Below are 57,671 nucleotides of genomic sequence, written 5' to 3'. Positions count from 1 at the left end.
GCAGGATTTACTGAATGCTCAACTTCAAGTGAGCAAGTTGGACGAAAAAATTCACGCCAACGCCCAAGTGCAGCGACGCATTGTTTCCCAGCTTTCTGAATGGTTGGGAGCAAGCTGGCTTCAACATGAACAAGACCTGATTGCCACCAATACGCTGAATTGGCGTGCGTTAAACACGCGTCTCCAACACAGTGACGACACAGCGCATTACGCATTGTTAGCGCAGCACCCCATGGTCAAAATGGCAGATGCGGCCATCGCAGTGAACAAAACACAGGTCAATATTGCGGAGCAAGCTTATAGCCCCCAATTCGGCGTAGAAGTGATGTATGCCCATCGCCAAGCGAATGGCATGAACGGCCAACCGGCGTCTGATCTTGTTAGCGCCTATGTCACCTTAGACATTCCCTTGTTTACCGAAAACAAACAAGACCGCACTTACGCCGCCGCGCAATACCAAGTCGGCGCAGCCAAGTCTCAAAAAGACCTGCTTCTTGCGCAAATGAACGCAAAAGTGAATGCACTGCTGGTTGACAGAAGCAACCTTGAACAGCGACTCAGTCGCTATCAATCCACCCTGCTCTCTCAAGCTCGCGCGCGCACCAATGCCGTCGAACGTGGCTACCAAAACAACACGTCGCAATTCAATGACGTCATCACAGCCGCCGCGGATGAGCTAGCGCTTGAACTTGAACAACAGCGATTAATTACCGATTTGAACCTTGTGAACAGCAACCTTGCTGCGTTATTAGGCGGTTTCGAATTCGATGCGGTTCAGCCTGAAATTTCTCACCCAACACCACGTCATCAGCAGTAAGCAAGGCAGGATAAATAATGAAAACAATGCAAATAGCCACTCTCGCGTTGCTCGTTGGCGGTGCCATTGGGTTTGGTGCAAACCATCTGCTGTCAGGCCATTCCATGCCAAACATGGCCGAGGCGTCAGCAAGCGGTGAGAAAGAACCCTTGTATTGGGTCGCCCCGATGGATCCAAACTATCAGCGAGACAAACCCGGCCTATCGCCAATGGGCATGGATTTAGTCCCTGTTTATGAAGATGACCTTGCGGGGAAAAATGACCAAGCAGGCACTGTTAAAATCAACCCATCGGTTGAAAACAACCTTGGCGTGAAAACCGAAGGTGTTTCACTCGCCAAGCTTGCGCCGCGTATCGAAACCGTTGGCTATATCGCGTTTGATGAAAGCAAACTTTGGCAAACCAATGTGCGTATCGCCGGCTGGGTGGAAAAGCTCTATATCAACGCCGTTGGTGAGAAAGTCACGAAAGGCGATGTGCTGTTTACCCTTTACTCCCCTGAATTAGTAAAAGCCCAAGAAGAGTTGCTCAACGCCTACCGAACGAGCCGAAAAGGCTTGGTCAAAGGCGCGACTGAACGCTTGGTTTCGATGGGTGTAGACCGCGAACAAATCCAATCTATCGTCAAACGTGGAAAAGCATCACAAACCGTCGATATCAAGGCCGTAGCGGACGGCATCATTGCGAGTTTGAACATTCGTGAAGGTGGCTATTTGTCGCCAGCACAAGCGGTAATAAGTGCGGGCCCACTCGATGAAGTGTGGGTTGATGCAGAGGTCTTCGAACGTCAAGCACATTGGATGAAAGCAGGCAGCCTCGCCACCATGACGCTTGATGCGATCCCCGGAAAAGCATGGAAAGGTAACATCGATTACGTCTACCCCATTCTTGATCCAAAAACCCGCACCTTGCGCGTACGCTTAAAGTTCGACAACCCCAATGGCGAACTTAAACCAAACATGTTCGCCAATATTGCGCTTCAACCTGTCACGGATGAAGCGGTACTCACCGTGCCAAATAGCGCAGTGATCCGTTCAGGTGGCATCACGCGGGTTGTGCTTGCCGAAGGCGAAGGGAAATACCGTTCTGCTCGCATTGAAATTGGCCGAGAAGCGGGAAGTCGCATTGAAGTGCTGGACGGATTAACAGAGCAGCACCGCGTGGTGACATCCGCACACTTTATGCTGGATTCAGAATCGAGCCAAACCGCCGATCTTTCACGCATCAATGCTATAAAAGAAAACCCGCAAGACAGCGTGCCAGAGACCATGTGGGCAAAAGGTGAAATCACCGATGTGATGTCAGGCCACCGCATGTTCACCATCAATCATGAGCCTGTTCCTGAGTGGAATTGGCCGGGCATGGTGATGAACTTCACCCTAGCAGACGGCATGGACATGCCCGATGCCAAGGCAGGTCAGCGCATCGACTTTGAAATGAAGAAAGCCCCATCAGGCCAATATGAAATCGTCGATTTCACGTTGAGCGAGTCATCTACCGCGAACCAAGTGTGGGTCACTGGCGACATTTCCATGTTGATGGCCGATTTCGGCATGATCACGCTGCGTCACGATGCAGTGAGTGAATGGCAATGGGACGCGGGAGAAATGAATTTTTCTGCAGATGAAAGCGTGAATCTGTCGGGTTTTGCTGAAGGGCAAACTGTTCGGTTTTTAGTGGTTAAGGACGGCTCTACGTATACGCTCAAAGCGCTTGAAATGGCAGGAGGCAAACAATGATTGCTGCCATTATTCGCTGGTCGATTGCCAACCGTTTTCTCGTGTTGGTCGCGACGGTGTTTCTTACCCTTGGCGGCTTGTACAGCGTGAAAAACACGCCCGTTGATGCCCTGCCCGATTTGTCGGATGTGCAAGTCATCATCAAAACCACCTACCCGGGTCAAGCGCCACAAGTCGTCGAAGACCAAGTGACTTACCCCCTGACGACGGCAATGCTCGCCGTGCCCGGCGCAGAAACCGTTCGGGGTTATTCCTTCTTTGGTGATTCTTACGTTTACATCATATTCAATGATGATACCGACATGTACTGGGCACGTTCGCGCGTGTTGGAGTATTTAAGTCAAGTCGCGCCAAAACTTCCACCCAGTGCAAAACCCACACTGGGCCCCGACGCGACAGGCGTGGGCTGGATATACAGCTACATTTTGCAGGACAAAACCGGTAAGCACGATCTGGCTGAACTGCGCAGCCTACAAGATTGGTTCTTGAAGTACGAACTGCAAACGGTTGAGGGCGTATCAGAAGTCGCAACGGTTGGCGGCATGGTGAAGCAATACCAAGTGCAGATCGATCCTGCAAAACTGCGCGCCTACAACCTGACACTGCAACAAGTGAACATGGCGATTCAAAACGGCAACCAAGAAACCGGCGCGTCGGTGATCGAAATTGCTGAAGCCGAACACATGGTTCGCACAACGGGCTACCTGACCAATGTGGAAGACATTCAATCCATTCCACTCAAGGTGACAGAGAAAGGCACACCCCTGCTGTTAGGCGACATTGCGGACATCAACATTGGCCCGCAGATGCGTCGTGGCATTTCTGAATTCAATGGTGAAGGTGAAGCCACGGGTGGCGTGATCGTGATGCGCTTTGGTGAAAACGCCAGTGATGTTATCGCCAACGTCAAAGACAAGCTCGCGGAACTGCAGCGCGGTTTGCCTGACGGTGTCGAAATCGTCGCGACCTACGATCGCTCAACCTTGATTGATGCCGCCGTTGAAAACCTTTGGAAGAAATTGGCGGAAGAGTTCATCGTTGTTGCGTTAGTCTGCGCGCTCTTTCTTTTCCATATTCGCTCATCATTGATCATTGCGATCAGCTTACCGATTGGCATTTTATCTGCGTTTATCGTGATGCATTGGCAAGGCATCAACGCCAACATCATGTCGCTTGGCGGCATTGCGATCGCCATTGGTGCCATGGTGGACGGTGCGATTGTGATGATCGAGAACGTGCACAAACACATTGAACGCACACCCTTAACCGACAAAAACCGTTGGCAGGTGATCAGCAAAGCCGCAGAAGAAGTCGGCGCGCCGCTTTTCTTCTCGCTCATCATCATTACGTTGAGCTTTGTGCCTGTGTTTGCACTGGAAGGGCAAGAAGGCAAAATGTTCTCGCCGCTCGCTTTCACGAAAACCTTTGCAATGGCGGCTTCCGCAGGTCTTGCCATCACACTGGTTCCCGTGCTGATGGGTTACTTCATTCGCGGTAAAGTGTTGCCCGAGCACAAAAACCCGGTCAACCGAGGCTTAGTGGCGCTCTATCGACCCGTACTCAATCTGAGCCTTCGCTTCCCGAAAACCATGCTGGTGGTTGCCTTCGCCTTGCTGGCGTCGGCGTATTATCCCACCAGCAAATTGGGGAGTGAGTTCATCCCGCCGTTGGATGAAGGCGATTTGATGTATATGCCCACCACCTACCCTGGCATTTCCATTGGTAAAGCACGCGAGTTGCTACAGCAAACCAACAAGCTGATCAAAACCGTGCCTGAAGTTCACACCGTGTGGGGCAAAATCGGACGTGCAGAGACTGCCACAGACCCAGCACCGCTCACCATGATTGAAACAGTTATTCAGTTGAAACCCCGCACTGAGTGGCGAGAAGGCGTCACGACAGAATCACTGCGAAAAGAATTCGACAGTCTGATTCAATTTCCCGGCCTGACGAATGCCTGGGTCATGCCGATAAAAACGCGGATAGACATGCTGGCAACGGGCATTAAAACGCCCATAGGAATCAAGATCGCTGGCCCAGACCTAGCTGTGATTGAATCTATCGGCGCGCAGCTTGAACCGATTTTGAATGCGATTCCGGGAACGGCGTCTGTCTATGCCGAACGTGTGGCGGGAGGACGTTACGTCACCATCGACATCGAACGTCGTGCAGCAGCCCGTTACGGTTTAAGCATTAAAGATGTTCAACAAGTGATTTCCACTGCTGTAGGCGGTATGAACGTGGGTGAAACCATTGAAGGGTTAGAACGCTACCCCATCAATGTGCGTTACCCGCAAGATTACCGTGGTTCCGTCGTCAAGCTTCAAGAGCTGCCACTCGTAACGCCAAATGGCGCGCGCATTGCGTTGGCTGACGTTGCTGACATTCGTTATGAAGACGGCCCGCCCATGATCAAAACCGAGAACGCACGTCCAAATGGCTGGGTGTTCGTCGATATCGATCAACGCGATTTGGGTTCTTACGTCACCGAAGCACAGCAGATTGTTGCCGAGCAGTTGGCACTGCCAGCGGGTTATTCGCTGGCATGGTCAGGGCAATACGAATACATGGAACGTGCAAAAGATCGCTTGAGCGTGGTTGTACCCATCACCCTGTCCATCATCATGCTGTTGCTCTACATGAGCTTCCGCCGCGTGGGCGAAATGCTCATCATCATGGCGACACTCCCACTGGCAATGGTGGGCGGGCTTTGGTTGATGTATCTCCTGAACTTCAATTTCTCCATTGCGGTTGGTGTTGGCTTCATTGCACTGGCCGGCGTTGCGGTCGAAATTGGCGTCATCATGATGGTGTACTTGAACCAATCGTGGCATGGCATAAAACAAGATGCCATCGAACAATCCCGTCAATTAACCGCAGACGATCTGACCCACGCTATCCGCGAAGGTGCAGGGTTGCGTGTTCGCCCTGTCATGATGACAGTGCTTACCGTCATCATTGGCCTCATTCCCATCATGTATGGCGAAGGCACTGGCTCTGAAGTTATGCAGCGCATCGCCGCACCCATGATTGGGGGCATGGCCTCCGCATTATTACTCACTCTTCTCGTCATTCCGGCAATTTTTAAGCTTTGGAAAAAGCGAGAACTTTCACACCCAGCGTCACTCAATTTGAAATAACAAACCAATCATCGCGATGGCATGCTTTCCGGCATGCCATTCACAACGCGGTGAGGTCATAAAAACACAAAAGGAAGACCCCATGAAAAAAACACTATTGGCACTCACACTTGCACTTCTTACCACGCCCATTGCCGCCACTGAAATGGACCATAGCAAGATGGATCATAGCAAGATGGACCACAGTAAAATGAATCATGGCGACATGGGAGATACAAAAATGGACCATGGGAAAGTAGACAACACGAAAATGGATCATTCCAGCATGATGAACATGGACGGCATGTCGGCCGTTGGCATGCCTGCAAACGGCGCGAAACCAGACAAAGTGGTTCACGTACTGTTGAGTGATGACATGCGCATTAACTTTAAAAAAGAGGTCACCATTGAGCCCAATGATGTCGTGCAGTTTGTTGTCATGAATGTCGGGAAAATCGATCACGAGTTCGCCATCGGTTCCATTTCAGAGCAACTGGAACACCGAGAAATGATGCGCACCATGACCAGTCACCACGATCATGATTCGGGCAGCACCGTGACCGTTAAACCTGGGAAAGCCAAACAATTACTGTGGCATTTTCATGGTGATACTAACGTAGAGTTTGCCTGCAATATCCCGGGGCATGCGGAAGCGGGCATGGTTAAGAGCCTAACGCTCTAGCTCTCTCGCGCTCTAAAGCCGTCATTAACATCATGTCGGGTATTCTGCCCGACATCCCTTCCCCTGCACTCTCGAAAGTCTTTGAACGATCAATGCTTTTATCGTGCGCGACACCGACGCTGTGATTGTTTAATTTCGCACCTGCATAACAAAGTTGAAACAAACGCAGCGTTTTACAGACTCCACTAAGGAAAGCCCCCTACTTTCAGACAATTCCATGGCTTCAACTAGTCTTATTTTTAGTGTCCACTTTAAATATAAATTGGGTAAAAATGATAATTGGAGGCCTTGCATGCTGAAACAGCCAAAGTTATTCCCAAATGCCATCGTTAATAAATATGAACTCACTTGGGATTTTGAAATAGTCACCGAAGGCGTTGATATCGTTGTACCTAAGTACTTTCGTTATGATGGCGCGAGCATCCCAGCCCCTGCATGGCAAGCAACATTCACCCCGTTTCATCCTGACGTCATGATGCCCGCATTGGTACACGACTGGCTGTATTACAATCACCAAGTGGAGATCGAGCTTGTCGATGACATCTTCTATCGATTGTTGCGTGACAACGGCGTTGATAATCTTCGTGCGAATTTGATGTGGGGAGCAGTAAAAGCAGCAGGACGTTTTTTTTGGGAAAACGACAAAGAGGATCTGGATTACTTGGAGAAACTCTATCGGCTTGTTCGTAACCGAGAGAACAAAGACAGGTATCAATTCCCACAAGCCATTATTGACCGTGTCGAAAACACAGGTAGCTCATGAGCGAAATAAAACGTTTCATCAATAAAATGCCATGACACAATACAAAAACCGCCCTTCGGCGGTTTTGTTTTTTTAAGGTGATGAACAGTGATATTGGCTACCGCGTTTACACTTCGCGCAATGCGCGCAACATCCATGCTGTTTTTTCGTGCTCACGCATACGATCAGAAACCAAAGATGCAGAGGATTCATCGTCCGCTTGTTGTGCGAGTTTGAGAACATCACGTGCTGTGCGCACCACTTGCTCATGACCGCGCGTCAGAATATCAATCATGTCATCTGCACTCGGCACACCATCAACTTCTTCAATCGCACTCAATTCAGCAAACGCTTTGTATGTGCCAGGAGCCGCAACACCCAAGGTACGAATCCGCTCTGCAATGTCATCCACCGCTAACGCCAATGCGTTGTAGTGTTCTTCAAACATGGTGTGCAAATCGCGGAATTGCTTACCCGTGACGTTCCAGTGGAAATTGTGAGTTTGCAAATACAAGGTATAAGAATCCGCCAGTAGATGCTTCAACCCTTGTGCAATTGCCAATCTGTCTTGCTCGTTGATACCAATGTTAATGGTTGTCATGGTCTTTCCCCTTGGTATTAGTCTGAGGCTCAATGTCCTCTTTGTTTATGGGGTTAGATTACGGCAATGGTGGCTGGAGGGATAATGGGTGCTCATTATCAATGCAATAAGCACCACCTATCGATCATGATTTTTTCGCTATTTGTTTTTATTCAGGTGTCTGTATCGGGAAGGGAAATTCTGACCAACGTCGGTGAAAACACCATCAACGCCCCAATTAAAGAGCTGATTTGCGCGCCCTAAATGGTTCACGGTATACACGTTCACGGCATAGCCATGGCTTTTCATTTCAATAACCTGTTCTTTCATCAGCCCTTCGTTATCAACGTTGATGGCATCCGCTTTACACGCTTGCAAAACAGAGAGCCAATCCCCTTCTAACAACATTTCTCGAGAGAACAAGCACGCCACATTAGTGTGTGGGCTGCGACGTTTGAATTCCGCCAGTACAAGCGGGTTGAAACACGACACGAGAAGGTCGCTGGTTTTGTTCAGGTTCTTCAATTCAGACAGCACGCCATCAATCAGCTTTTCTGACATCTCCCACCCTGCGGTACACGATTTGATTTCGACGTTAACGTTGATCTTGAGGGTATTCACCAAAGCGATGAAGTCAGCGAATGTCGGAAGTGGCTCCCCTATAAATTCATCAGCAAACCAACTGCCCGCATCGATATCTTGCAGGTCTTCTCGTGTTAAATCATAAAGACTGCCAGGGCGGTCAGTGCAACGATCCAAGGTATCGTCATGGCTGACGACAATGGTGCCGTCTGCAAGAATATCGACATCACACTCAATCCAATCAAGTCCATATTGAGGGGCAAGAGAGAATGCGGCTAACGTGTTTTCTGGTGCGAGAGAGGACATACCTCGGTGAGCAAATAAGGTTTTCATGGTTCAACTGTCTTATTGATTTTCTTCAATATAGCGCCGCCGACAGTAAACGAACAGCAGCGGTAAGAAAAAGCACCGCAAGAGTGCAGTGCTTTTCATATCATGACATTTAATTTGTCACTACGAACATTAATCGAGTTTCAACGCTTGCTGCTGAAGCAGTTCATCAAGGATTTGCGTGCCTGTGGCCCCTGAGTCGAGACCCAGCTCGGTGAAGCCAACATTGTGCAGCACGATGTCTTGTACCTCTGTGCCGCCCGCTGTTTGCGAAACGTGCAAGGTCAATCCATCGTCTGTCATTTCAGGACGAATGTAATCGAGAAGCTCTGCAATACTGGATGAGCTATCCACCGTATCCGGCAGAAGTGCTGAAACATCAAGTTTGTCACCCGTGACACTGTCACCCAATTCAAAGTCAGCGATGGTATCAGTGTTTGACGTTGTGCTAACGCTAGACGCAGTCCAGGTATACACATCATCACCTTCTCCGCCGACAAGAATGTCATCACCAAGTCCTGCTTCTATGGTGTCATTGCCATCACCCGCAAAAACACGTTCACCTGCTGGGTTTGCCACCAAGGCATCATCAGCTTCAGTACCAAACTGCGTGGCCGATGAATCGAACACGACAAGTTGACCTGCCATTAACATGGATTCAAGCACTTCATCTTGCGTCAAGGTCGTCGCATCCATACCTAGCAAGTTATCGAGCGTTTTGCCTTCAACAATGATGTTTTGAATCGGGCTGCTTGATTCATCCAACACTTGAATGCGTGTATTGCCATCAACGGTTTGAATGTCGAGACGATTCGCCAATTCCGTAAAGGTGAAGATCCCATCTGCTGCGAATGCGGCAGAAATGTCGATAACATCAACGCCAGTTTCAAAGTCTTTGATGGTGTCAGTTGCTGGTGCCGCTGCGGTACCAAAGTCGCCCGACTCCCACGCGAAGGTGTCTTTCTCACCATCACCCGTGCCGTTGCGCTCTCCGCCCCACAGCTCATCATCACCCGCGCCACCAACAAGGATGTCTTCGCCTAGTCCACCGACAAGGATGTCGTCAGCTGCACCACCATATACCGTGGTATTGGCTGTGCCATCAATCACAAGGTCAGCATTGCTATTATCTGTATCGTTCAACACAGCATCAGCCGCCGTATCCACGACATCGACATTGACTGTAATGGTTGATGACAGCGGTTCACCGTCGCCCACATCAGACAGTGCTGTAATTGTCACGTCACCCGTTGGCTGGCCGCTAAACGTGAGGTAAAGCGTCGACAGGTCGGTCATCGCGAGTGTGCCTTGGTCAAACGTCCACGTTCCGTCACCGTTATCGGTGCCCACTGGCGTGCCAGTGCTATCGACCACTTGACCAACAGTGCCTAGGCCACTGAATGTCACGGAGAACTCATCAGCAATGGGGTCAACCACACTGGCCATTAGGCCAAGTAATGGCATTAATGCACCCGTTGCTGCGCGCATGGATGCCAGTTGCGCTGCAGATGTCAGTTCCGGTAAATCTGCTTTCGGTGCGACGATGATATCAACCGTATCTCGGTCGAATTTCTGGCCGCCCGTACCGAAGTTACCGCGGTCACGCGTCGTCATTTGGATTTCGTCCGAGCCTGAGGTGTTTTCACCCGCAAACTCGTACGTCACGCCAGCAGCAAGCAACGCATTGATAGCATCAATGTCGCCTTCAAGCGTAATGGTATTCGTACCTTGTCCTGTTACATCAATGCCTGTCGTATCACCAACAAGGTCAAGTACATTGCCGGCACCTACCACAAGTTCAACGGCAACAATCGACGTACCTTCGGCTACATCAACATCGCTGACTTGAAGATCTGTGATGGTAAGAATGGTGTCTTCTTCCGCTTCATAGCTGTCCGCAATGATGTTTACGGGTGCGTCATTCACTGCAGAGACTGACACCGTCACTTGTTTGTTCACAACGTCAGCAGAGACTTGGCCGTTGTCTGAGGTTTGAATCGCCAGATCCAGCACAAACTCACCGTTTGCGTCCGGTGGCGGTAAGAACGTCAGGTCATTAAGACTAGTATCATCAACCATCACCACGACATCGCCACCGTCAGATGTTTCTGGCGTCACAGTGCCTATCACACCATCAGGAAGGATGATCTTACCGCCTTCAGGAATGCCCGAAACAGTGATCAATAAAGTCTCAGGACCATTCTCAGTAAAGCTCACACCAGCAGGTTGACCTGCCGTGCTCAAGCTCGGATTTGCATCGATGGCATTAATTTCCATCTCAAGCGTTACCGCCGTGTCTTCCACTGTTGAAGCCGTCGAAACGACACTCGCTGTTGCGCCATCCCCCTCAGGGATCACAGTAAGCGTGAGGTCTTGGCTTTCGCCAACAACGAAGTTCAGTCCCGCTTCTTTGGTGTAGATAGTCAAAATGACGTCTACTGTCCCGCTGAAGTCTTTCGGCGGCACCAGCGCAATTTCAGACAGATTCGTCAGATTGGAGAGATCTTCCGCGGCAATGACCCACTGCCCTTCACCCGCATTCGATGCAGGCACATTGAGTGTGAAGCCTTCAGGTACATTGCTGACAATCACCGACGCCAAGGTTTCAGACCCATCGACATCACTGAAAGACGCGCCAATCGAAGCCAGTGAAATACCACCAGAAACATCTTCGGTGCCTTCCACCTCAATCACTTCACCGTCAGCGAGTTCAACACCGTCTTGCGTGATGGTGACCGTGTCATTCACGGGCGTGACATCAAACGAGAAGGACGTAGTGACATCACGTGAGTCTGACACTTGTGCACCGTCAATGGTCGCCGTGTCCGTAATGGTAAGGCTCGCATCGATGGTGACTTCACCACTGAAGTCTGGCGCAGGCTTAAACTTGATATCTGTAATATCAATGCCTGCCATTGAAATGGTCGTGCTTTCAGTGCCGTCTGGCAGCACAAATTTGCCCATGCTGTCATCAACGGTCAAAACGGCATTCGAAATCGTTTCTTCACCATTCACAGCATCTTCATCGGCCAGTGCACCAGCGATGCTGAGAATGACGAGGCCATCTTCTAGCGCTTCGCCAGCCACCACTTCTTCTGTTGCCGTTCCCGTCACTGGCTGCTGATTTTCATCAAGCCCTTGTGTTTCCTTCACCGTCAACGAGAAGCTGTAATCAGTAGAATTGTCGCTCGGCTGCTCTGCACCCGCTGGCGGCAGTACGTCTGCCAATGGGTTAACGTGCAATTCCACGATCACGTCAGAGGTCGACGTATTACCACTCGACGAATCCACGTTCACAATGGAAATCGGTATTTGCAGTTCGCCCGCAAAATCATCAGGTGCGGTAATCGTAAGCTCACTCAGATCGAAACCATCTGGGTAAGGGTTACCTGACGATTGCATACCCGGTGGATCGAACACATAGATGTCTGTCTCAACGTGGTAGTTAGCCCCACCAACTACAGCACCTACAGGCAAATCTTCGCCTTTGATGATAAATGAAACTTGGTCAAATTCGGTGTCACCGGTGGCTGGCCAGGTTACGTTCAACGCTTCGCCCAGACTTTGCAAAGAGATAGGGTTATCTTCATCACCCGTCGCCACGACAGGGTCTGTTGGTACAGTGATAACCTGTGCAATATTGCCAGTGTCGGTGTCGTTCTGGTACGTCAACGTGATGGTGTTACTACTCACCTGCACCGGAAGGCTGACATCTTCTTCGTTGTTGTCACCTTCATCAACCACCAGCGCCGTCATTGTAAACGTGGTCGTTCCGCTCGAGTTTTCTGGGGCTACGATGCTGAAATCGTCTGGGTCATTCAAGATCCAACCGCCGTTCCCATCATAGAGAGAGTTAGTGACGTAGAACCCTTCAGCCAGATCGGTGATAACCACTTTGATTGGCACTTCATCACTCGATAAATCGAGTTCGTCGTATCGAATCGCATTCTTCAACTCGAGCACGCCGTTAGTCTCTGTGGACAGCGTTGACGTTGAATTGCCAGCGCTATCAACGAAGGTCAACAGACCGTCATCTTCTACTTTGGCTTCAATATCAATGTTCACGACGCCTTCAATGTCTTTCTCTGTGAAGATTGAAGGGTCTTCGAAATCAGTCTGCCTTACCGTCACGACGGTGTTCAATGTCAGGTCTACATCGCTGTTTTCTGCGCGTTTAACCTGCAATTGATAACCATCGGTGATTTGCGCTTCTGAGATCACAATGGTGCCACCGGTTGGTGTCAGGGTGATCACATCCGTGCCTTTCACCAACTGAACACTGTCAGTGGCTTCAAAGCCCGAAATTACAGCACCGACAACGATCTCTTCCGCACCTTGTGCGTTGGATTCATCAATACCAGCGATTGACAGGTCGGGCTTCCAATTAATGTCGACCCACTCATCTTCTTTACCGATGGACGTCGATTCCACATAGTCTTCGGCATCAATCTGAGGGGTATCGATCTTGATTTCGATGGCCGTGTCTAAGACGGCTTCATCACCGTCATTTTCCGTGGCAACTAAACGCGCATCGATTTTGATATCTTCAGTGAGGTTTGGCGGCAACTTGATATAAACATTGCCATCTGCAAACGCGCTGTGGTCAATCACATAGCTTTGTACGGATTCACCCGCATCGTTCGTCACCCAGCCCGCAAAGGTAATTTCTACTTCGGTTTCTGCGCCGCTACCGTCGATTTGAACAAAACTCAAACCCTCAGGTAGATTTGAAATGATCAGAGACAGAGATTCTGATGTGTCTGACGGCGATAGCGCGTTTTCTCCAGACACCAGATTGAAATCGACAGCAACCAATCCGTCACCCGCGAGGCCATCTTCCGGCACGGTCGTCGACACAACGCCAGTGTCAGTATCAAATGCCCATTCTCCGGCATCAGTACCCGGGTTGTTAACGTCAAACACGGGAACATCAGCGACACCCGTGATAACGACATCTATCGGTTCAGCTGAAATGATACGTTCACTGTCAGCAGAGCCTGTGGCTGTGTCTACAACGATACCCTCAACCTGCAAGGTGAAGTTTTCGTTGCTGTGCACAGGAGGCACAATTTCAAGTTTGTCCAAATCGTCAATCGACACGCGGTCAGTATCAGTGAGTGGCGTGATTGTCGTGCCATCATTCAGTTGCAGCACTGCACCATCTGGAATATCAAAAATGCGAACGAACAGCTCCTCTGAACCGTCGGTATCTTCCAGCGACTGCAACGTGATCGCACTACCGAGGGCAATGGCAGTGTTGCCCTCTGCAATGTCTGGGTCAGCGTTACCCGCATCTTCAGTACCAAAGACGCGTCGCGTCGTAAGTCGAGCATCATCCGCGACGGGTTCAACACGAATGATGAACGAAGTGTCCGTCTCAGCAGTATCGACTGATGCTGGGTCACTTTCTGTCGAGATGGCTTTCACGGTGACCGTAATATCACCACTGAAATTTTCATCCGGTGTAAAGCTTACACCGCTCAGCAATGACGGATCGGCCAACTTCCACACACCGTCTTCAAGAACAATGCGTCCACCTCGAAGTTCACCCACGTCTGGCGACAGGGTGATCTCAAGGCGCAATGTTTCTGAACCGTCTGTGTCTTGCAGTTCGGTGCTGACTAAATCCCCTAGACGGAAAGGTTCAGGGTTGAACGGGTCAAACGGATTGTGATCTTCTTGAATCTCGAACACACCGTCTGCGGCATCACCAATCAAGGTGATGCTTGGTGTATCGGCGATGCCATCAATGTTGATCTGCATCGGTGATGACGTAAAGACAGGATCGTGCCCATTCACTTCTAGCTCGACATCAAACTCGATGAGATCAGTGTCGTCGTACGATGAATAATCTGGGTCTGGGACAAAGGTGATGCCCACAAGGTTAAACGTGACAGGGTCGGAACCGTCAACGGCTTCGAACATGGTGCTATCAAACACGATGTTGCCATCACCATCAGGCGTAATGGCGGTGCCGTTGAAATAGAAGGTTCCACCAATGTCGCCCGCCGCATCGCGTGTTGCGAGCGTCACTTCACCGTTGAGCACTAAGCTGCCGTTTTCTTCGAGCGCTTCGCCCAAATCATTATCCCCAACGCTCAACTGCATGTTGATTGCAATGCCGTTCGCAGGCGTCACGCCATCAGCTTCTGTGTCGGTATTGTCTTGACCTTGGTCTTCCACGCCACTGATTTCTTGCTGTTCTCCCGACGCTGATGGGTTCACAACAATGGTGGGGGTTTGGTCTTCAATGGTCAGCGCAATGCTGCCTTCAACCACATCACCGTCTGCATCGGTCACTTCGAAGAGGATATTTTGATCGACAGAACCAATCACATTGGAATCGGTCGAGGTGAAGGTAATTTGACCGACAGGGTCAGTGCGCGGGTCAATTTCCACCGTACCAATTTGAATAGAATTATCGGTTTCAGAGTAAATTTCGATCTCTGAATCACGGCGCGTCGACACATCAACCCATTCAATACCGTTGAACAAACGCGTGATCAGCGTTGAGCTGTCAGCGCCTTGGAGATCTTCAATGCCAGGGTTTTGTGATGGGTCGGTGATCTCAAACACATCCAGTGAAACCGTCGCGGGTGTACCAACGAGGTCGCCAATTTCGATGGCCAAGTTGCCTTCGGTACGCGGAACATCATCGGTCACTGTGATTGGAACGGTGATTTGCGAAACGACGTCACCATCCGCATCCGTCGCGAATGCCGTCAAGTTGAAGCTCAGGGTATTGATGCCGTCGCCTTCTGCGTGATCAAGCCCCGCTAACAACTCAAAGGAGAAGCTACCGTCAGATTCGAGAACCACGGTGAACACATCGCGTGCATCACCGGAATTATCATCGGCAAAACCGACGTACGTTTTCGGGAAGGTGTCACCTTCAGGGCGTTGCTCCATACGAACAGGAAAATCACCGGACAACACTGGCTGACCATCCGGATAGGTCACGAAGTCGGTTTCAAAGTTGAAATCCTTCAACGTGTCACCCGCACCATCGTTGGTATCGAGGTTGTTAGGGTTACCACTGTCGTTGGTGTCATCAATGTTCAAGTTACCGCTGGCTTGAGAACCTTGGTGGCTTGTCGCGCTGCCATCGATACTGCTCTCATTCACAGTGAGCGTATCGGCGGTGCTTTCTTCTGCCGTATCGACTTGATCATCTTTAATTTCAAACGTGACGATGCGCCCTTGCGTGTCTGGCGCGCTTGGGTCGTAAGTGCTGTCTGGATTAATCAGACTGTTGCCGTCAGTGTCGAGAATTTGAACAGGGATCTTGATTGAAATAACGTCGCCATTCGCCGTCACATCCCCCTCTTGCTGCGCAGCATCTGGATCCTGAGGGTGATTCAACGGCGCATATTGATGGAAAGCCGTCTCTACCGTGACATCGAGAGAGTCTGCGGCTTGCGTTGCAGTAAAGACAAACTCAAGCACTGTTTCCCCACCAACAGATGCGGCAACGGTCAACACGCGATTACCGTCGCCGTCGACACTTTCAACCAGCGTCACGCTATCGACGTTCTCGCCCTCGTTGTTTTGCAGCTCCATCAACTCGGTCTGCAATGATGCAAAATCTTCAATACTTAATGTATCAGGCACCAATTTGTCGGATGTAGCAATTAAATCGAACGAGCCTGTTGCAGAATTAGATTCTGAAGCATTTTGGGTAGTGACATTCTCATTGAGCTCAAGTATGTCGACAGGATTTCCGCTGCCATCCAGTTGCTCACCACCGGTTGTTGGCACACCATCTTTAATGGTAATGCTCACTTCCGCGCTGTTGCTCTCGTCGCCGTCCGCGTCAAAGACAGTAAATGGCAGGTTAAAGGTCGATTGCTCGAAATTGCCATCGCCGCTAACGTCTTCATTCTGGTCGAAGGGAAGGAACTGTTTCACTTCATAAGAAACATCATCGCCGCTTGATTCTGGCGCTTTCATTGCGATTTCGAGTACCGCTTCATCGGTGCCCGTTACGCGCAGTGTGAGAACACCCTCGACAGACGTATCAACATAGGTTTCTTCGCCATTGCTTGTGATGCCGTCAAACGCGCTTTCAGCCGCCGTTGCATCAAACACTATTTTGCTGATTTCATCACTGCCCAAATCAACACCGTCGGACGTAGACGAAACCACAGGATCGGTGGCGTCGAGCTGAGGTTCTTGAATTTCAATCGCTACGTCATCAACGCTTGGGGGGGCACCATCGTTACTGACCATGGTGATTTCAGCCGGCGCCAACATCAATTCGCCCGTCGTATCCTCAACTTGCAACGGCAAGTTAATAGTTAGCTGGTCACCATCAATGTTGACGTAAGTACCTGTGCCCGAGCTATGGTCCAGCGGTGCCGTCTGATCTAATGTAGCCGTGACAGATAGACTGTTACCGTCTTGCTCGGCAACGACGGTGAGCGTCACAACGACCTCATCACCCACTTTGCCAACCAAGGTAAAGGTGCCGACGTCGTCGCCTTCTACGCTGTGCGTAAAGACAACTGGCTCGCCACCTGCAGTGATCGTCGCCAGTTCTGACTCAAACAAAGCAAGTGCACTTGGTGCGATTTGCAGAGACCCTGGCACTAAACGTTCTGTGCCCGCTTCAATGGCGAAGGTTGAACTTGATGCTTCACTGTAGGTCGCGTCATCCAAATCACCTTCGTTAACGGTCAGTGACACCTTCTGTCCACCCGCCGCATCAACGTCAATGATCAGCGAAATGCTGCCTTCGACTTTGTCTCCATCGCCGTCTGTCACTTCATAGCGAAGGGACTGATCAATAGAGCCAGTGAATTCTTCATCAGCCAACGTAAATGTAATTTGTCCAACAGGATCGGTTGTTGGGTCAATGACAACGGTACCGATATGAATGCTTGGATCTGCTTCTGAAAAGATATCGATTTCAGATTCACGACGCGTTGACACATCCACCCACTCTTCGCCGTTAAAGATGCGGGTGATTAAGGTGTCGCTATCTGCGCCTTGCAGATCTTCAATACCGGGATTTTGCGAGGGATCGGTGATTTCAAAAACATTAATCGAGATAGCACCCACATCGAGATCATCAATGTCGATGGCCAAATTGCCTTCGGTGCGTGGAATGTCATCCGTAACGGTAATCGGCACAGTGATTTTCGATGCAACGTCACCGTCAGCATCGGTAGCGAAAGCGGTCAGATTAAAGGTTAAGGTGTTAATACCATCACCTTCTGCGTGATCAAGCCCTGCTAATAATTCAAAGGAGAAAGTGCCATCTGACGCGAGGACCACTTTATAGACGTCACGTAGGTCACCAGAATTATCATCTGCAACGCCATAATAAGTTTTCGGGAAGGTATCGCCTTCGGGGCGTTGTTCCATACGAACAGGAAAGCCGCCCGACTCGACAGGCTGGCCATCAGGGTATGTCACATAATCAGTTTCAAAGTTGAAATCTTCTAGCGTATCACCCGTGCCGTCATGCACATCCAAGCTGTTTGGATCACCACTGTCATTGGTATCGTCGATATTCAATGTGCCGCTGGCTTGGGACCCCTGATGGCTAGTGGCGCTACTATCAATGCCGCTCTCATCAACGGTAATATCGTCAACAGTCGTTTCAGTCACCGTTGCGGTTGCATTGTCCGTCACTTCGAATGTCACCACACGACCTTGGTGGTCTGGTGCACTTGGATCAAACGTCGTATCAGGATTTATGAGGCTATTGCCATCAGAGTCTTGGATTTGTACCGGAATTTTGATGGTAATGGTATTGTCATCCGCGGTGACATAACCACTTTGCTGCGCTGCATCTGGGTCTTGCGGATGAATAAGCGGTGTATATTGATGGAATGCCGTTTCTACCGTGACATCGATAGCGCCCGCAGCTTGTGTAGCAGTAAACACAAACTCCAATGCCGGTTCGCCACCAATAGATGCGGTGATCGTCAGAACACGATTGCCACTTGCATCAGTACTCTCCACCAAGCTCACGTCATCAACGTTTTCACCCGCATTGTTCTGAAGTTCCATCAACTCTGTTTGAAGCGATGCAAAGTCTTCAATGCTCAAGGTGTCTGGCATCAACTTGTCCGACGCCGCTTCAATATCAAACGAACCTGTCGCTGAATTTCGTTCAGAGGTATCTTGGCTAGAGCCCGATTCGTCAATAGACAAGAAGTCCTCTGGATCACCGGCAGCATTCAGGCGCTCGCCACCCGTTGTCGGTACACCATCTTTAATGGTGAACGTCACCTCGGAATCATTGCTCACATCGCCGTCGTTATCGTAAACCTTGAACGGCAGTGTAAATGTAGACTGTTCGAAGTTACCGTCGCCGACAACATCTTCATCTTGGTCGATAGGCAAAAATTGCGTCACTTCGTACGCTGCAGTTTCACCCGGCGCGGAAGGCGCTTTTAGCGAAATTTCAAGCACGACTTCATCCGAGCCAACGACGCGTAGTGTCACCACACCATCAACAGAGGTGTCTACCCAGGTTTCTTGGTCATGACTGGTGACACCATCAAAAGCGAGCTTGGCTTGTGTATCGTCGAACTCAATTTTGGCGATATTGTCACTGCCAAGATCGATGCCTTCGGTGGTGGATTCGCGCTTTTCGCTGACTGGGTTGTTTTGCGGCTCTTCTATCTCAATGCTGGCATTACCCACAACAGGGGCCGCACCATCGTTGCTGACTAACTGAATTTGCGCAGGTTCTTGAAGCAAGTCGCCGGAACTATCGGCAACTTGTAGCGGTAAATCAATGGTGATCGCATCACCATTGATTTCAATGTATGTCCCTGAACCACTCAAATGGTCCAGCGGCGCAGATTGCTCCAGCGTGGCACTGACAGCCAAATCATCGCCATCTTGTGTTGCCGTCACCGTCAAGGTGATGACCACTTCGCCATCAACCGTCCCCACCAGCGTAAACGTACCCGTATCACCGGACGCCGTGCTTGAACGTGTGAACACGACAGGTTCACCACCTGAAGTGATAGTGCTCAATTCCGTCTCAAATTGTGCTAAAGCACTCGGCGCAATTTGCAGCGTTCTGGGGTTTAACGCTTCAGTGCCGGCTTCAATCGTAAACGCCGCCGTGATCGGGGTGCCGTAAGGTGAGTTATCGAGATCACCTTCATCGACTGAAAGCGAAATGCGCTGGCCACCAGCACCATCAACATGAGGAGGCGGAACAGGTGGTGTGGTATCACCACCATCATTGCCGCCGTCGTTGCGATTGTCATCGTCGCCAAAAAAGTCTGGAATGATATTGCTATCACCTGACGGTCCTGTGGTATCGAACCCGGCTTCAGCAAGTGTGGAGGCATTAAGGTACTCAATAACGACGAAGCCTGCATTCGAAGAACCTTCAGCGGCTTCACCGGCTGCTGCTTCTTCAAAAAGTTCGGTGGGGTCGACACCTTGCAGAATCAATTCTTGGAGCTGGGCAACGTCAAGATTCAAAGGCAAATCTGAATCCAATACCTCACCATTGAAATAGGCTTGGATTTGCGTTGTCGCAATAGAAGCATCTTGACCCGCGGTTGCAGGAACCAAACAGGAAGCGCATTGGCTATCGATTTGAAAGACGTTGCCATCTAGGGCAACCACGACATCACTGTCGTTGTTCGTCAAAAGTACTTGATTCGGCGCGATGTGCATGCCTTTTTCGAGGCCAATGATTCTCGCATCATTCGTGACTAGAAACGCCTGTCCTCTAACCTCGATAACGTCTAATTTGGAATCAAACTCGTGACCAATCATAACTCTCCCCAGTGCTTCGCATGTCGAATTGCAGTCGTATGTCCTTGATGATATGCACGTAGTCTAACCATCAAGGAGATGCGTGTCTTAAGCTCACTCCCCTAGTTTCATTGCAGGCTCAACATTGAGAAATCGTGAGACGGGGTTTATCGATGAATTCTTAGGAAATTATCAGCAATGAAACAAGCGACACTATTAAGATTAGGAAAACAGGCCAATATTGGTGGCACTTTTTGTGCAAAACACGAATAGAAGTGAATCACACCCATCTTAAACAGAGAGAAAAATCACTAAGTACTTGAATATCGCGCGCCGCGACCAGATATTAGAAGAACTATAACAATAAGTCGGCATGCGAAATGTTCGTAGTGCTGACTAACCATGGAGTAACTATGGCCATTCATGTTGGTATTATCGACCAAGACCCCGTGAGGCTGGTCACCGCTTTGCTGCACCGCCAATCACAGGCCGAGAGAGTGATCTTTATTGGCGTTGAGGAACAGCAGAACCAATTTGATCAGCTGAGTAAGGTCTTGCTACCGAAAGGCATTCAGACTGAATTTTACGTGATCCCTACAGACATCAATATCCCACTCATCAAGTCCAAGCTTGTTGAGTTAGCTGAAAAACTGAAGCAAGAAAGCGCTAAAGTTTACTTCAATGCAAGCTGCGGACTTCGCCACCGTCTACTTTCTGCCTATGAAGTGTTCCGCACCTACCAGTGGCCGATTTATGTCATTGAACCTTTCAGCGACGAGCTGTGCTGGCTTTTCCCTGAGGGTCGACAACAGCAACAGGTGGAAGATCACATCAATATTAGCGACTATCTCACCATTTTTGGTGCACGTTGTGAGTTGCTTGAAGACAATATTCGAAGCCCACTTGAAACCACCATTGAAAGCGTCGGCCACAAATGGGCAAGCAATGCCTATGAACTTGGCCCAGGCCTTGCCACGTTAAATTACTTGGCGACCACTTGTCGTAAAGAACAGCGTCTTGATGTGGAGCTGAGTGAGAAACAACAAGGCTACCGCGAATTGGGTATGCTGATTGATGATTTGAACGATGCAGGGCTATCATCGTACCAAGGTGGCACCTTGACCTTCGCCAACGAAGCGGCGCGCCGTTTTGCGAATGGCGAATGGCTCGAATGGTATGTACACCACATCGTTGAACAAATTCAGCGTGAGTTGCTGACCATTCAAGACTACTCATTGGGTGTGCAAGTTTATCGTCAGATTGGCGAAAAAGAAGTACGTAATGAATTGGATGTTGCCACGGTGGTGAATAACAAACTTCACATCATTGAGTGCAAAACCAAAGGGATGTCGAGCGACGGTGATGATACCTTGTACAAGCTGGAATCTATTCGCGACCTATTAGGCGGCCTCCAAGCGCGCGCTATGTTGGTCAGCTTCCGCCCGCTTCGTCATCATGACATAACTCGCGCAACGGACCTTGGTTTGGCACTTATTGGCCCTGATCAATTGGGCGATTTGAAAACCCACTTACACCAATGGTTCCTGAAAGCCGGTGGTTATGAAAAGACGTCCTTTGCATAAGTAGAGACGCAACAGAAAACAAAAAAGCCAGCATCTCTGCTGGCTTTCTTATCTTCACTCGAAGAACTAATCGCTAGAAATGACGCGATTATCCATCCATCTTCATCAGATTACGCGCCGACTCAACCACAGCACGAATAGAACGCGCTTCGGTTTCGGCCATGGTTGCTTGGTCTGGAATTTCTTTTTGTGTGCGATTGATGATAACGCCCGCGATGCATCCTGCACGCAGCCCTGAACTTGCACACATGGTAAGCAAGGTTGCCGATTCCATTTCGAAGTTCAACACACCCATGTCTTGCCACTCTTTCATTGAGCCTTGGAAGCGACGCACAACACGACCACTGAAAGTGTCATAGCGCTCTTGACCTGGGTAGAAAGTATCACTCGATGCGGTAACGCCTGTGTGCACTTTTGCACCTGACGCATCGGCAGCCACTTTCATCGCTGTCGCAACATCAAAGTCTGCAACCGCAGGAAATTCTAATGGCGCAAAGTGGCAGCTTGCACCATCCAAACGCACAGATGCCGTCGTCACGATCATATCGCCAACATTGATGTTCGGCTGAATCGCACCGGTTGTACCCACACGAAGGAAGGTTTCAATGCCCAACTGCGCCAATTCTTCAACAGCAATGGATGTTGATGGGCCACCAATGCCGGTTGAACATACCACGACTGGCTTGTCATCAATACGCCCTAAGTACAAGGTGTACTCACGGTGACTAGCAAGGAATTTCGACGTTTCCATCAATGCTGCGATTTTTTCAACGCGAGCAGGGTCTCCCGGAATGATCGCCATTTTGGCGCCTTCAAGATCCGCTTTAGAAACACCTAAATGAAATACAGTTTGCTCAGTCATAACGCTTTCCTCAATGCTTGGGTTCAACAAGATAAGTCATTACTCTTGTCTACATTGCCACTAGAAAATGGGCTGTGGCATTCAATATGTTCACAATAGCGTCCAGTGAAAATTTTAAAGTGATTAATATCACTATTGAACCATCCTGTTTTCACATGATTTCACCAATTGTCGATCTGAATCACTATGAACAATCAATATCGTTAGATTTACCGTCACCATGCCCACTTAGATTAGCAGTGCGTAGATTATTTCTTCTTACCCCATTTCAACAATCTTAGTGCATTCATGGTCACGATCGCCGTTGCTCCACTGTCTGCAAGCACAGCAACCCATAGCCCTGTAAAACCAAGCACAGTGGTCACGAGGAAAATGGCTTTTAGGCCAACGGCCAGGGCGACATTTTGATGGACGTTAGACATGGTTGCGCGCGCTAGATTGACAATATCAGGCAAGCTTTCAATGCGATTATGACTCAGCGCAATGTCTGCGGTTTCAAGCGCAACGTCAGTCCCCCCACCCATTGCAATGCCAATGGTTGCCGCCTTCATTGCTGGCGCATCGTTGATGCCATCCCCCACCATGGCAACACGAGCTCCTTTCGCAAGTTCATTGATGGCATCAACTTTACCTTCAGGCATAAGGCCAGCGCGGTACTCCATGTTTAACTGTGCAGCAAGACCTGCCGCCGCTTTGGGGTTATCTCCTGTCAACATGACGGAGCGGACGCCTTCAAGGTTGAGTGCAGACACGGTCTCTTTTGCTGTGCCACGCAGCTCATCACGCCACGCGATGGCACCTTTTGCTTCTTTGTCGACGAAAACAACAGCAACAGTTTTTCCTGACATCGCCAGCGCTTGTGCAGCGTCCTGCTGCGCATCGCTGATGTCCTGGTTGGCATCAAGTTTATCGAGTGCCACCAGCGCAATCATTTTCCCTTCAACCAAACCAGATACGCCTCGTCCTGCCGTCGCTTTCATCTGTTGAGCAATTAACTCAGGGACTTGTCGATGCTTTGCTTCGGCAACCAATGCTTTAGCAAGGGGATGATGCGAACCTGTTTCAATCGCTGCAGACTGCGCGATCAATGTTTGCTCGTCGCCTGACCATGTCAGAATGTCAGTCACTACTGGCTTGCCTTCCGTCAAGGTGCCAGTTTTGTCGAAAGCGATGTAATCCACCTTGCTGAGAGCTTCTAGTGCTGCACCGCCTTTAATCAATGCGCCCTGCCTTGCTGCAGCGGCAAGGCCAGAGGTCATCGCCGCTGGCGTTGAAATCACCAAGGCACACGGGCAAGCAATGAGCAGCAGCGCGAGGCCACGATACACCCACGTATCCCAACTTTCGCCAAACATCAACGGCGGCACAATCACGACGAGTGCAGCAACCAGAATCATCAATGGCGTATACCAGCGACTAAAGCGGTCGATAAAACGCTCCACGGGCGCGCGGCGTGATTCCGCTTCTTCTATCAGCGTAAGAATACGGTCAATTGCACTCTTGCCTTGTTCTGACACAACACGCAGTTGCACCACTTGGTCAACAACCAACGCGCCTGCGGGGACGTTCTCGCCCACCTGTTTCTCTACGGGGATCGATTCGCCCGTCAACGCACTCAAATCAAAACTGGCAGGGTGACCCATCAGCTCTGCGTCTGCAGGCAATCTGCCACCTGGCGCAATTTCTATGCAGTGTGAAGGCTGCAAACTCGACACAGCGACGCTTTTACGTTTGCCGTCATCGTCAATGCGAATAACGTCGTCTGGCACCAGTGCCATTAACGCTTGAATGCCATCCCTCGCCCTGGAAGACGCATACCCTTCAAGACGTTCACCTATCAAGAACAGCACCAACACCATAGCTGCTTCGACGGTTTCGCCCAGGTATAACGCCCCCAATGCCGCAATGCTCATTAGCATTTCGATGGAAAATGGCGAACCACTTTTGGCCAAGGTTCCGGCTTTTCTCAAAATAGGTAACAAACCCATCACGGTCGCTAACGTGAACAAGGTGCTCGAAAGTTCTGTATTCCAGAAAGACAACACACCCGCTAACGCCATGACAGAGATGAGCGCAATCAACACGCCTTCTTTTTGAATGCGCTCAATAAGTGACAGCGGCGTTTGGGCTTTTTTGGGTTCAGAGACAGAAGTGAGGGGGAAACCTGTTTTTTCAGCACGGGTTTTTATGGCAGAGAGCGATGCTTCTGAAGGCGACGCAGAGAAGCTGACAACAAGTTTTTCTGTCGCAAAACGTACCTTTGCATCGACAAGGCCGTCAATGCCACGCAATGCCGTTTCTAGCTTGCCTGCACAGCTTGGGCAATCCATGTTCGACACGCGCCATTCAACCACATTGTCACCACGGATAACGGCTTCTGGCTCGGGTTTGGATGTCGCACAACAGGATGATTTGTGATTGTGTTCATGTTCATGTTCATGAACGATATTAACGTCTTTTTCTTGGCGACAACCACGGGCTCGCGCAGGATCGTCGCTGTCTTCCTGCATGCCATCAGAAACAGAACAAGATGATGACGCAACGGTACTTGACGTGTTGCAGCAGGTTTCACTTGAGACTGTCGTGCTCTGAAGGTGTGTTGATGAATGCGCATGCGCGGTGTTTTTGCAACGCGATGATGAACAAGAATGGCACATGACCTTATCTCCTTTATGGGTTGATACAATCAGTGTAAACCTTGGAGGTAACTCCAAGGTCAAGTGCCACGTTAGAAAAATCCGGTTTTCGATTCAAGGTCACATCTCATTGCGACGAGAGTACGACCTTTTCTCTTTTCTCTTTTCTCTTTTCTCTTTTCTCTTTTCTCTTTTCTTCAACAATGCGTTACTTCAAACGTGCAAACACCACATTGGTATCCAGCGCATCTTGGTAATCACGATAATCAATGCCCAGGTCAAAGATGTACTGTGTCACTAACGCTTTCGCAGCGTCACACAGTAATTCAGCCTTCCAAGGCTTTTCGAAATAACGGTCAATACACGCACTATTGATGGCTTCAATGGTATCAGCATGGGTAGCCTGCCCTGTCAGAAGCATTTTACGCGTGTGACTGAAACGTGTATCTGCCGACACTTCAGTAAGCAATTCCACCCCCGTTTTTCCCGGCATGACATGATCGGAAATGATGAGGGCAACGTGCTCGCCTTCCGCATCTAACTCGTCGATAAGTTCAAGGGCTTCATCTGCAGATTCACAATCTTCAATATGAAAAATGTCGGCAAGAGGCGCTAAATCCTTAAGCACGGCGCTAAGCACTTCACGCTGATCGTCAACGCAGATAATGTTGATTTTTTCCATGTTATTCCCCTAGCGGTAATCGGACTCGAAACGTCGTTATGTCCGCGTCACTTTTGACGGCGATAGAGCCGTTATATTCGTTAACCAGTCGTTGGACGATAGACAATCCAAGACCCAGGCCAAAAGACAACCCACCTTTACGGGTGGTGAAATTAGGTTGAAAGATTTTGCGACGCACGCTCTCTTCAATGACAGGACCATTATTTGCGATGGTAACAATCAGCCAGCCCTTGGAGGTGAAGGTATAAATATCAATGTTTGGTGACGGAGTATCTACCAAGGCCTCAGTGGCATTTTTAATCAGGTTAACCCAAATCTGCACGAACTCAGTGCTACTGCCCACCAGCAAAGGAAGATCCCCAAAGGTTTGTGTCACGGTCACGCCGCGAATGGCACCTTGAAGCAATGAGAGCGATTTTTGCAGCGTGTCATTGATATCAACATGCTCGTTTCGCTCATGATCTGCGCCGCCCAATTGCTTAACAGAACGTACAATGGAAACGGCGTGTTGGGCGGCAATTTGTAGATCGTGCAGTTCTCTGCCTTGCTCCCAAAAATGCAAGGCATTATCAAGGTCAGCCAACCACACGTTTATATCCGCGTCTTGGGGCAACGCTCGTGCAAGTAGACGCGCTCTATTACTCGACAAGCCATGCTGCTTCTCGAACGTTTTTCCACGAGCACGTGCTTCACTGGAAGACACACCTTGCCCCTGAGATAAACCCACATCGAAGAAAGATTGAGCATCCGGTTGATATGTAGCAAGCCATGACGACAAAGTGTCTTGCAAGCGTTGCGCTTTGCTATCAATCACGCCCACCGCATTGTTAAGCTCATGCGCAATGCCTGCGGCCAATTGCCCCAAGGTCGTCATCTGCTCAGCACGAAAGAGTTTTTGCTGTGACTGCGCATTCGCGACTGCTTTCAGGCTCGCACGCTGTTGGCGTTTTGAAAGTTCACTCACCATCACAGGCATGAACTGCGCACTCAATGAACCATAAGTGTCTTCATTGACGGCTTTCGTTGAAATATCAATCCACGCCAGTTCACAATCCGTTTGCGCAACCACGGTTGTCGAGGCTTTAAAGGTGCCAGCGAAAAAGCTGTGCACCCCAAAGAACATGCCCGCTTCAACTTGAAATACCAGCACGGGGAGGCTGCTATCCGTTTCTTGATAGTAGGCTGCCATGCTGCCGCTTTTCAGGTAATACAAGCGGTCGTTATGCCCCGATTGTTCAAGCACAGCAATGCCCGCCAAGACCTGACACTGCCGGTCAGGCGAGCAAAAGTAGTCTCGAATGATCCGAGCTAGCACCGATTCATGCTCAGAGATTGGGCATTGTGCGGCCATTGAACTCATAAAAAGTTCACCAGCCTCAAGATCCAAATCATGACAAAGCTAAGGGCGACACCACCCACGCCCAGAATAACGCCCACTTTCGCCATCTGATTGCTGTTCACATGACCCGTTGCGTGTGCCAAGGCGTTCGGCGGTGTGCTGATTGGTAAAGACATGCCCAACGATGCTGCAAACGTCACCACCAGGATCAGCGTCATCTCGCCGCCCAACGGCGTCAACGACGTCATTGACACACCGAGCGCTGCCATAATTGGCATCAGCAAGTTAGCGGTAGCGGTATGAGACATAAAGTTTGCCATGAGCAAACACAGCGCGGCTGCGCCAACTAGCACGATTTCTGGTGCAAAATTTTCAAACGGAATGCTGTTAACCAACAATTTCGCAAGTCCGGTTCTGTCCAAGGCCAAGCCCAATGCAAAACCACCTGATACCAACCAAAGCACGTCCCATGAAATCTTTTTAAGATCTTCTTTGTTGATGATGCCCGTCATCGAGAAAACAGCGACGGGAATCAAGGCCACGGTGTAAGAATTCATGCCATGGCTTGAACCCATGAGCCAAAGCCCCACTGTCACCGCGAACGTGACATACACAGTGATGGCCTTCGGTGTTTTTAAGAATTTTCCTTTAATGTCCAGAGACATGTTGGTTTCTGTTGAAGGGAACAATGCACACAGTAACGCCCATGCAAGCACCAACATAATGGCCACAAACGGCACACCAAATGCCATCCACTCACCAAAGGTGATCATGTTCTCGCCAGTCAGGTATTTCAACGCAATCGCATTGGGTGGTGTACCGATTGGGGTACCAATACCACCAATGTTTGCAGCAACAGGTATAGACAGTGCAAACGCTATCTTGCCTGGGTCATTCGGCTTAAACAGCACCAAAATGGGCGTAAGAATCGCGAGCATCATGGCAGTGGTTGCCGTATTCGACATGAACATAGAGAAAATGGCGGTAATAAGCATTAAGCCCGCCATGACCCACTGAGGCTTTGCGCCAAAGGGTTTGAGCAACACGCGTGCAAGGTTGATATCTAAACGGTATTTGGTTGCTGCCATCGCAAGGAAAAAGCCACCAAGAAATAGCATGATGATCGGGCTTGCAAAGGTCGCCATGACATCGCTGTAACTCAACAACCCGCCAAATTCTGGGGTACCAGCGTCACGTCTGAACCAAATTAATCCTTTATCGGATAAGAAAAGCAACTCTAAAACGATGACCACTACTGAGGTTGCGTAGATAGGAATGGGCTCTAGCACCCAGCACAACGCTGCTAATAAAAACAACGCGATAGCACGCTGTTGCATCACTGTCATGGATTCAAAAGGAAAAGCCGAAGCTGGCAGAACTAACACCAACAACGGAATAAGAAGTGGAAGTAGATATTTCGCCTGAATGCGCATAATCGCTTGTAGTCCCTTAAAAGCTAAAACACCCACAGTGAGTGGGCAACGGGGACATTCTGCGCGGAATACGCTCAGGTTTTACTGAATTAGATCAATAAATTGGGTGGATGCGTTTAATTTTCAAACGCAGATTTCAACGGTAGCCAAAATCAGGAATTGAGACCATCAAGCCGACGGTTTGCATTTTCCATCGTTATCTTGTGCTTCTTCACCGTCTTCCGCCATCACTTCGCGGCAGCTGCTGAATGCGGCCACAGGAACGACAGGTTCAATCGATACCGTCTCTTCGATAACTTCATTGTCGGTGGAGAGCTGACCTATTAGTCGCTGAACCAAGAAATAACCAGCAATGCCAAAGAAGACAGAGCCAAGCGCTTGACCAATCAACACGCCTTCTGCACCCGCCAACTCGCCGCCAACATAAACGAAAGGAATAGTACCCAGTGTCGCTTTGCCGACATTCAGTAACGTCGACCACGTTGGACGATTGAGGTTATTAAATGCAGCATTGGAAACAAACAAGACGCCATTGAAAATGAAGCTAATGGCGATAAAGGTACAGAACAGATTCACCATAGACGCTGCATTTCCTGACAAGCTAAATACGGTAGTAATGAAGTTTTGAGAGAAGAAAAGGATCACGGCAATCAGCACGCAATAGGCAGAGACAAATTTCACTGAATCGGACAAGGTTAAGCGAACACGATCAAAGCGCCCTGCCCCAAAATTCTGCCCGAGAATCGGCCCAACGGCCCCTGAAAGAGAAAAGATGAGTGCGAATGACACCGGCAGTAAACGTCCAATCACGGCATAACCTGCCACGTAATCTGCACCAAACTTCGCGATTTGTGCGGTCACGATAGCATTGCCGAAGGGCGTAGCAGTGTTTGTCACGATGGCAGGCACCGCAATCTGGGTAATGGCGCGAAAGTGCTCGGATAAATCCGTGAGTGACGGCCTCGCGATCAAGTCATGCTTGTGGTGCACGGCATGATAAGACACACCAAACAGCACAACGCGTGACATAACAGACGCAATCGCTGCGCCTTCAATCCCCATCGACAACCCGAAGATAAAGATCGGGTCAAGAACGGCATTGGCCGCGCCCCCCGCCAACGTTGCTGACATCGAACGTTTCGCATCACCCACGCCACGTAATGCCGCACCTGCGCACATCCCCATGGCCATTAATGGTGCACTCGGCAAAATGATGACAAGGTACTCTTTGGCCTTAATGGCTGTTTCACCTGTCGCGCCAATCAAGCCTAATATGTTGTCGAGGAAGAAAAGTATAAGCCCAACCGTCACCACGCTGACCATCGCCGCGAATATCATCACACTCGCCACAATCTTTCTCGCGTCGTCCTTTTTTCCTGCGCCCAGCGCTCTGCTTACCAGCGCGCCAGTGGCTATTGACGTACCGATTGAAACGGATGTAGAGAAAAAGACGATAGTGCCCGCAAAGCCAATCGCAGCAGCAAGCTCTACTTGGCCCAACAAGCTGATGAAAAACATGTCTACGAGGTCAACCAGAAACAACGCCATCAACCCCACAGCACCTGAAGTAGACATCACGGTGATGTGGCGCATGATTGATCCATTGACGAACTTTGCTTGTTGCTGGTTAGACATGATGACTTCCGGTCGAGTTAACACATTACTGCGCCGTATTTCCTTTTAGCGGCACAAAAGTTTTGAGCCGCAGTCTATCAAATTAATGAGAAAACAACGAAGAAAGGAATAGTATGAGTTTTTAGTGAGTCCACCGAATGCAGTGTTTTCAGTAGATATAATCAGGATAAGAAAAAGGTGCTTAATGCACCCTTTTTCATTTTGCCGTTATCAACACGAAGGACGTTATACTGGGTGGTGAAAACAATCGTCGATTTGCGTTGCGATGGCTTTAAGAATATCGCGACGAGACATGATGCCGACGAGGCGACCATGTTCAACAACAGGATACACTTTGGGTTTACCTGGCAGCATTTGCTCTGCCAATCGAATAATGCTGTCGTCAGGCGTCACTGTTTCAACGGCCTTATGCATACAATCATCAACCGTGTTTGTATCTTGGCAGTAGTACCCAACTTTAAGCAGTTTGTGGATCATGTCTTGCTCAGACAAAAAACCGACGACATGGTGGTTATCATCGACAACTGGGCCACCTGTTTGATCAGCTTTGAGCATTTTTTCTAATGCAATCGACAGAGTCATGGAGGCCTTAAACGTGACAGGCCTTTTGTTCATGTAATCTTTTACTTTTATCGATTCCATGCATCCCCCTAGTGTTGGACTGAATGTAGAAACAGGGATTAAATCTCTGTCTTACTATTCAGTGTCGACTAAGTTGGCGAAATTACTAGCCCTATTAGGCTTATTTTTACGTTTTGTCACAAAGACTAGAGTGAATTTCCAACATTTTTTTAACTCAGGCGTTTTTCCCACAAAAAAGCCCGCACGAAAGCGTTTCGCGCGGGCTTTTTCTAGTAATCACTAAGTTGCATTACATCATTAGCATCATCAGCAAACCCACTGGGATTTTTTGACCCGTAGGAGACACCAATTGGTCGCCTTCAATTTTTGCATTCAGTTTCACCATGTTTTCACTCTGAGAAACGAATCCATATTGCTCTAGGTTTTCTGCCATGTTTGATAACTCAGGCACGCCATTAACATACGCAGCCGGTGCGCTTAGATTCAATTCACCACTGATTTTGCTCGGAAGTGCTTGGAAGTTCTGCGACACGCTAGTAAGACCTGAAGCCACTTGCAGATCCAAGTTCGCGTCAATCTGGCCTTCTGGTGTATCAACTTCTAGTGGGTTCAGTTTCGCACTCAGCCCTTTCTCAACCAAGGCATCCAATGCTTTGATCATTTCTTCCATCTCTTCTGGAGAAGGCTCTTCACCCATGGCATCAGCAACCGTTGCTAACGTCGTCATGGCAGTGTAATCAAGCGCATCGAAGTTCATGCCCAATTTCAGGTTGTTCAAAGTAAGCTCGTCTTTTACTTCAAACTTCTCCAGTGAGATCAGGTTTTCATTGTTGAAACGCAGATCCTCAGCGTCAGCGTTTTTCACGTCGCCACCTGATGCAGAAGACAGGAGGTTTTTCACTTCGATACTGAAGTTGGTCAATGTCGCTGGCAGGCCATCTTGGTTATCAATGTCAAAACGACCAAAGTTAACTTTCTGGCTACCCACCCAAATATCGTCGATTAACTCACCTTGACCGGAACCCGTCACATTGGTGATTTTCGCATTTTCGCCATATTCAGATTCAAAGCCGAATGAATCCATGTTCATGGTGAAAGAAATCACACCCGCTTTGTCCATTGAGCCATCAACAACAAACGGTGTGCTCGTGATTTTCAAGCCCTCTTCATTCGCATCGATTGCAGCCATCGACAGGGTGTAATCCGTTTTACCTGAGATGGCCGTTTCTGAATGGAAGGTAAATGGCGATTCACCGTTCGGCCAAAGCTTGTCTGTCAGCACTTTCAGTTCAGGTGTCATTTCAAGTACTGAATCCGTGCTGATGCTAAGGAAGCCATGAGACACTTTGCTGTTCAGCACATAGCTGGTTGGAATGCCATCTAACTCAAGTTGCTCTTTGGCAGAGCCCACCAAAGATACCTTGGTTACAACGTCTGAAGACAAATAACCACGATCATAGGATTCACTAGTAATAACAGCATATGGCGATTGCGATTGCTCAACTTCGCGGTCGTAAATTGACTGGCCCACATGTCCAGATGCGAGAGGCCAAAGGACAACTAACGCCACGGCACCACCAATGGCTGCGTACTTCCCAAAAATCATGATTGCTCCAATAGAAAAAATAAACGGCCTCAAGTGTAAACCAACAAAGGACTTAACCCCATGGCTTAATAAGGTTTTAATCTGAAGCGTTAATGTTTTCTCACAGTATGTGTCAGTTTGCAGTCTTGTTCTCAGCTTATAGACGAACAAACCTATACACTTATAAAAAATGCAGGTATTTGGTAAGCACATGCACCCATATGTCATTCTTTGTCTTGATGATGACGCAGAGATTTTGGCGCAACTAGAACGAGAACTCGCCGCTTTTTCCTCCTCCTTCGACATCGTCTGTATTGATAACGTTTCTTCCGCCACTGTCACACTCAGTGAACTTCATCAACAAGGCCGCCAAGTCGCGTTATTCATTTGCGACCACGACCTTGGCGAAGATAACGGCGTTGACCTTCTGATCAATATCGACAATCAACCCGCCTCTGCTGGCGCGCGAACAATCCTGCTCAACGACCAAGCGCAAATTGAAGTGATCATGCAGGCCGTGAATGAAGGACGACTTAACTACTGTATGACCAAACCTTGGGAGCCAGATCAGATGATCACGACGGCCCGCAAGGAGTTAACTCACTACGTGCTAAAGCACAATGCCGACGATTTGCTTAAGTTTTGCAATGTCCTCGACCAACGTCGATTACTTGATGCACATATCGAGAATCGTCTCGCCAGCTATCGCCACGGGTTTATCGAGTCTGCCATTGGAACGTCGGATGATGAGCTGGCTCAACAGCTTTTCAATGAGCTGACTGATTACTTTGATCATAACGACGAAAACCACGCCTTCCGAAGTTACAGCGAAGACCATTTACTGACCCATGAAGGCCAGCCAAACAGCTTCCTCTGGTTTGTTGTAGACGGTGAAGTGGCATTATTAAAGCGAGACGAAACCGGCGCTTCTCATGAAGTAGCGAGATTAGGGAAAGGCAGCCTGATTGGTGGCATGTCTTTCGTGACGGGCGATGTTTCTTTTTCTACGGGGATTACCCTTCAACTCACCAACGTCATCAAGCTAAACCGCGCATTGTTTGGCAAGGTTATGCAAGCAAGAAACGACTTGCTGCCCTTGTTTACAAGTTATTTGTTGCGACACTTTAATCGACGCCTCAAGCGCAGCATCACCACTGAAGTGAAGCTGCAGCAAACGCTAAAATCTCTCGAGCTGGCACATAAACAGCTTATCGAAAGGGAAAAAATGGCCATGCTGGGGCAGTTGGTTGCGGGTGTTGCCCATGAACTCAATAACCCCATTTCTGCGATTCTAAGAAACAGCGATACGCTGAAAGACAGTATTGGTGAACTCATCAATACCGAGCTTAATGACACAGCCAAAGAGCAAGCCAACAAAATCATGGCTGAGGCACTGCTTTCTCGTCCCATGTCGACCGCCGATGCACGTCAAAGAGCAAGATCCATCGAGCCTATGATTGGCGATAGAACACTCGCAAGGAAAGCGGTAAACATGGGATTTGATAATCCGACAGACATTCGAACGTGGATGAACACCTTGGATACCGGATTTGAAAAAACACTCATGCAGTGGGACATGTTCTATCAAGCGGGTAGCTTATTGCGTTCCACCAGTGTTTGCGCACAACGCATTGCCGACATGGTGAAAAGCTTAAAAACCTATGCCCGACAAGATGATGAGACCATGCGAGATGTCGATATTCATGAGGGTATAGAAGACACCTTAGTGATGTTTGAAAACCAGCTAAAAAGGCTCAAAGTGGTGAGAGATTATGGCGAACTGAGAGACGTTCGATGTATGCCTATCGCCCTTCAGCAAGTTTGGACGAACCTGGTTTCCAATGCGCTTGATGCCGTTGATTCTGATGGCGAAATTCATGTAACAACGCGAGAAACCGTTTATAAGAGTCGAAAAGCAGTGAAAGTCACCGTTCGCGACAACGGCTCGGGCATTCCTGAAACCATCAAAAATAAAATCTTTGAATTGAACTACACCACAAAACGGGAAGGACACTTCGGGCTTGGCATCGGATTGTCGGTTTGCCGACAGATTGTTGAGCATCACGGAGGGAAAATAGAAGTGGCATCATCATCTGGTGAATTCACCGCGATGACAGTGACCCTGCCCTATGCCCCACTGTTTGCGGCTTCTAAGGAGAAAACATGAGTAAATATCTTATCCTTTGCGTGGACGATGAAAGAGATGTCCTCGATAGCGTGACCCATGATTTAGCGTCATTGGAAGAGCACTTTATTATTGAAGCTGCAGAATCTGTTGCCGAGGCTCGTGAAGTGCTTGCAGAAGCAAATGCCGATGGCAACAAACTCGCGCTCATCCTTTGTGACCACATCATGCCTGAAGATTTAGGGGTCGATTTTCTCATCGAGCTAAATGGAAAAGGCGATTGTGCCAACGCAAGAAAAATCCTTCTGACTGGCCAAGCAGGGTTAGAAGACACGGTTCAGGCCGTAAACCACAACAGCTTGGATTACTTCATTGCAAAGCCATGGGAAGGCGAAAACCTCAAGCACATTGTTGTCGAACAACTGACGACCTACATGATCAAACACGACAGTAATTTGATGCAATGGGTAAGCATTCTGGACGCTGAACGTGTGATGAAAGCCATCAGCGATAACCGTTTAAGCTTTTCTGATTGTTAATCGAAAACGCGAAATTCAGAACGGCCTCACGAAATCCGCCCGTTCTTGTCCACATTTTCACTATATTTTGCCTAATATTTACCAATCAGCGCCTTATTTAAGGCGCTATGCTGTTGTTTCGCAAAAGCGACTTCTATTAAAATAGCGTCACAAATTTAAAATCATCACGAGACCTTCCATGCGCAAAACTAAGATTGCTGGTATTTTGCTAGCCGCTGCCTCTTCTGCTGCCTTTTCTGCTGCAAGTATGGCTAACGAGGGTACCATGAGTAACTTCAGCTATGACTACTTCGAAGCTCGCGTGGGGATTAGCCCTGTGACTTACGGCGCTGGTTTTAGCACCTCTATTCACCCAAATGCCCATATCCGTTTTGAAGCTGATACTGAATTTGACAGCGATTTCGACACCACAGCTGCAATTGGCTTCCACGCACCTATCAACAACTGGGCAGATGTTTACGGCGAATTGGGCTTACGCACAATGAAAGCTCGTGACCGTTTCAAGGGTGACACTGAATTCGGCGTTGAAGTGAACTTGGGTGTTCGTCAGTGGTTAGGCCCGCAACTTGAAGTGGGTGGTGAACTTGGTCACCTGTCTATCGACGACGAAGATGAAGTATTTGGCTCTGTTTTTGGCCGTTTCCACGCGACTGAGCTTTTTGCAATCGGTGCACAACTTCGATTCAATGAAGCATACGGCGACCAGGTTATCCTGAGCACACGCTTTAAGTTCTAATGTCTTTCATGACATAGGGAACAAAAAAAGGTCTCTACATGTATACCCAATCAACCTGAAGATGCTCGATGTCAGAGGCCATCAGTGCGTTCAGTTCAAGGCAAATTCTTGTAGGAATAGTCATTCTATTTCACAGGAATTTAACGATGAAGTGGACGCACTGAGGGCCTCCCTTCGGGCGAGTTTACTGACGCCATGCTCGGTGTTATCCCTTTTTGATGGAGAACACTACATCGGCAAAGGGACGCCTAGATCATAACGTCAGTAAACCTCGCTGAATCCTGCATCTTCAGGTTGTTTGGGTATAGAGACCTTTTTTATATGTTCTGATTGGGCATGTTTTGATTGATAACGGCTTATTGTTTTTACCTATTTACAATCAACCACGGCGAAGCCACTAGCAACCTCGCCCGTTTTCAGAGAATCAATGTTGGTATAACCCAATTCTCCTGCCAACGCTTCTTCTCTCGCACCAATATCATGGATAACAATGTCGCCGGTTTTCGCACCACAAACGCTCGCAAACATCACTTCCGTTAGTACACCGCATTGTGAAGACTTCACTGTCACGCCATAAGAAGACAAGGTATTCGCACTGTCGTGCACACTCATGCCAGAAGTTTCACATTGCACAGCATTTTTACTCTTATAAACCGTCACGGTTTCAGCGGGTTTAATGGCACACGCTGAAAGCAGAAAAGTGGACGTTACTGCCAGTAATGCGAAGCGAGGCTGAATCATTGTTTATCCCTTTAATTTCGTTTGATGAGTACCTAAGCGACCTCAGTCAACGAGGTCAACGTCCAGTAATTTAACAACCGACAATCCCATGAGTGTAATCGTGGTTTCTCGCCCAAGCAGTGATGACATCTTTTCCAACCCTTTCGCGGCTTTTCGCTTACCCATGTCTTCTGCATGAACAGCGCCGACAAGGTAACGAATACAATTGGAAAATTTAGGGTCATCAAACGCATTGAGCCACGATGTAACAACAGCCTCAGGCGTGGAAGTATCTAGCTTATCGAACACATATGAAAACACTTGTCCTTGGAATGCTTCACCCATCGCTTCTTTACTCGGTACGATGCGTTGAATACCACTTCGGCTTAGCCCTGTTAGCTTGGCAATACTGCCGTAGGTCACAGCTTCCCAACCATGTTCCATGAAAATATCGATGATGGTTTGATGCACCAATGCCTCGGTTTGCAGCGCACCTTCTTTCGTATTCTTGGCCATTTAGTTAACGCATTTTCGATTTAGCATACTTCGTATCTTATAAGCTTGGACAAAAAGAATACAGCGGATTTTTCGACGCAGTTATCATTTAGGTCAGTAACTTGACGCTCGAGGTCAGAATTCTCCATTTGCTGGAAGCTGTTCAAACAGCCATTGCTTGAACGCCATAATCTTTGCATTGCCTTGCTGTTCTTCTCGATAAACCAAGTAGAAGCTATACGGTGACTTCACCGATAAATCGATTGGCGCGACTAATCGCCCAGAATGGAGGTGCTCTTGGATGTATGCCATGCGCCCAATGGCAACGCCCATTCCTGACGATGCTGCTTCTAACGCCAAATCCGCCCGATCAAAACTATGATTGGTGCCATTAAGCTCAACCCCGTTTGCGTTCGCCCAATACAACCATTCATCACTCAAACTGGCACTCGCCCAAGGAGCAGCATCATGCAGCAGCTGACATTCGGCGAGCTTTTGAGGGTTGCCATATAAATCGTGTCTTTCTGCATATGAAGGACTACATACGGGAAGAATGGCGTCATCTAATAGGTGGTGGCTGCAGAGCCCCGTGTAACGTCCATGACCAAAGTAAATAGCGCAATCAAAGGCTTCAGCTTTGAAATCCACCAAATCATTACGCGTTCTGAGGTGTAGCGTTACATCAGGAAACGCTTCTGCGAACTGATGAAGGCGAGGAACTAGCCAGCGTTGAGCAAACGTCGGAGGTGCAGAGATGATGAAATCCCCAACAGGTTTTGCGTGGTTCAACTCCAACAGCTTCAAGCTAATGGCGGAAAATTGTTCTGTCACCACCAATTTCAGTTGCTCACCTTCATTGGTGAGCGACAAATGGCGAGGACGGCGAACAAACAAGGCCACATCTAACCTTTGTTCTAGTTTCTTGATACGGTGACTAACGGCACTTTGGGTGAGGTGTAATTGCTCAGCGGCACGCGTAAAACTCATGGTTTCAGCCACAATAGAAAAGCAATGTAACCCTGAAAGTAGGGAAGAAGAGAGTTGAGGCAATTTCATACGAAGTCACTGTTTTATTTTTTATTTCGTTACAAAGACTGTACCAATATCCCCCCGAACCGTACATGCCTAAATACCCAACACACCGAGGGTGATCATCTCTTCAACAGGCTTCAACGTAAAACGCAGCGACAAAAAAAGCCGCACTGGGCGGCTATTTTCTTGGGAACGGTATTTAGACTGCGCGAAGCAATTGCTGCTTGGTTTCTTCACTAAGCAAGGTCCAGTGAACACCCGTTTGCGCACCAGCAAACATCCAAAGCAATTTTATATCGACATCATAGCCGTGAGATTCTTGAACCTTGCGGAACAATTCTTCTGGGCTCATTGAAAAGAAAATATCGACATTTTCTACGCCAGCTTTTTTAAGCATACGCTCAATAGTCAAACGCAAATTGGGTAAATCGCGAAGACGCTTGTTTAATTTTGAATCGCGGTATTCTTTTTCCGCCACTGAATTCTCGACGGACTTTTTTACCATTGCATCTAAGCCGTCATCCTCCTGCTCATAAAGCTCGGTGATGTCGTAGTAATTAACAATGGCGGTAGAACTTTTCTTTACATGGACGAATTTTTTGCACGCTTTCGCAATAAGTTTATCTGTAAGCTCTGCCCCACCTCGTAGATAGATACGATCTTCTTTCACGAGTGCAAACATTGCTCCACTCACAAAGAAACCAGTACCACCAAACATGGAGCGTTTTTCTGTCTCACCAAACTGAGACAAGTATTCGACAAAGCCACTTTTCACTTCCAGCATTGGTGCCTCCTTTCTCCCCAAAAAGCCAATTCCCCGGCTAAAAACCCAGTAAATTCTCAACGCAAATTAATGATGACCCATTAAGGCATAGAAAACCATGCACTAGATCACTCCACACCGCACGTTGTACCAAAAACGCAACATCCGTCACGTTTATGGTGTGTAATATTTATGTTTACCACATGTTAAATGGGCACAGGCACTCGCAACTTATTGTCGTGTATTACATACATTACGGGCGATAAACGTTAATTTAGTTCAGGATTTGCACCATCACGCATCACCAACTTGCTTTTATCTAATTAATATTATTATCAGTTTTCGTCATGACAAAGATACTAGACAGCACGCATTAAAAATTGTCACTGCTTCAAATAAAATGCGCTATATGTTTCATTTAGTACGCATCAGGATTACTATTCACTGGATGTTTTTTCGAGTCTAAAAAGATGGATCACCTCTCTTTATTTTGGGTTAACCCTAGCCGCGACAAACACTTAAAAGCGATTGAGACTGATTTTTTTCAGCGCGTTTACCGCTCTTTGAAAGATGGGACACTCGAGTTACCTCCGATCCCTGACGTCGTCCTTAAGTTGCAGCGTGTTTGCTTCGCACAAACCAGTACAGTGAAAGATGTTTCGACACTTCTATTGGATGATGCGACGCTGACGGCGGCGGTGATCCGCGCGGCAAACTCAGCCATATTCAGCCCAAGAACGAATCGCCCTTGTCATGACATCAACATGGCGGTATCCAGACTAGGGATACAGCGTGTGCTAGGCATTGCTACTGCGCACGCCATCCAAACATTGAAAACATCCTCCCCATTTAGCGAAGAGTGCAATGCACTGTTGAAAAAGAGTGCGACATCGTCACGTGAGTTTGCATCGACAATGGCACTGCTTTGCCAGAAAGTGAAAAAATACGATGAGACGCACTGTGAGCTAGAAGTCGAGAAGGCCTTACTGATCGGATTACTCGCTGACATTGGAATTTACAGTGCTGTGAAGGCATTTCAACACTACACCGATGAAGGAAATTATTTAGACTTTGATATTGCTAGCCATGTTTTTTACTCCGTCAGTAAAGAAGCAAGCAGATTCATTCTAAAGAGTTGGGGCTTCGACTTGGATTTTATCGAGGTATCAACAAACCGCCGCATCCGACGAGAAGTCGACGACGTGACGTACCTTAACCTTGCAACCATGGCGAACCATTTGCTCTTGTTTAGGGCCAATGATGACGCCATTGATGACCATGATGTTGAAATCACCCTAGCCGGCGCAGAAGCGCTATATGAATTGTCGAACCTGAATGATGCGGATTTCAGGGTTGAGCTTAATGGCATCATCAATAACTGCGGATTTTAGTCCTCAGCGTTAACCCTCTCCTTTTTCGCCGATGACTTTCTCGTATAAGCGTCGGTGCACAGATTGACCTAATTTGATCTCCACTGATACTCTCAGCGTGATTTCTCTTTTCTATCAATAAGGTCTTTCTGAATGCTACCTGGCATGCTGTATATATTTTTGCCACTTGTCGTAGGCTACTTGATCAAAGTTAAACGCGATAAGTTGCTCGATATCATCAATCGCTCAACCTCGCGCCTTGTCTTTGTCATCCTAGGGTTAATGGGATTGAGCTTGGCGGGCCTTGACGATCTCAGTACCAACCTCAATCAAATTCTGCTTCTCGCATCAACCTTCTTTCTGTGTATTGGTATAGCAAACCTTCTTGCCCTGCCTTTTTTAGACATGCTGCTCTCCACGAAAACAGAACAACACAAACGCGATGTTCCTCTTTCAGCCATGTTGATGGAGTCTGTGAAGCTGGTCTTTGTCGTAGGCGGTGGATTGATATTGGGGCTTTTGCTTCCAATCCCTTTGGATTGGGTTGACCCTGCCAGTGAAGGAATTTTGCTTATTCTGTTGTTTTTGATTGGTATACAGTTAAGAAACAGCGGCATGACGTTGAAACAAATTATTCTGAACAAGAAAGGATTGAGTGTAGCGGCTGTCATTATTGTGACATCGTTAGGGGGTGGGCTCATCGCAGCGTGGTTGCTGTCGCTCCCCTACAATTATGGCCTCGCGATGGCGTCAGGATTCGGTTGGTATTCTTTGGCGGGTATATTGATGGGTGATGCATTGGGGCCTGTTTATGGCGGTGCATCTTTTCTATTAGAGCTTGCAAGAGAACTGGTTGCCATTGTTCTTATTCCGCTATTAATCAGCCGCTACCCACTCACGGCTATCGGTTATGGTGGTGCAACCTCAATGGATTTCACCCTCCCAATCATTCAAACAACAGGTGGCGTTAAATGTGTGCCGATTGCCATTGTAAGCGGCTTTATCCTCAGCTTACTCGTTCCTATTCTAATGATGTTCTTTGTCGCGCTATGAGCCATCGCCACGTCATTTGATACATATTCAGACAATAAAAAAGGAGAGCCTAGGCTCTCCTTTTTCGATCTCAATAGATAGGGGGTAACTATTGATGTCATTCGGATGGATATTAGTTGTTACGAATCCACTCATCCATGTCTGACTTCAAGTTGTCAGACTTGGTACCGAAGATAGCTTGAACACCACCACCCGCAACAACAACACCTGCTGCGCCTAGTTTCTTCAGTCTGTCTTGGTCAACGTTATCAACACTGTTCACTGAAACACGCAGACGAGTGATACATGCGTCTAGGTTAGTGATGTTGTCTTTGCCACCGAATGCCATAACCAGTTCTTTCGCCATTTCAGACTCACCACCAGTAACAGCCACTGCTTCGTCTTCGTCTTCACGACCAGGCGTTTTCAGGTCTAGTTTCACGATAGCAACACGGAATACTACGTAGTAGAACACTGCGTACATGATACCCAGAAGTGGGAACAACCACATTTTCTGAGAGTTTGCAGACAGAACCACGAAGTCAATCAGACCGTGAGAGAACGATGTACCGTGAACCATACCTAGCATGTTAGTCAGTACGAATGCAGTACCCGCTAGAACAGCGTGGATAACGTACAGTACTGGTGCTACGAATAGGAATGCGAATTCGATTGGTTCGGTAATACCGGTTAGGAATGACGTCAATGCCGCCGAAACCATGATACCACCCACTTTCGCGCGGTTTTCTGGTTTCGCAGTGTGCCACATTGCAATAGCAGCAGCAGGAAGACCGAACATTTTGAACATGTAACCGCCAGCCAGCTGACCGAAACCGTTACCTGCAGCACGTGATGCTGCATCTGCTTCCAAGTAACAAGTCAGAACACCGGTACGTGCTTCGCCCGCAGCGTTTACACAACTACCCGCTTCAAAGAAGAATGGTACGTTCCAAACGTGGTGCAGACCAAACGGGATAAGTGAACGCTCTACGATGCCGTAGATACCAAACGCCGCAACTGGGTTTTGGTTTGCAGCCCAGTGAGAGAAGGTTGCAATCGCACCGCCAACTGGTGGCCAAATAACAGCAAGTACAAGGCCAAGACCAATTGCACAGAAGCCTGTCATGATAGGAACGAAGCGCTTACCTGCAAAGAAGCCTAGGTAGTCAGGAAGTTGAATACGGAAGAAGCGGTTAAACGCCCATGCCGCAACACCACCAACAAGGATGCCACCAAGAACACCAGTGTCGATTTTATCAACACCCATGACTTGTGCCATCACACCCAAGGTTGCAGCCATGATGCCGTAACCAACGATTGCAGCAAGACCTGCAACACCATCATTGTTCGTAAAGCCTAGCGCAACACCTACTGCGAACAGCAGCGGCATTTGACCGAATACTGAACCACCAGCATTTTCCATAACGCCTGAAACAACGCTTGGAAGCCAACTGAAGTCTGCCGCACCAACGCCTAATAAGATACCTGCTACCGGCAATACCGATACTGGCAGCATCAGCGCCTTACCGACTTTTTGCAGGTTAGCAAACAGGTTTTTAAACATAACTATGCTCCTGAGAATAATTTTAGTTGTACGTTGAACTCAGAAACATGTGAGTTCAGGACAACCTGCTAATCAATGTATTTCGATGTGTAATATAGGACTGCAGCTCGGATGGCTCTACGTAACACGATGAGTTTGTTCAGAAACTAAATATAGATCACATAGGGAAGATACCAAATAGCACTTTTGATACTCTCTAAGTCACTGTATTTTATATCTTAATATCAGACCAATCACTCTCTGCACGAATTTTACACACTTATAATGCCCAGAGTCTTAACGTTATTTCATGTAACGAATTAAGTGTGTTTAACATGTTTAAGTATCATTGCAGCACAGGAAAAGAATTTGTAACTTTCATCATAAGTTTCAGATAGATAAAAGAGATGACAACAAAAATTAAAACCAAATAGGTCTTTGCTGTTACAAACCCCATTTATCTTTGTGACATGCCAAGTGTTACGAAAATCACGAGGGGAAAACACGAAAAAGGCTGCAAAAGCAGCCTTTAAGAAGTCTTGAACGATGTGGTTCAGCGAGTAGCTGTCGAGAAAAGCTTAAAAAAGTTTTCCGTTGTCGTTGCTGCTACTTCTTCAGCAGACACGCCTTTCAGCAAGCCGACATATTCCGCCACTTCGCGAACGTAAGCAGGCTGATTTTGCTTACCACGATACGGGATAGGTGCAAGATACGGTGAATCCGTCTCTACCAACAGTTTTTCCAGAGGCAATCGACGGACGACATCTTTTAGCTCAGACGCTTTGTTAAACGTCACAATGCCTGAAATAGAAATGTAGAACCCTAGCTCAATCGCGGCTTCTGCCATCTCAAAACTTTCAGTGAAGCAATGCAGCACACCCCCAACCTTTTGAGCGTTCTCTTCACGCAAAATACGGAGCGTGTCTTCTCGCGCCATGCGCGTATGGATGATGAGAGGTTTATTTAGCTCAACAGCAATACGCACGTGCTGACGGAAAACGTCTTGCTGCTTTTCAGCAAGCTCGGGTTGGTAATGGTAATCTAGCCCCGTTTCGCCAATCGCGACAACACGGTCATCCGCGGCCAACGTGCGCAGTTGATCGAAGTCGAAACCTTCTTCAATGTCGAGAGGGTGAACGCCACAAGATGCAAACACATTCGGGTATGGACGAATCAAATCCATCATGGTCGGAAAGCTGCGCAGGGTTACACCAACAGAGAGCAGGTAATCCACACCACGATCTTTCGCTTTCTCTATGACCTCTGCAACATCAGTATGCAGATCGTCGTAATCTAATTTATCAAGGTGGCAATGTGAATCGACTAGCACGTTGTTAACTCCGGTATTCTTGTAAAGCGATGCATTGTATACCCAAATGGCCTTAAGGTGATCGCATTCAGAGGTTATTAATGCGTTCAATTCAAGGCAAATTTCACGAGGAATAGTCGTTCTATTTCCGTGGAATTTAGCGAAGAAGTGGGCGCATTTAGGGCTTCCCTTCGGGCGAGTCGACTCGCTGAATCCTGCATCTTCAGATTGTTTGGGTATAGGTGCTTACTGAAAGTCACTCAACCAGCGACTGACCATTAGTTCATTGTTTAAGCCTGTGCTTCTCACCAAATCGCTCTTCAGCTTATTCAGTGCTGTTAGTTGGCGCATAACGACAGACGCGGAGACGGCACGGCCAATTTTTTCAACTAACGGGAGAGATTCGCAGTGAACGAGCCCCTCTTGGGTCCCCTGTTGCAATTTCATCACGTCCAACAATAGAAAACTTAACCACTGTAAGCCATCGTTGCCAGATTTGATCAGCTTCTCCGTGAGCGTGAAAAGACCTTGTTTCGTTGTTACATAGCCAGAAAATGCATCAAGCAACCCTTCATGCGCGCCTAAGCTACCCGACTCTACAAATGCTTTCGCTGCAAGCGGCGCACCACGGTTAATGCGGATCACTTGAAGTGGCACCGAATCAAACAACTCAGCCTCAACCCACCGCTTTACAACGCTTTCCTGCGGCAGTTTAGGCTTCCACTTGTTACATCGGCTTACCACCGTCGGCAACATGGTGTCCATGGACGCTGCAAGAAGAATAAAATGGCAGTTCGAAGGCGGTTCTTCTAACGTTTTTAACACCGCATTCGCCGCCGCCTCGCCCATGCGATCTGCATCTTGAATCAGAATAACCCGTTGACCACCCAGTTGTGATGTTTCCCAAGCGTACTGATTCACTTTACGCACAGCATCGACACCGATTTGTTTACCTTCAGCTTCAGGCTTGAGTAGGTGGAAATCTGGGTGCGTGTCTGCATCAAACAGCTTACAACTATGGCAAACACCACAAGGTTCAGCGACGCCATTCTTGCAAAGAATGGTTTTTGCTAACATGGCAGCTAGCGCAATACGCCCACTCCCTTTTGGGGAAGCCAACAACACAGCGTGGTGAAGCCTATCTTGACCGAGAAGCTTTTGCCAATGTTGCCACGTGTCGTGTTGCCAAGGGTATACGTTAACCTGCATGGTTCAGCCATTGTTCTAATGCTGATTGAATATCGCTTGCAACGTCTTCAATCGATTGTGATGCATCAATAATGGCAACATGCTCTTCTGCTGCCGCCAGTTCCAAATAGCGTTCACGCGTGCGTTGGAAAAACTCGAGTTTCATTTGTTCAATACGGTCCAACTCGCCACGCGCACGGGCACGAGATAAGCCAAGCTCAGGGTCAATATCCATGTAAATCGTGAAGTCAGGACGAAAATCACCCAACACAGTATTACGCAGGCTTTGCATTAATGCCTTATCAAAACCACGGCCACCACCTTGGTATGCCTGTGAAGACATGTCATGGCGATCACCAACCACAACCGCGCCACGATTAAGCGCAGGCTTGATCACGTTATCAACCAACTGGATGCGTGCTGCGTAAAGTAAAAGCAGCTCTGCCATGTCCGTCAAAGGCTCATCAGGATGGCCTTCTTTTACCAATGCACGCATCTGCTCTGCCAACGGTGTACCACCCGGCTCGCGGGTTGTTTCAATGTCGCTGATACCATGCGCTTTCAGTGTTTCTATCACTTTATTGATAGCAGTGGTTTTGCCCGCGCCTTCAAGGCCTTCAACTACGATAAATTTTCCGTTCATTGGCTTCTTAATACTTTGAGATACTGTCGGACTGCACGGTTATGTTCCGCGAGCGTTTTCGAAAATTTGTGGCCACCGTAACCGCTGGCAACGAAATAGAAATACGGTGTACTGTCAGGGTTCGCCGCAGCAATGATCGAAGCTTTACCTGGCATCGCAATTGGCGTTGGCGGTAAACCTGAAATCACATACGTGTTATATGGCGTTGGCGTGCGTAAGTCTTTCTTACGGATGTTGCCATCGTATTTATCACCCATGCCATAAATCACCGTAGGGTCAGTTTGCAGACGCATTCGCTTGTTCAAGCGGTTTACAAATACTGACGCCACTTTACCGCGCTCTTCATCCACCGCGGTTTCTTTTTCAATGATGGAGGCAAGCGTTAACAAGTCATACGCGGATTTTACGGGTAGCTTCTCAGCACGTGATGCCCATGCCAAATCCAACGCACCTTGAAGTTGCTTGGAAGCACGAACTAGAAGAGAGAGATCGCTTTCCCCTGCCACAAAATGATAGGTTTCTGGCAACAATAACCCTTCGACTTTCTCTGACGACAAACCGAGCTTCTTGGCAATAGCCGCTTCACTCAAATTTTCAGTATCATGTTTCAAGTAGTCAGTTTGATTAAGGATTTCGCGCCATTCTTTGAAGGTACTTCCTTCAACGAAGGTGATCGCAAACTGATGCTCTTTACCTGTTCGGAACACGGCAAACACATCTGCAAGTGTCATTGACGGGTCAATTTCATAAGTCCCCGCTTTCAAGCGAGTGAGCTCTGGGTGCGTTTTTGCCGCAAATCTTGACCATTCAGACGGTGAAATAACACCGTCATTAATCAAAGTACGGGTAACGGAATGATAATTCGCGCCATCCGGTACCGTCACGAGGACTTTTTCTTGAGTGTCTATTTGCGCACTCACGTACGATTCAATTTCCCCATATGCCCAGTACGCGCCACCAGCAGCAGCCAATACAAGGCACAGAAATACAAGGGCCAGTTTTTTAATCACGCATTTAACCTCAATGTTATTGCTCTACAAGCATCAAATGCGCTGTAGTTTGTTGTTTCTACGCATCTCACAGGCATCACGCCCATTACTGCATTTGTTATAAAGACTTCTTCGGCTCTAAATAAAGCGTCAGGGGAAGAGAGAACTTCCTGAACATCAAAACCGAGTGCTTTCGCCGCTGCGATAACCTGAGTTCGCATCGTACCAGCCACACCTGCACGTTGAAGATCTGGGGTATAAATCATCTTGCCGATACGCCAGAATAAATTCGACGCAGAGGTTTCGACAAGGTTCCCACTCATGTCGCACGCAACACCATCGTCCATGCCGCTGCTGTCCACTTCACGCTTGAGCATAACCTGCTCTAAACGGTTTAAATGCTTAATGCCTGCGAGCGGAGATATGCCGAGTGGTTGTTCAAGCAGTACCATCGCAATGCCTTTCTCCCGCCACGCCTCATAGTGCGCTGGATAGGCATGCGTTGAGACAATGACATTGGGCGCATTGCAGCCTTCAGGGCTGTAACCTCGCCCGCCCGCACCTCGCGTAATGATCACTTTCAGAACCGCTTTGTCTGTGCTTTCGGTAGATTTAGCCGCATCTTGTACCCAAGAAGCAACTAAAGGCCAATCAATATCGGTGATCCCAAGTCGAGATGCGTTGTCACGCAAACGCGCTTCGTGCAATGGCCAAGCTGCAACTACACCCCTTTTAAGAAGAAGGGTGGAAAAACAGCCGTCACCGTACTGTAAACCGCGATCAGAGATTGAAATGTCATCACTAGCCAATCCATTGAGCAAAATCATTCCGGGGTTCCTGAATTACAAATAAAAAAACGGCTCGATACACTGTATCGAGCCGCCTTAGTTTATCAAAAAATTCTTAGATTTTTTTGAAAATCAACGAACCATTTGTGCCGCCGAAGCCGAAAGAGTTACACAGAGCGTAGTCCGTCTTCACTTGACGAGCTTCATGTGGAACATAATCAAGGTCACAACCTTCATCGAGGTTGTCCAAGTTAATCGTTGGCGGTACAGCCTGCTCAACCAAAGACATGATGGTGAAGATAGATTCCGCAGAACCTGCAGCACCTAGAAGGTGACCTGTCATTGATTTGGTTGAAGACACCATGGTTTTGTCTGCAGCAGCACCCATAGCCAAACGAATACCCTTCGTTTCAGCAACATCACCCGCAGGTGTAGACGTACCGTGTGCGTTTACATAACCAATATCTTCTGGTGTGATGCCTGCATCGCGGATAGCCGCTTTCATTGCAAGTGCACCACCAGAGCCGTCTGCGCTTGGTGACGTCATGTGGTAAGCATCACCACTCATACCGAAGCCAACAAGCTCACAGTAAATCTTGGCACCACGTGCTTTTGCTTGTTCGTATTCTTCAAGCACGATGACGCCAGCGCCATCACCTAGAACAAAACCATCACGGTCTTTATCCCAAGGACGTGAAGCCGCTTGTGGATCGTCATTACGGGTAGACAGGGCTTTTGCAGCAGCAAAGCCACCAATACCTAATTCGGTCGACGCTTTTTCTGCGCCACCTGCAACCATCGCATCTGCATCACCATATGCAATCATGCGTGCCGCATGACCGATGTTGTGCAGACCTGTGGTACAAGCCGTTGAAATCGCGATGTTAGGACCGCGAAGACCGTAATTAATGGATACGTGACCGGCGATCATATTTACAATGGTCGACGGTACAAAAAATGGACTGATTTTGCGTGGGCCTTTTTCGACATACGCGCGGTGGTTAGCTTCAATCAAGCCAAGTCCACCAATACCCGAACCAATGGCTACACCGACACGCTCAGCGTTTTCTTCGGTGATCTCCAAACCAGAATCTTCAAGTGCTTGCACACTTGCTGCGATCCCGTACTGGATGAATAAATCCATTTTACGAGCATCTTTCTTAGAGATGTAATCTTCACAATTGAAATCATTTACTAGCCCAGCAAATTTGGTTGCAAAGCCTGTTGTATCGAAATGATCAATTGTTTGAATACCGCTTTGGCCAGCGAGTAATGCTTTCCAAGATGACTCAACAGTGTTACCTACAGGCGATAACATCCCCATGCCAGTGACAACAACACGACGCTTAGACACGATGATATTCTCCGGAGAAAGGTGATTCTTTAAAATTTTGAGGTGCTAGAAAAAACTCAGGCGGCCAAATTGACCGCCTGGAAGAATTTTTTTTCTGATTACTCAGACGCGCCAACTACGTAGTCGATAGCAGCTTGAACAGTAGTAATCTTTTCAGCTTCTTCGTCTGGAATCTCGGTATCGAATTCTTCTTCCAGAGCCATAACAAGCTCAACTGTGTCTAGAGAATCTGCACCCAGATCGTCAACGAAAGATGCTTCGTTTTTAACTTCAGCTTCGTCTACGCCTAGTTGCTCAACGATGATTTTTTTAACGCGTTCTTCGATGTTGCTCATATTAATACTATTCCTTACAAGATTCGCAGATGCGATATGTGCAGTAGTTTATTCAATAACGTGGAAGTTGCAACACCCTTAATGCTGGTCAAACCACGATTTGCTCGATAAACAGTCGGAGTTTGACCTGTATCATTTAGTGTTGCAACTTTTGTGCTCAAATCATGTACATGCCGCCATTGACGTGCAGTGTCTCACCCGTGATATAGGCTGCATCTGTTGACGCTAAAAACGCTACAGTCGCCGCAATTTCACGTGGATCGCCTAAACGTCCAGCAGGTACTTGAGCCAAAGTTGCTGCACGCTGATCATCGTTCAGCGCTTTTGTCATGTCGGTTTCAATGAAACCTGGAGCGACAGTATTTACGGTAATGCCGCGCGATGCAACTTCACGTGCCATAGATTTGGTGAAGCCCACAACTCCAGCTTTCGCTGCCGCATAATTTGCCTGACCGGCGTTGCCCATTGTACCAACAACCGAACCGACATTAATAATACGTCCGTTACGTTTTTTCATCATCGCACGCAGTACCGCTTTAGACATGCGGAAAATAGACGTCAAGTTGGTGTCCATGATGTCTTGCCACTCATCTTCCTTCATACGCATCAGAAGGTTATCACGAGTAATGCCTGCATTGTTAACAAGAATATCGATATCACCGAACTCTTCTTTGATCGCTTTCAGTACGCCTTCAATCGACTCAGAAGATGTTACGTTAAGTGCATAGCCCTTACCGTTCTCGCCCAAGTAATCGCTGATTGACGCAGCACCGCTTTCAGAGGTAGCTGTACCAACAACTGTTGCACCGCGCTCTACAAGAATTTCAGCGATTGCTCGTCCAATACCACGACTCGCACCCGTAACAAGCGCAATTTTACCGTTCAGGTCCATTCTTATTCGTTCCTTAATTGCAGCAGCCAGTTGTTACTGGCTGCAGTTTCCAGAAATTACTTCGCCGCTTCCAAAGAAGCAGGATCATTAACCGCAGCAGCGTTCAATTTACGATCGATACGCTTAGCAAGACCCGTCAATACTTTACCAGGGCCCATTTCTAGCAGAAGCTCAACGCCTTCACCGGCCATTTTCTCAACGCTTTCAGTCCAACGAACGGGACCGTAAAGTTGACGAACAAGAGCAGATTTAATCGCAGAAGGGTCAGTTTCAGCAGCAACGTCAGCGTTGTTAACAACTGGGATTGACGGTGCAGAAAATTCAATGCTTTCAAGCGCAACAGCTAATTTATCTGCTGCTGGTTTCATCAGTGCACAGTGAGACGGCACAGATACAGGCAAAGGCAATGCGCGTTTCGCGCCCGCTTCTTTACACAGAACGTTTGCACGCTCTACCGCTTCTTTATTACCGGCAATGACAACTTGGCCTGGTGAATTGAAGTTTACAGGGGAAACCACTTGTCCCTGTTCCGCTTCTTCACACGCTTTAGCAATGGCGTCGTTTTCAAGACCAATGATTGCAGACATAGCACCCACGCCTGCAGGTACCGCTTCTTGCATCAGCTGACCACGCAGTTCAACCAATTTAACGGCTTCTTTGAAGTCGATAACACCCGCACAAACCAGTGCAGAGTACTCACCCAAGCTATGACCAGCCAATACGGTTGGTTGTGCTCCACCCTCTTGTTGCCATACACGCCAAATCGCAACAGACGCTGCCAGCAGTGCAGGTTGAGTGCGATGAGTTTGGTTGAGGTCAGTGTCAGGGCCGTTTTGAACCAGTGCCCAAAGGTCATAACCTAAAACGTCAGATGCTTCAGCAAATGTTTGTTTTACTACATCAAATTGTTCAGCCAGTTCAGCCAACATGCCCATAGTTTGTGAACCTTGGCCTGGAAAAACCACAGCAAAGTTAGACATAGAAATTTTCCTTATTAAAACTTAATCAGCGCAGAGCCCCAGGCGAAACCACCGCCAAAGGCTTCAAGCAATATCGTTTGACCGCGTTGAATGCGTCCGTCACGTACTGCTTCATCAAGTGCAGTAGGAACAGAAGCGGCAGACGTATTGCCATGTTTATCTAGCGTTAGGACAACCTGATCCATCGACATGGCCAGTTTTTTTGCCGTCGCTTTAATGATTCGATAGTTTGCTTGGTGTGGAACGAGCCAATCAATTTCAGACTTTTCCATTTGGTTGGCATCAAGTGTTTCAGAGACGATGTTAGCCAGCTGCGTAACAGCAACTTTAAAGACATCGTTGCCTGCCATTTCTAGCCAAGCATCTTCTTCAACTTGAGAGCGCGAACCACGCCCAGGGTGTTTCAAGTTCAGCAACTCGCCAAATTTACCATCAGCACGTAAGTGAGTAGAGATCACACCTGGCTCTTCGCTTGCACCAACAACAACGGCACCCGCACCATCACCAAACAAGATGACAGTTGAACGATCAGTCGGATCACACATGTGAGAAAGACGATCAGAACCAACAACCAAGGCGTTACGCGCCATGCCTGACTTCACATACTGATCAGCAACGCTCAGTGCGTAAACAAAACCAGAACATGCAGCAGCAATATCAAAGGCAGGGCAACCACTAATACCAAGCATGGCTTGGACTTCACATGCGGCAGCAGGGAATGCACTTTCACCGCTTGTGGTAGCAACAATAATGAGGTCAATGTCGTGCTTATCAATCGCTGCCATATCAATTGCTTGGACAGCAGCGTTGTAAGCCATTACCGCAACAGACTCGTTTTCCGCTGCAATACGACGTTCTTTAATACCAGTTCGGGCAGTAATCCACTCATCACTGGTATCAACCATTTTTTCGAGATCCGCGTTAGTGCGGATTTGGGCAGGCAGAAAGCTGCCTGTACCTAGAATCTTACTGAACATGAAGACTAATAATGCCTCTCGAGTAGTACGGCTTCCAAACGGTCACATATTTTTTTAGGTAGTTGCCGTTCGACTTCGTGGACCGCTTCCCCGATAGCGTGTTGGAAAGCGGATATATCAGCACGTCCGTGGCTTTTCACTACAATGCCGCGCAATCCTAACAGACTTGCGCCATTGTACTGGTCGGGGTTCAGGTGATTAAGCGCAGTAAATAGTTCGCCAAATAACCATTTAGCCACCAGTTTTTTAAATGGGCTCGTCAAAATGTGCTGCTTTAAGCTATCTAAAAACAGTTTTGCGACCCCTTCACTGGTTTTCAGGCTTACGTTGCCGACAAATCCATCACAGACAACCACATCAGCCTTCCCTGTATAGAGCTGGTTGCCCTCTACGTAACCAATGTAATTGACTGCTGAGCATTGCTGAAGCATTTCCGAGCAACGCTTTACTAAATCATTTCCTTTTATTTCTTCTTCACCGATATTCAACAAGCCCACCGTAGGTTGATGACCTAATTGCTCTTCAGCAAGCACAGAGCCCATTACCGCAAACTGAAACAAGGTATCAGCATCCACCGAAACATTTGCACCAAGATCGAGTAACCAGCTTTGTTGAGAACCTAGGGTTGGGAGGGCTGAAACAAGCGCAGGCCTGTCTATGCCAGGGAGAAGTTTTAATAAGGAGCGAGAGAGTGCCATCAGTGCGCCCGTATTACCGGCACTGACACAGGCATCAGCTTTGCCATCGGCGACAAGTTCCAATGCAATACGCATGGATGTACCTTTACTCGAGCGAAGTGCTTGAGAAGGACGCGTGTCGTTGGCGATAGAAGATTCCGCATGAACAATTGAAATGCGGGAGGCATGTTCTTGACCCAGCGATACGAGCTGGCGGGTGATCTCAGCGTGATCACCGACGAGTACGACTTTTAACGAAGGGAAATGCAACAATGCCTGCACGGAGGCAGGCACTGTTACCTGGGGACCGAAGTCCCCACCCATCGCATCAAGTGCAATGGTTAGACCAGTCAAGGCTCAACCTTACTTGTTGATTACCTTGCGGCCACGGTAGAAACCGTCAGCAGTCACGTTGTGACGCAGGTGAGTTTCACCAGAAGTTGCATCTACAGACAATGCACTAGTAGTTAGCGCATCGTGTGAACGACGCATACCACGCATTGAACGTGATTTTTTGCTCTTTTGTACGGCCATGGACCCTACTCCTCGTTACTTTTGCTTTAAGTTTTTCAAAACGGCAAATGGATTCGGACGCTCATCAGCAAGCGGGATTTCCCCGAAAACCATACCATCAGAGTTGATTTCGCAATCAGCTTCTTCGTGCATGGCAACCTGTGGCAAAGCCACAATCAACTCATCTTCGATAAGTTGAAGTAGGTTAATCTCACCATTTTCGTCGACTAATGCCGGCTCATAAGCATCTGGTAAATTGTCAACCTGATCTTCATTGAAAACCGGGCTGTAAATAAATTCGATATCACAATGATGTGGGTAGACTTTCCAACAACGTTGACACTCAAGATTGACGTCGACCTTCACGTTACCGCTTACGATCTTCAGTCCTTGTGCATCAATATCAAAAGAAAGTTTAACATCAGCATCACTGATCACACCTCCAGTTACCTCTGCAAGACGTTCAAGCTGCTTAACTGCGATGATGCCATCATAATCAAGTCGCTTTTGCGCACTTTTAAACGGGTCAACCGTTAGTGGTACTTTTACCTTTTGCATAGGGCGCGAATTCTAGCCTCCAAAGTATCCCGAGTCAAAGAAATTTAGCCTTTTACTTCTAAGAGGTAGCGTATACACACTCGCCCAGAGAAGAAAAGGTTATTTTCTGTACTACAGGCACTTAGCGAATTTGAAACAGAATGGGCACGAATTGCCAACGGACATCCTATGCCCACTCGCCTCCGCAAGTGTAAAACATTACACTGACCTTCGTATACGAATATTCCGAGAAAGGATCATCGTTAGATGAATAAACAAACAGTCGTGCTAGGATCCGGCTCTAAATATCGCCAAATGGTGTTAGAAAAGCTGGGAATTTCCTTTCTAACGCATTCGCCTGATATTGATGAAACCCCTTATGAACAAGAAGATCCAAGCGATTTGGTGAAGCGTTTGTCTGAAAATAAGGCAAAAGCGTGCAGTATCGATCATCCCAACGCCTTGATCATAGGATCCGATCAAGTCTGCGTGATCGACGGAAAGATCCTCGGCAAACCTCATACTGAAGAGCGTGCTTTCGACCAACTCAGTGCAGCTTCAGGCAAACACGTCACTTTTTATACAGGTTTAAGCCTTTATAACAGTGCAACTGGGAAATCCCAAACCGACGTTGAACCGTTTCACGTTCACTTTAGATCTCTCTCTGAGGTAGAAATTAGAAACTACGTGAAGCGCGAGCTACCGCTCGATTGTGCTGGCAGTTTCAAATGTGAAGGATTAGGCATCGCATTGTTTGAGAAGCTCGATGGTAGAGACCCAAACACTTTGATTGGTCTTCCATTGATTCGACTGTGTGAAATGTTAGAGCAAGAAGGTGTCAACGTTCTAGGGTAACTAACCCCTTCTATCAGCTACAAAAAAAGAGCGAATCTTCGCTCTTTTTTCATTTTCATGTCCTGCTAACGCTTATGTCTATGGCAGTTTGAGTAATTCTGGCAGTGTGTCGACAATCGCCACAGGGTTGTATTCAGATAGTGTAGCAGCATCATGCACACCCCATGTAATACCAATCGCATCAATGCCCGCGTTGTTTGCTAACAACATGTCATGAGAGGTATCCCCTATCATGACAGCCTCTTCTTTATTGATACCGAGCTCTTCAAGCAACGCATGAATCATTAAAGGATCGGGCTTTGATAACGTCTCATCTGCCGTTCGTGTCGCGGCAAAGAAATGCTGACTGTGGGTTTCACCCATTGCCCTATCAAGGCCAATGCGCGATTTCCCAGTCGCCACCCCTAACATTTTTCCTGACGCATTTTTCAACGCGTCAAGTGTATCGGTTACACCAGGATAAAACGCATGTGGTGTTGGGTTATCATCCCGAAACTGCTGACCATAATGCTTCTTCCAAGTATCAAACAGAGAGAAAGGCACATCTGGGTAAAGAAATACAAACCCCTTTTCTAAGCTCAAACCTATCATTTGCTTTAATTGCTCTGGCGACAGCGTTGGCAAACCACCCGTTAAACGGGCAGCTTCCTCTAAACACGACACAATGCGTGCCACCGAATCCATCACAGTGCCATCCCAATCAAAGATGACTAGCTTATATTGCTTTAACAGGTGCGCAGTCCTTCTAACGTTCGCTCGAGTTTCTTTTCCATCGGCGCGGAGATATCCATTTGCGCTTCTGTGCTCGGGTGCGTGAACTTAATGTTTGCAGCATGGAGGAACAATCGGCTCAAACCAAATTTCTTCGTATAAGCATCAAATCGTCGATCACCATACCTATCATCCCAAGCAATCGGATGACCAGAGTATTGAGCATGGACGCGAATCTGGTGTGTGCGTCCAGTGATTGGACTTGCTTGAACCAAGGTCGCTTCTTTAAATTGTTCCAGCACTCTAAAGCGCGTTTCTGACGCTTTACCGTTCGGATTAACCCGCACAATGCTGTTCACTTCATTCTTAAGTAAAGGTGCAGTCACTTTACGCATGCTTGGTTTCCAGTTCCCCATGACCAAAGCAAAGTAATACTTCTGTACCGTCTTCTCGCGAAATTGCGCTTGAAGATGACGAAGTGCCGAGCGTTTTTTGGCAATCAACAAAATGCCAGACGTATCTCTGTCGATTCGATGCACCAATTCAAGAAAACGTGCATCTGGACGCAGTGCGCGCATGGCCTCAATCGCGCCAAAATGCAGCCCACTGCCGCCATGAACGGCAGTTCCAGACGGTTTATTCAGAATAAGCATGTGATCGTCTTCATAAATCACACAATTTTCTAACTCAGCCACCCTATCAAGCTTGGTGTTAGGCGCTTCAACCTGCGCCGTCTCTGGGATCTTGATAGGAGGAAGACGAATAACATCCCCCTCTTGAAGCTTGTATTCCGGTTTTATGCGTTTTTTGTTAACTCGCACCTCTCCTTTGCGAAGAACGCGATAAATCATACTTTTAGGGACGTTTTTAAGCCTATTTCGGAGAAAATTATCGATCCGCTGGCCTGCAATGTCATCGGAGATGTCGATGAATTGCACTTTAGGTTTTTCTGTATTCATAGGGCATAGATTCTACATTGCATCAAAGTAATTTGCCGCAAAAAAGTGTCCCTGCTATAGTTGCGCCGTACTGTAGAAAAGTTTGTAGCTTTTTTACACACTACGGCGAAATTACCGTCAAACAGAGTAAATATAATCCGCTTTAACCAAGACACATTGACCATTCACGGCACTATTTCTTAGTAGTTTCGATTCCGATGAGAGTTCAACGCGTTTTAATCATGCAGCATTTGGCGTAAGACATGAGGATTAAGGCACCCGTTAGTTTGTTGGCACGACGGGAAAAATAACCAGTGTCAAAGAGACTGTCGCCATTTGTGGTGGAAAACCGACTGAGTAAACCGGAGAGACTTCTTTATTTCCGTGTCAGTGGGTAAATAAGTAGTGCCCTAGAGCGTCCCTGATTCCCCAGCCGTGAGGTTGCATTAATGTCAGACTTGGGACCTGGCAGCATTGCGTTTTTTGTCTCGTATCCGACAACTAATAACAACGACAAATAATCGAGAAAAATTTGATATGAAAAGAATGTTGATCAACGCAACTCAAAAAGAAGAGTTGCGCGTCGCATTGGTTGACGGTCAGCGCTTGTACGATCTAGATATCGAAAGCCCAGGCCATGAATCGAAGAAAGCAAATATTTATAAAGGCAAAATCACCCGTATTGAACCAAGTCTAGAAGCAGCTTTCGTTGACTACGGTTCAGAACGTCACGGTTTCCTTCCTCTTAAAGAAATTGCCCGCGAATACTTCCCAGACAATTACAGCTACCAAGGCCGTCCAAACATCAAAGAGGTGTTGAAAGAAGGCCAAGAAGTGATTGTTCAGGTAGATAAAGAAGAACGTGGTAACAAAGGCGCAGCCCTAACCACATTCATCTCCCTTGCGGGTAGTTACCTTGTTCTTATGCCTAACAACCCACGTGCTGGCGGTATTTCTCGTCGCATCGAA

General features: G+C 48.1%; 44 protein-coding genes (2 of these 44 cut by a window edge). 13 read left to right on the top strand and 31 right to left on the bottom strand.

Features of this window, described 5'->3' with window-relative positions; genetic code table 11:
- The 5 genes from BCT27_RS20610 to BCT27_RS20590 all read left to right on the top strand — a co-directional run.
- Positions 1-817 carry the 3' portion of a TolC family protein gene (locus tag BCT27_RS20610; RefSeq protein WP_102396858.1) on the top strand. The gene continues 566 nt to the left of window position 1, outside the view, so only the last 817 of its 1,383 coding nucleotides appear in the window; the start codon falls outside the window, past its left edge; its stop codon occupies positions 815-817.
- Between the two features lie 17 nt (positions 818-834).
- Complete coding sequence (locus BCT27_RS20605; protein WP_102396623.1) at positions 835-2,556, top strand: efflux RND transporter periplasmic adaptor subunit; 1,722 nt, start codon at positions 835-837, stop codon at positions 2,554-2,556.
- A complete protein-coding gene (locus BCT27_RS20600) occupies positions 2,553-5,696 on the top strand; it encodes an efflux RND transporter permease subunit (RefSeq protein WP_102396622.1) in 3,144 nt (1,047 codons plus the stop codon). Before BCT27_RS20605 ends, BCT27_RS20600 begins: the two co-directional genes overlap by 4 nt.
- Before the next feature lie 82 nt (positions 5,697-5,778).
- Positions 5,779-6,357, top strand: a complete 579-nt coding sequence (gene copI / locus BCT27_RS20595) for a copper-resistant cuproprotein CopI (protein WP_102396621.1) — start codon at positions 5,779-5,781, stop codon at positions 6,355-6,357.
- A 292-nt stretch (positions 6,358-6,649) separates the two neighbouring features.
- Positions 6,650-7,120 carry a DUF1353 domain-containing protein gene (locus tag BCT27_RS20590; protein ID WP_102396620.1) on the top strand — a complete coding sequence of 157 codons (471 nt, stop codon included), beginning with the start codon at positions 6,650-6,652 and terminating at the stop codon, positions 7,118-7,120.
- Between the two features lie 106 nt (positions 7,121-7,226).
- On the opposite strand, the gene BCT27_RS20585 is transcribed toward BCT27_RS20590, so the two are convergent.
- From BCT27_RS20585 to BCT27_RS20575, 3 genes are all read right to left on the bottom strand, one after another.
- Complete coding sequence (locus BCT27_RS20585) at positions 7,227-7,700, bottom strand: Dps family protein (RefSeq protein WP_102390971.1); 474 nt, start codon at positions 7,698-7,700, stop codon at positions 7,227-7,229.
- 138 nt (positions 7,701-7,838) lie between these two features.
- The gene (locus BCT27_RS20580) at positions 7,839-8,594 is read right to left on the bottom strand and encodes a glycerophosphodiester phosphodiesterase family protein (RefSeq protein ID WP_102396619.1); all 756 of its coding nucleotides are present in this window, start codon (positions 8,592-8,594) and stop codon (positions 7,839-7,841) included.
- A 129-nt stretch (positions 8,595-8,723) separates the two neighbouring features.
- Positions 8,724-20,345 carry a retention module-containing protein gene (locus BCT27_RS20575; RefSeq protein WP_102396618.1) on the bottom strand — a complete coding sequence of 3,874 codons (11,622 nt, stop codon included), beginning with the start codon at positions 20,343-20,345 and terminating at the stop codon, positions 8,724-8,726.
- Between the two features lie 392 nt (positions 20,346-20,737).
- On the opposite strand from BCT27_RS20575, the gene BCT27_RS20570 reads away from it, so the two are divergent.
- Positions 20,738-21,907, top strand: coding sequence for a Card1-like endonuclease domain-containing protein (locus BCT27_RS20570; RefSeq protein ID WP_102317103.1), 1,170 nt, complete (start codon positions 20,738-20,740; stop codon positions 21,905-21,907).
- An 88-nt stretch (positions 21,908-21,995) separates the two neighbouring features.
- On the opposite strand, the gene udp is transcribed toward BCT27_RS20570, so the two are convergent.
- The 8 genes from udp to BCT27_RS20530 form a co-directional block, all read right to left on the bottom strand.
- Positions 21,996-22,769, bottom strand: coding sequence for a uridine phosphorylase (udp, locus tag BCT27_RS20565; protein ID WP_017010152.1), 774 nt, complete (start codon positions 22,767-22,769; stop codon positions 21,996-21,998).
- A 248-nt stretch (positions 22,770-23,017) separates the two neighbouring features.
- Positions 23,018-25,426 carry a zinc/cadmium/mercury/lead-transporting ATPase gene (locus BCT27_RS20560; protein WP_102396617.1) on the bottom strand — a complete coding sequence of 803 codons (2,409 nt, stop codon included), beginning with the start codon at positions 25,424-25,426 and terminating at the stop codon, positions 23,018-23,020.
- A 187-nt stretch (positions 25,427-25,613) separates the two neighbouring features.
- On the bottom strand, positions 25,614-26,087 hold the full coding sequence (locus tag BCT27_RS20555; protein ID WP_017010154.1) for a response regulator: 474 nt from the start codon (positions 26,085-26,087) through the stop codon (positions 25,614-25,616).
- 1 nt (position 26,088) lies between these two features.
- Positions 26,089-27,447 (bottom strand): ATP-binding protein, encoded by a 1,359-nt coding sequence (locus tag BCT27_RS20550; RefSeq protein ID WP_102396616.1) that lies wholly within the window; start codon positions 27,445-27,447, stop codon positions 26,089-26,091.
- On the bottom strand, positions 27,444-28,859 hold the full coding sequence (locus BCT27_RS20545) for an SLC13 family permease (RefSeq protein WP_102317106.1): 1,416 nt from the start codon (positions 28,857-28,859) through the stop codon (positions 27,444-27,446). Before BCT27_RS20545 ends, BCT27_RS20550 begins: the two co-directional genes overlap by 4 nt.
- Before the next feature lie 168 nt (positions 28,860-29,027).
- Positions 29,028-30,494, bottom strand: coding sequence for an MATE family efflux transporter (locus BCT27_RS20540; RefSeq protein WP_102317107.1), 1,467 nt, complete (start codon positions 30,492-30,494; stop codon positions 29,028-29,030).
- A gap of 225 nt (positions 30,495-30,719) precedes the next feature.
- Positions 30,720-31,136 (bottom strand): CBS domain-containing protein, encoded by a 417-nt coding sequence (locus BCT27_RS20535; protein ID WP_017010158.1) that lies wholly within the window; start codon positions 31,134-31,136, stop codon positions 30,720-30,722.
- A 229-nt stretch (positions 31,137-31,365) separates the two neighbouring features.
- A complete protein-coding gene (locus tag BCT27_RS20530; protein WP_102390965.1) occupies positions 31,366-32,682 on the bottom strand; it encodes a DUF945 family protein in 1,317 nt (438 codons plus the stop codon).
- A 190-nt stretch (positions 32,683-32,872) separates the two neighbouring features.
- On the opposite strand from BCT27_RS20530, the gene BCT27_RS20525 reads away from it, so the two are divergent.
- From BCT27_RS20525 to BCT27_RS20515, 3 genes are all read left to right on the top strand, one after another.
- Positions 32,873-34,828, top strand: a complete 1,956-nt coding sequence (locus BCT27_RS20525) for an ATP-binding protein (RefSeq protein WP_102396615.1) — start codon at positions 32,873-32,875, stop codon at positions 34,826-34,828.
- Positions 34,825-35,325: a response regulator gene (locus tag BCT27_RS20520; protein WP_017010161.1), complete on the top strand. Its 501-nt coding sequence runs from the start codon at positions 34,825-34,827 to the stop codon at positions 35,323-35,325. The genes BCT27_RS20525 and BCT27_RS20520 overlap by 4 nt, the downstream gene beginning before the upstream one ends.
- Positions 35,326-35,503: 178 nt before the next feature.
- Positions 35,504-36,061: a porin family protein gene (locus tag BCT27_RS20515; protein ID WP_017010162.1), complete on the top strand. Its 558-nt coding sequence runs from the start codon at positions 35,504-35,506 to the stop codon at positions 36,059-36,061.
- A 369-nt stretch (positions 36,062-36,430) separates the two neighbouring features.
- Here BCT27_RS20515 and BCT27_RS20510 read toward each other — a convergent pair whose 3' ends face one another.
- The 4 genes from BCT27_RS20510 to BCT27_RS20495 form a co-directional block, all read right to left on the bottom strand.
- On the bottom strand, positions 36,431-36,802 hold the full coding sequence (locus BCT27_RS20510; RefSeq protein ID WP_102317109.1) for a hypothetical protein: 372 nt from the start codon (positions 36,800-36,802) through the stop codon (positions 36,431-36,433).
- 42 nt (positions 36,803-36,844) lie between these two features.
- Positions 36,845-37,297 (bottom strand): TetR/AcrR family transcriptional regulator, encoded by a 453-nt coding sequence (locus BCT27_RS20505; RefSeq protein ID WP_102317110.1) that lies wholly within the window; start codon positions 37,295-37,297, stop codon positions 36,845-36,847.
- Between the two features lie 114 nt (positions 37,298-37,411).
- Positions 37,412-38,332, bottom strand: a complete 921-nt coding sequence (gene dsdC / locus BCT27_RS20500; protein ID WP_102396614.1) for a DNA-binding transcriptional regulator DsdC — start codon at positions 38,330-38,332, stop codon at positions 37,412-37,414.
- Between the two features lie 175 nt (positions 38,333-38,507).
- On the bottom strand, positions 38,508-39,092 hold the full coding sequence (locus BCT27_RS20495; RefSeq protein WP_017010166.1) for a TfoX/Sxy family DNA transformation protein: 585 nt from the start codon (positions 39,090-39,092) through the stop codon (positions 38,508-38,510).
- 449 nt (positions 39,093-39,541) lie between these two features.
- Between BCT27_RS20495 and BCT27_RS20490 the strand changes: the two genes are divergently transcribed.
- On the top strand, positions 39,542-40,462 hold the full coding sequence (locus tag BCT27_RS20490) for an HDOD domain-containing protein (RefSeq protein ID WP_102396613.1): 921 nt from the start codon (positions 39,542-39,544) through the stop codon (positions 40,460-40,462).
- 132 nt (positions 40,463-40,594) lie between these two features.
- Positions 40,595-41,494 (top strand): LysO family transporter, encoded by a 900-nt coding sequence (locus tag BCT27_RS20485; RefSeq protein ID WP_102396612.1) that lies wholly within the window; start codon positions 40,595-40,597, stop codon positions 41,492-41,494.
- 112 nt (positions 41,495-41,606) lie between these two features.
- Here BCT27_RS20485 and ptsG read toward each other — a convergent pair whose 3' ends face one another.
- The 14 genes from ptsG to yceD all read right to left on the bottom strand — a co-directional run bounded on the left by ptsG (position 41,607) and on the right by yceD (position 54,219).
- Positions 41,607-43,037, bottom strand: a complete 1,431-nt coding sequence (gene ptsG / locus BCT27_RS20480) for a PTS glucose transporter subunit IIBC (RefSeq protein ID WP_102317115.1) — start codon at positions 43,035-43,037, stop codon at positions 41,607-41,609.
- Positions 43,038-43,569: 532 nt separating this feature from the next.
- Positions 43,570-44,346 (bottom strand): TatD family hydrolase, encoded by a 777-nt coding sequence (locus tag BCT27_RS20475; protein WP_017013867.1) that lies wholly within the window; start codon positions 44,344-44,346, stop codon positions 43,570-43,572.
- Positions 44,347-44,571: 225 nt separating this feature from the next.
- Positions 44,572-45,534: a DNA polymerase III subunit delta' gene (gene holB, locus BCT27_RS20470; RefSeq protein WP_102317116.1), complete on the bottom strand. Its 963-nt coding sequence runs from the start codon at positions 45,532-45,534 to the stop codon at positions 44,572-44,574.
- Positions 45,524-46,156, bottom strand: a complete 633-nt coding sequence (gene tmk / locus BCT27_RS20465; RefSeq protein ID WP_102396611.1) for a dTMP kinase — start codon at positions 46,154-46,156, stop codon at positions 45,524-45,526. Before tmk ends, holB begins: the two co-directional genes overlap by 11 nt.
- A complete protein-coding gene (mltG, locus tag BCT27_RS20460) occupies positions 46,153-47,166 on the bottom strand; it encodes an endolytic transglycosylase MltG (protein WP_102390959.1) in 1,014 nt (337 codons plus the stop codon). The genes tmk and mltG overlap by 4 nt, the downstream gene beginning before the upstream one ends.
- Positions 47,163-47,972 carry an aminodeoxychorismate lyase gene (gene pabC, locus BCT27_RS20455; protein ID WP_102396610.1) on the bottom strand — a complete coding sequence of 270 codons (810 nt, stop codon included), beginning with the start codon at positions 47,970-47,972 and terminating at the stop codon, positions 47,163-47,165. Before pabC ends, mltG begins: the two co-directional genes overlap by 4 nt.
- Positions 47,973-48,048: 76 nt before the next feature.
- The gene (gene fabF, locus BCT27_RS20450; RefSeq protein ID WP_102317120.1) at positions 48,049-49,287 is read right to left on the bottom strand and encodes a beta-ketoacyl-ACP synthase II; all 1,239 of its coding nucleotides are present in this window, start codon (positions 49,285-49,287) and stop codon (positions 48,049-48,051) included.
- 98 nt (positions 49,288-49,385) lie between these two features.
- Positions 49,386-49,622 carry an acyl carrier protein gene (gene acpP / locus BCT27_RS20445; RefSeq protein ID WP_007467184.1) on the bottom strand — a complete coding sequence of 79 codons (237 nt, stop codon included), beginning with the start codon at positions 49,620-49,622 and terminating at the stop codon, positions 49,386-49,388.
- Between the two features lie 157 nt (positions 49,623-49,779).
- Complete coding sequence (gene fabG, locus BCT27_RS20440) at positions 49,780-50,514, bottom strand: 3-oxoacyl-ACP reductase FabG (protein WP_017010176.1); 735 nt, start codon at positions 50,512-50,514, stop codon at positions 49,780-49,782.
- A gap of 56 nt (positions 50,515-50,570) precedes the next feature.
- Complete coding sequence (fabD, locus tag BCT27_RS20435; protein ID WP_102396609.1) at positions 50,571-51,494, bottom strand: ACP S-malonyltransferase; 924 nt, start codon at positions 51,492-51,494, stop codon at positions 50,571-50,573.
- A 14-nt stretch (positions 51,495-51,508) separates the two neighbouring features.
- On the bottom strand, positions 51,509-52,471 hold the full coding sequence (locus BCT27_RS20430) for a beta-ketoacyl-ACP synthase III (RefSeq protein WP_102317122.1): 963 nt from the start codon (positions 52,469-52,471) through the stop codon (positions 51,509-51,511).
- Between the two features lie 5 nt (positions 52,472-52,476).
- Complete coding sequence (gene plsX / locus BCT27_RS20425) at positions 52,477-53,502, bottom strand: phosphate acyltransferase PlsX (protein WP_017013872.1); 1,026 nt, start codon at positions 53,500-53,502, stop codon at positions 52,477-52,479.
- Positions 53,503-53,511: 9 nt separating this feature from the next.
- Positions 53,512-53,682 carry a 50S ribosomal protein L32 gene (gene rpmF, locus BCT27_RS20420; RefSeq protein ID WP_016961383.1) on the bottom strand — a complete coding sequence of 57 codons (171 nt, stop codon included), beginning with the start codon at positions 53,680-53,682 and terminating at the stop codon, positions 53,512-53,514.
- A 15-nt stretch (positions 53,683-53,697) separates the two neighbouring features.
- Positions 53,698-54,219, bottom strand: coding sequence for a 23S rRNA accumulation protein YceD (gene yceD / locus BCT27_RS20415; RefSeq protein WP_102317123.1), 522 nt, complete (start codon positions 54,217-54,219; stop codon positions 53,698-53,700).
- 246 nt (positions 54,220-54,465) lie between these two features.
- Here yceD and BCT27_RS20410 point away from each other — a divergent pair, with 246 nt between their 5' ends.
- Complete coding sequence (locus BCT27_RS20410; protein ID WP_102396608.1) at positions 54,466-55,053, top strand: Maf family protein; 588 nt, start codon at positions 54,466-54,468, stop codon at positions 55,051-55,053.
- Between the two features lie 78 nt (positions 55,054-55,131).
- On the opposite strand, the gene BCT27_RS20405 is transcribed toward BCT27_RS20410, so the two are convergent.
- A complete protein-coding gene (locus BCT27_RS20405; protein ID WP_277872036.1) occupies positions 55,132-55,761 on the bottom strand; it encodes an HAD family hydrolase in 630 nt (209 codons plus the stop codon).
- Positions 55,762-55,778: 17 nt separating this feature from the next.
- Positions 55,779-56,723, bottom strand: a complete 945-nt coding sequence (rluC, locus tag BCT27_RS20400; RefSeq protein ID WP_102317126.1) for a 23S rRNA pseudouridine(955/2504/2580) synthase RluC — start codon at positions 56,721-56,723, stop codon at positions 55,779-55,781.
- A 525-nt stretch (positions 56,724-57,248) separates the two neighbouring features.
- On the opposite strand from rluC, the gene rne reads away from it, so the two are divergent.
- A protein-coding gene (gene rne, locus BCT27_RS20395) for a ribonuclease E (RefSeq protein ID WP_102396606.1) crosses the window boundary here: on the top strand, positions 57,249-57,671 show its start. It continues 2,700 nt past the right edge of the window; only the first 423 of its 3,123 coding nucleotides appear in the window; the start codon lies at positions 57,249-57,251; its stop codon lies beyond the right edge, outside the window.

Origin of the sequence: Enterovibrio norvegicus (genome assembly GCF_002876705.1) — a bacterium.
In the GTDB taxonomy this organism is placed as follows: Bacteria; Pseudomonadota; Gammaproteobacteria; order Enterobacterales; family Vibrionaceae; genus Enterovibrio; species Enterovibrio norvegicus_B.
The sequence above is the reverse complement of the archived record's forward strand: the minus strand, read 5'-3'. Positions and strand labels throughout refer to the sequence as shown.

Bases quoted from the DNA above. Each gene is read 5' to 3' on its own strand.
- BCT27_RS20605 (WP_102396623.1), top strand. From the start codon at position 835: ATGAAAACAATGCAAATAGCCACTCTCGCGTTGCTCGTTGGCGGTGCC.
- BCT27_RS20600 (WP_102396622.1), top strand. From the start codon at position 2,553: ATGATTGCTGCCATTATTCGCTGGTCGATTGCCAACCGTTTTCTCGTG.
- copI (WP_102396621.1), top strand. From the start codon at position 5,779: ATGAAAAAAACACTATTGGCACTCACACTTGCACTTCTTACCACGCCC.
- BCT27_RS20590 (WP_102396620.1), top strand. From the start codon at position 6,650: ATGCTGAAACAGCCAAAGTTATTCCCAAATGCCATCGTTAATAAATAT.
- BCT27_RS20585 (WP_102390971.1), bottom strand. From the start codon at position 7,700: ATGACAACCATTAACATTGGTATCAACGAGCAAGACAGATTGGCAATT.
- BCT27_RS20580 (WP_102396619.1), bottom strand. From the start codon at position 8,594: ATGAAAACCTTATTTGCTCACCGAGGTATGTCCTCTCTCGCACCAGAA.
- BCT27_RS20575 (WP_102396618.1), bottom strand. From the start codon at position 20,345: ATGATTGGTCACGAGTTTGATTCCAAATTAGACGTTATCGAGGTTAGA.
- BCT27_RS20570 (WP_102317103.1), top strand. From the start codon at position 20,738: ATGGCCATTCATGTTGGTATTATCGACCAAGACCCCGTGAGGCTGGTC.
- udp (WP_017010152.1), bottom strand. From the start codon at position 22,769: ATGACTGAGCAAACTGTATTTCATTTAGGTGTTTCTAAAGCGGATCTT.
- BCT27_RS20560 (WP_102396617.1), bottom strand. From the start codon at position 25,426: ATGTGCCATTCTTGTTCATCATCGCGTTGCAAAAACACCGCGCATGCG.
- BCT27_RS20555 (WP_017010154.1), bottom strand. From the start codon at position 26,087: ATGGAAAAAATCAACATTATCTGCGTTGACGATCAGCGTGAAGTGCTT.
- BCT27_RS20550 (WP_102396616.1), bottom strand. From the start codon at position 27,447: ATGAGTTCAATGGCCGCACAATGCCCAATCTCTGAGCATGAATCGGTG.
- BCT27_RS20545 (WP_102317106.1), bottom strand. From the start codon at position 28,859: ATGCGCATTCAGGCGAAATATCTACTTCCACTTCTTATTCCGTTGTTG.
- BCT27_RS20540 (WP_102317107.1), bottom strand. From the start codon at position 30,494: ATGTCTAACCAGCAACAAGCAAAGTTCGTCAATGGATCAATCATGCGC.
- BCT27_RS20535 (WP_017010158.1), bottom strand. From the start codon at position 31,136: ATGGAATCGATAAAAGTAAAAGATTACATGAACAAAAGGCCTGTCACG.
- BCT27_RS20530 (WP_102390965.1), bottom strand. From the start codon at position 32,682: ATGATTTTTGGGAAGTACGCAGCCATTGGTGGTGCCGTGGCGTTAGTT.
- BCT27_RS20525 (WP_102396615.1), top strand. From the start codon at position 32,873: ATGCACCCATATGTCATTCTTTGTCTTGATGATGACGCAGAGATTTTG.
- BCT27_RS20520 (WP_017010161.1), top strand. From the start codon at position 34,825: ATGAGTAAATATCTTATCCTTTGCGTGGACGATGAAAGAGATGTCCTC.
- BCT27_RS20515 (WP_017010162.1), top strand. From the start codon at position 35,504: ATGCGCAAAACTAAGATTGCTGGTATTTTGCTAGCCGCTGCCTCTTCT.
- BCT27_RS20510 (WP_102317109.1), bottom strand. From the start codon at position 36,802: ATGATTCAGCCTCGCTTCGCATTACTGGCAGTAACGTCCACTTTTCTG.
- BCT27_RS20505 (WP_102317110.1), bottom strand. From the start codon at position 37,297: ATGGCCAAGAATACGAAAGAAGGTGCGCTGCAAACCGAGGCATTGGTG.
- dsdC (WP_102396614.1), bottom strand. From the start codon at position 38,332: ATGAAATTGCCTCAACTCTCTTCTTCCCTACTTTCAGGGTTACATTGC.
- BCT27_RS20495 (WP_017010166.1), bottom strand. From the start codon at position 39,092: ATGCTGGAAGTGAAAAGTGGCTTTGTCGAATACTTGTCTCAGTTTGGT.
- BCT27_RS20490 (WP_102396613.1), top strand. From the start codon at position 39,542: ATGGATCACCTCTCTTTATTTTGGGTTAACCCTAGCCGCGACAAACAC.
- BCT27_RS20485 (WP_102396612.1), top strand. From the start codon at position 40,595: ATGCTACCTGGCATGCTGTATATATTTTTGCCACTTGTCGTAGGCTAC.
- ptsG (WP_102317115.1), bottom strand. From the start codon at position 43,037: ATGTTTAAAAACCTGTTTGCTAACCTGCAAAAAGTCGGTAAGGCGCTG.
- holB (WP_102317116.1), bottom strand. From the start codon at position 45,534: ATGCAGGTTAACGTATACCCTTGGCAACACGACACGTGGCAACATTGG.
- tmk (WP_102396611.1), bottom strand. From the start codon at position 46,156: ATGAACGGAAAATTTATCGTAGTTGAAGGCCTTGAAGGCGCGGGCAAA.
- pabC (WP_102396610.1), bottom strand. From the start codon at position 47,972: ATGATTTTGCTCAATGGATTGGCTAGTGATGACATTTCAATCTCTGAT.
- acpP (WP_007467184.1), bottom strand. From the start codon at position 49,622: ATGAGCAACATCGAAGAACGCGTTAAAAAAATCATCGTTGAGCAACTA.
- fabG (WP_017010176.1), bottom strand. From the start codon at position 50,514: ATGGACCTGAACGGTAAAATTGCGCTTGTTACGGGTGCGAGTCGTGGT.
- fabD (WP_102396609.1), bottom strand. From the start codon at position 51,494: ATGTCTAACTTTGCTGTGGTTTTTCCAGGCCAAGGTTCACAAACTATG.
- BCT27_RS20430 (WP_102317122.1), bottom strand. From the start codon at position 52,471: ATGTTCAGTAAGATTCTAGGTACAGGCAGCTTTCTGCCTGCCCAAATC.
- rpmF (WP_016961383.1), bottom strand. From the start codon at position 53,682: ATGGCCGTACAAAAGAGCAAAAAATCACGTTCAATGCGTGGTATGCGT.
- yceD (WP_102317123.1), bottom strand. From the start codon at position 54,219: ATGCAAAAGGTAAAAGTACCACTAACGGTTGACCCGTTTAAAAGTGCG.
- BCT27_RS20410 (WP_102396608.1), top strand. From the start codon at position 54,466: ATGAATAAACAAACAGTCGTGCTAGGATCCGGCTCTAAATATCGCCAA.
- rluC (WP_102317126.1), bottom strand. From the start codon at position 56,723: ATGAATACAGAAAAACCTAAAGTGCAATTCATCGACATCTCCGATGAC.